At 68.9% G+C, this 55,130-nt stretch carries 51 protein-coding genes and 2 pseudogenes (1 of these 53 running past the window's edge); 26 read left to right on the top strand and 27 right to left on the bottom strand.

The window, feature by feature from the left end:
- Window positions 1-241, bottom strand: partial view of a glutathione S-transferase gene (locus SZ55_RS09425; protein WP_044404662.1) — the 5' end (the start) only. It extends 347 nt beyond the left edge of the window; 241 of the gene's 588 nt are visible here — the first part of the coding sequence; the start codon lies at window positions 239-241; its stop codon lies off the left edge, out of view.
- Between the two features lie 95 nt (window positions 242-336).
- Here SZ55_RS09425 and SZ55_RS09420 point away from each other — a divergent pair, with 95 nt between their 5' ends.
- The 8 genes from SZ55_RS09420 to SZ55_RS09385 all read left to right on the top strand — a co-directional run bounded on the left by SZ55_RS09420 (window position 337) and on the right by SZ55_RS09385 (window position 9,731).
- A complete protein-coding gene (locus tag SZ55_RS09420) occupies window positions 337-1,215 on the top strand; it encodes a LysR substrate-binding domain-containing protein (protein WP_044404660.1) in 879 nt (292 codons plus the stop codon).
- A gap of 80 nt (window positions 1,216-1,295) precedes the next feature.
- Window positions 1,296-1,625, top strand: coding sequence for a hypothetical protein (locus SZ55_RS09415; protein WP_044404657.1), 330 nt, complete (start codon window positions 1,296-1,298; stop codon window positions 1,623-1,625).
- A gap of 260 nt (window positions 1,626-1,885) precedes the next feature.
- Window positions 1,886-2,587: an ABC transporter ATP-binding protein gene (locus SZ55_RS09410; RefSeq protein WP_044404834.1), complete on the top strand. Its 702-nt coding sequence runs from the start codon at window positions 1,886-1,888 to the stop codon at window positions 2,585-2,587.
- Window positions 2,584-3,795 (top strand): ABC transporter permease, encoded by a 1,212-nt coding sequence (locus tag SZ55_RS09405; RefSeq protein WP_044404654.1) that lies wholly within the window; start codon window positions 2,584-2,586, stop codon window positions 3,793-3,795. The genes SZ55_RS09410 and SZ55_RS09405 overlap by 4 nt, the downstream gene beginning before the upstream one ends.
- A complete protein-coding gene (locus tag SZ55_RS09400; RefSeq protein ID WP_044404651.1) occupies window positions 3,788-5,269 on the top strand; it encodes a TolC family protein in 1,482 nt (493 codons plus the stop codon). Before SZ55_RS09405 ends, SZ55_RS09400 begins: the two co-directional genes overlap by 8 nt.
- Complete coding sequence (locus SZ55_RS09395; RefSeq protein ID WP_044404649.1) at window positions 5,259-6,518, top strand: efflux RND transporter periplasmic adaptor subunit; 1,260 nt, start codon at window positions 5,259-5,261, stop codon at window positions 6,516-6,518. The genes SZ55_RS09400 and SZ55_RS09395 overlap by 11 nt, the downstream gene beginning before the upstream one ends.
- A gap of 1,081 nt (window positions 6,519-7,599) precedes the next feature.
- A complete protein-coding gene (gene praB, locus SZ55_RS09390) occupies window positions 7,600-8,079 on the top strand; it encodes an alkane oxidation protein activator PraB (RefSeq protein ID WP_044404645.1) in 480 nt (159 codons plus the stop codon).
- A gap of 191 nt (window positions 8,080-8,270) precedes the next feature.
- Window positions 8,271-9,731, top strand: a complete 1,461-nt coding sequence (locus tag SZ55_RS09385; RefSeq protein WP_044404642.1) for an outer membrane protein transport protein — start codon at window positions 8,271-8,273, stop codon at window positions 9,729-9,731.
- Between the two features lie 185 nt (window positions 9,732-9,916).
- Here SZ55_RS09385 and SZ55_RS09380 read toward each other — a convergent pair whose 3' ends face one another.
- The gene (locus tag SZ55_RS09380) at window positions 9,917-10,219 is read right to left on the bottom strand and encodes a hypothetical protein (RefSeq protein WP_044404639.1); all 303 of its coding nucleotides are present in this window, start codon (window positions 10,217-10,219) and stop codon (window positions 9,917-9,919) included.
- Between the two features lie 167 nt (window positions 10,220-10,386).
- Between SZ55_RS09380 and SZ55_RS09375 the strand changes: the two genes are divergently transcribed.
- Genes SZ55_RS09375 through SZ55_RS09365 form a run of 3 tightly spaced genes read left to right on the top strand, consistent with a single transcriptional unit; the run spans window position 10,387 to window position 12,599 of the window.
- Window positions 10,387-11,064: a TonB-dependent outer membrane receptor gene (locus SZ55_RS09375; protein WP_236692402.1), complete on the top strand. Its 678-nt coding sequence runs from the start codon at window positions 10,387-10,389 to the stop codon at window positions 11,062-11,064.
- A complete protein-coding gene (locus SZ55_RS09370; protein ID WP_044404636.1) occupies window positions 11,061-11,606 on the top strand; it encodes an RNA polymerase sigma factor in 546 nt (181 codons plus the stop codon). Before SZ55_RS09375 ends, SZ55_RS09370 begins: the two co-directional genes overlap by 4 nt.
- 45 nt (window positions 11,607-11,651) lie before the next feature.
- Complete coding sequence (locus SZ55_RS09365; protein WP_236692401.1) at window positions 11,652-12,599, top strand: FecR family protein; 948 nt, start codon at window positions 11,652-11,654, stop codon at window positions 12,597-12,599.
- Between the two features lie 4 nt (window positions 12,600-12,603).
- Here the strand turns inward: SZ55_RS09365 and SZ55_RS28285 are convergent, their stop codons facing one another.
- The 19 genes and pseudogenes from SZ55_RS28285 to SZ55_RS09285 form a co-directional block, all read right to left on the bottom strand.
- On the bottom strand, window positions 12,604-12,744 hold the full coding sequence (locus SZ55_RS28285) for a hypothetical protein (RefSeq protein WP_160158561.1): 141 nt from the start codon (window positions 12,742-12,744) through the stop codon (window positions 12,604-12,606).
- Window positions 12,735-13,031: a PAS domain-containing protein gene (locus SZ55_RS27970; protein ID WP_074971794.1), complete on the bottom strand. Its 297-nt coding sequence runs from the start codon at window positions 13,029-13,031 to the stop codon at window positions 12,735-12,737. The genes SZ55_RS28285 and SZ55_RS27970 overlap by 10 nt, the downstream gene beginning before the upstream one ends.
- A 39-nt stretch (window positions 13,032-13,070) precedes the next feature.
- Window positions 13,071-13,514, bottom strand: a pseudogene (locus SZ55_RS29045) (methyl-accepting chemotaxis protein); the annotation flags it as partial.
- Window positions 13,515-13,616: 102 nt separating this feature from the next.
- Window positions 13,617-14,396, bottom strand: a pseudogene (locus SZ55_RS29040) (PAS domain-containing protein); the annotation flags it as partial.
- A 124-nt stretch (window positions 14,397-14,520) separates the two neighbouring features.
- Window positions 14,521-15,600 carry a protein-glutamate methylesterase/protein-glutamine glutaminase gene (locus SZ55_RS09355; protein ID WP_044404632.1) on the bottom strand — a complete coding sequence of 360 codons (1,080 nt, stop codon included), beginning with the start codon at window positions 15,598-15,600 and terminating at the stop codon, window positions 14,521-14,523.
- On the bottom strand, window positions 15,597-16,106 hold the full coding sequence (locus tag SZ55_RS09350; RefSeq protein ID WP_044404629.1) for a chemotaxis protein CheD: 510 nt from the start codon (window positions 16,104-16,106) through the stop codon (window positions 15,597-15,599). Before SZ55_RS09350 ends, SZ55_RS09355 begins: the two co-directional genes overlap by 4 nt.
- Window positions 16,099-16,908 (bottom strand): CheR family methyltransferase, encoded by an 810-nt coding sequence (locus tag SZ55_RS09345; protein WP_044404627.1) that lies wholly within the window; start codon window positions 16,906-16,908, stop codon window positions 16,099-16,101. The genes SZ55_RS09350 and SZ55_RS09345 overlap by 8 nt, the downstream gene beginning before the upstream one ends.
- A 13-nt stretch (window positions 16,909-16,921) precedes the next feature.
- Complete coding sequence (locus tag SZ55_RS09340; protein ID WP_044404624.1) at window positions 16,922-17,455, bottom strand: chemotaxis protein CheW; 534 nt, start codon at window positions 17,453-17,455, stop codon at window positions 16,922-16,924.
- A 55-nt stretch (window positions 17,456-17,510) separates the two neighbouring features.
- Window positions 17,511-19,145 (bottom strand): methyl-accepting chemotaxis protein, encoded by a 1,635-nt coding sequence (locus SZ55_RS09335; RefSeq protein WP_044404621.1) that lies wholly within the window; start codon window positions 19,143-19,145, stop codon window positions 17,511-17,513.
- Between the two features lie 29 nt (window positions 19,146-19,174).
- Window positions 19,175-19,702 (bottom strand): chemotaxis protein CheW, encoded by a 528-nt coding sequence (locus tag SZ55_RS09330; RefSeq protein ID WP_044404618.1) that lies wholly within the window; start codon window positions 19,700-19,702, stop codon window positions 19,175-19,177.
- Entirely contained in the window at window positions 19,699-21,864 is a 2,166-nt protein-coding gene (locus tag SZ55_RS09325) for a chemotaxis protein CheA (RefSeq protein WP_044404615.1), read from the bottom strand. The genes SZ55_RS09330 and SZ55_RS09325 overlap by 4 nt, the downstream gene beginning before the upstream one ends.
- Window positions 21,864-22,169, bottom strand: coding sequence for an STAS domain-containing protein (locus SZ55_RS09320; protein ID WP_044404612.1), 306 nt, complete (start codon window positions 22,167-22,169; stop codon window positions 21,864-21,866). Before SZ55_RS09320 ends, SZ55_RS09325 begins: the two co-directional genes overlap by 1 nt.
- Before the next feature lie 13 nt (window positions 22,170-22,182).
- Window positions 22,183-22,551 (bottom strand): response regulator, encoded by a 369-nt coding sequence (locus tag SZ55_RS09315; RefSeq protein ID WP_044404608.1) that lies wholly within the window; start codon window positions 22,549-22,551, stop codon window positions 22,183-22,185.
- Between the two features lie 9 nt (window positions 22,552-22,560).
- Window positions 22,561-23,337 carry a methyl-accepting chemotaxis protein gene (locus SZ55_RS09310; protein WP_442963696.1) on the bottom strand — a complete coding sequence of 259 codons (777 nt, stop codon included), beginning with the start codon at window positions 23,335-23,337 and terminating at the stop codon, window positions 22,561-22,563.
- 592 nt (window positions 23,338-23,929) lie between these two features.
- Window positions 23,930-24,559: a response regulator gene (locus SZ55_RS09305; protein WP_044404601.1), complete on the bottom strand. Its 630-nt coding sequence runs from the start codon at window positions 24,557-24,559 to the stop codon at window positions 23,930-23,932.
- A complete protein-coding gene (locus SZ55_RS09300; RefSeq protein WP_044404598.1) occupies window positions 24,556-26,379 on the bottom strand; it encodes a PAS domain-containing protein in 1,824 nt (607 codons plus the stop codon). Before SZ55_RS09300 ends, SZ55_RS09305 begins: the two co-directional genes overlap by 4 nt.
- Window positions 26,380-26,449: 70 nt before the next feature.
- Complete coding sequence (locus SZ55_RS09295; protein ID WP_044404596.1) at window positions 26,450-27,148, bottom strand: alpha/beta fold hydrolase; 699 nt, start codon at window positions 27,146-27,148, stop codon at window positions 26,450-26,452.
- A gap of 45 nt (window positions 27,149-27,193) precedes the next feature.
- Complete coding sequence (locus SZ55_RS09290; RefSeq protein WP_044404593.1) at window positions 27,194-27,946, bottom strand: substrate-binding periplasmic protein; 753 nt, start codon at window positions 27,944-27,946, stop codon at window positions 27,194-27,196.
- Between the two features lie 122 nt (window positions 27,947-28,068).
- Window positions 28,069-28,956 carry a LysR family transcriptional regulator gene (locus tag SZ55_RS09285; RefSeq protein WP_044404590.1) on the bottom strand — a complete coding sequence of 296 codons (888 nt, stop codon included), beginning with the start codon at window positions 28,954-28,956 and terminating at the stop codon, window positions 28,069-28,071.
- A 90-nt stretch (window positions 28,957-29,046) separates the two neighbouring features.
- Between SZ55_RS09285 and SZ55_RS09280 the strand changes: the two genes are divergently transcribed.
- Both SZ55_RS09280 and SZ55_RS09275 read left to right on the top strand, forming a co-directional pair.
- Window positions 29,047-29,826: an SDR family NAD(P)-dependent oxidoreductase gene (locus SZ55_RS09280; protein WP_044404588.1), complete on the top strand. Its 780-nt coding sequence runs from the start codon at window positions 29,047-29,049 to the stop codon at window positions 29,824-29,826.
- A gap of 10 nt (window positions 29,827-29,836) precedes the next feature.
- Entirely contained in the window at window positions 29,837-30,589 is a 753-nt protein-coding gene (locus SZ55_RS09275) for an SDR family NAD(P)-dependent oxidoreductase (protein WP_044404586.1), read from the top strand.
- A gap of 33 nt (window positions 30,590-30,622) precedes the next feature.
- Here SZ55_RS09275 and SZ55_RS09270 read toward each other — a convergent pair whose 3' ends face one another.
- Window positions 30,623-31,567 (bottom strand): PDR/VanB family oxidoreductase, encoded by a 945-nt coding sequence (locus tag SZ55_RS09270; protein ID WP_044404584.1) that lies wholly within the window; start codon window positions 31,565-31,567, stop codon window positions 30,623-30,625.
- The gene (locus SZ55_RS09265; RefSeq protein ID WP_044404818.1) at window positions 31,567-32,625 is read right to left on the bottom strand and encodes an aromatic ring-hydroxylating dioxygenase subunit alpha; all 1,059 of its coding nucleotides are present in this window, start codon (window positions 32,623-32,625) and stop codon (window positions 31,567-31,569) included. Before SZ55_RS09265 ends, SZ55_RS09270 begins: the two co-directional genes overlap by 1 nt.
- A 202-nt stretch (window positions 32,626-32,827) precedes the next feature.
- On the opposite strand from SZ55_RS09265, the gene SZ55_RS09260 reads away from it, so the two are divergent.
- Complete coding sequence (locus SZ55_RS09260; RefSeq protein ID WP_044404583.1) at window positions 32,828-33,535, top strand: GntR family transcriptional regulator; 708 nt, start codon at window positions 32,828-32,830, stop codon at window positions 33,533-33,535.
- Window positions 33,536-33,541: 6 nt separating this feature from the next.
- Here the strand turns inward: SZ55_RS09260 and SZ55_RS09255 are convergent, their stop codons facing one another.
- Complete coding sequence (locus tag SZ55_RS09255; protein ID WP_044404581.1) at window positions 33,542-34,165, bottom strand: TetR/AcrR family transcriptional regulator; 624 nt, start codon at window positions 34,163-34,165, stop codon at window positions 33,542-33,544.
- A 236-nt stretch (window positions 34,166-34,401) separates the two neighbouring features.
- Here SZ55_RS09255 and SZ55_RS09250 point away from each other — a divergent pair, with 236 nt between their 5' ends.
- The 5 genes from SZ55_RS09250 to SZ55_RS09230 all read left to right on the top strand — a co-directional run bounded on the left by SZ55_RS09250 (window position 34,402) and on the right by SZ55_RS09230 (window position 39,875).
- Window positions 34,402-35,577 (top strand): serine hydrolase domain-containing protein, encoded by a 1,176-nt coding sequence (locus SZ55_RS09250; RefSeq protein ID WP_236692403.1) that lies wholly within the window; start codon window positions 34,402-34,404, stop codon window positions 35,575-35,577.
- Window positions 35,578-35,693: 116 nt separating this feature from the next.
- Window positions 35,694-37,028: an alginate export family protein gene (locus SZ55_RS09245; RefSeq protein ID WP_044404578.1), complete on the top strand. Its 1,335-nt coding sequence runs from the start codon at window positions 35,694-35,696 to the stop codon at window positions 37,026-37,028.
- Window positions 37,029-37,048: 20 nt separating this feature from the next.
- Complete coding sequence (locus SZ55_RS09240; protein WP_044404575.1) at window positions 37,049-38,146, top strand: polyamine ABC transporter substrate-binding protein; 1,098 nt, start codon at window positions 37,049-37,051, stop codon at window positions 38,144-38,146.
- A 45-nt stretch (window positions 38,147-38,191) separates the two neighbouring features.
- Window positions 38,192-38,674 (top strand): DUF3237 domain-containing protein, encoded by a 483-nt coding sequence (locus tag SZ55_RS09235; RefSeq protein WP_044404573.1) that lies wholly within the window; start codon window positions 38,192-38,194, stop codon window positions 38,672-38,674.
- 40 nt (window positions 38,675-38,714) lie between these two features.
- Window positions 38,715-39,875 carry an MFS transporter gene (locus SZ55_RS09230; protein WP_044404570.1) on the top strand — a complete coding sequence of 387 codons (1,161 nt, stop codon included), beginning with the start codon at window positions 38,715-38,717 and terminating at the stop codon, window positions 39,873-39,875.
- 122 nt (window positions 39,876-39,997) lie between these two features.
- Here the strand turns inward: SZ55_RS09230 and SZ55_RS09225 are convergent, their stop codons facing one another.
- Complete coding sequence (locus tag SZ55_RS09225) at window positions 39,998-41,293, bottom strand: OprD family porin (RefSeq protein ID WP_044404567.1); 1,296 nt, start codon at window positions 41,291-41,293, stop codon at window positions 39,998-40,000.
- Window positions 41,294-41,592: 299 nt separating this feature from the next.
- Between SZ55_RS09225 and mhpT the strand changes: the two genes are divergently transcribed.
- From mhpT to SZ55_RS09190, 7 genes are all read left to right on the top strand, one after another.
- Window positions 41,593-42,795, top strand: a complete 1,203-nt coding sequence (gene mhpT / locus SZ55_RS09220; protein WP_044404564.1) for a 3-(3-hydroxy-phenyl)propionate transporter MhpT — start codon at window positions 41,593-41,595, stop codon at window positions 42,793-42,795.
- A gap of 161 nt (window positions 42,796-42,956) precedes the next feature.
- The gene (locus tag SZ55_RS09215; protein ID WP_044404561.1) at window positions 42,957-43,787 is read left to right on the top strand and encodes a p-hydroxycinnamoyl CoA hydratase/lyase; all 831 of its coding nucleotides are present in this window, start codon (window positions 42,957-42,959) and stop codon (window positions 43,785-43,787) included.
- A gap of 75 nt (window positions 43,788-43,862) precedes the next feature.
- On the top strand, window positions 43,863-45,305 hold the full coding sequence (locus SZ55_RS09210; RefSeq protein ID WP_044404558.1) for an aldehyde dehydrogenase: 1,443 nt from the start codon (window positions 43,863-43,865) through the stop codon (window positions 45,303-45,305).
- 136 nt (window positions 45,306-45,441) lie between these two features.
- A complete protein-coding gene (locus SZ55_RS09205) occupies window positions 45,442-47,253 on the top strand; it encodes a feruloyl-CoA synthase (RefSeq protein ID WP_177329726.1) in 1,812 nt (603 codons plus the stop codon).
- Window positions 47,250-48,482, top strand: coding sequence for a thiolase family protein (locus SZ55_RS09200; RefSeq protein WP_044404552.1), 1,233 nt, complete (start codon window positions 47,250-47,252; stop codon window positions 48,480-48,482). Before SZ55_RS09205 ends, SZ55_RS09200 begins: the two co-directional genes overlap by 4 nt.
- An 11-nt stretch (window positions 48,483-48,493) precedes the next feature.
- On the top strand, window positions 48,494-50,203 hold the full coding sequence (locus SZ55_RS09195) for an acyl-CoA dehydrogenase (protein WP_044404549.1): 1,710 nt from the start codon (window positions 48,494-48,496) through the stop codon (window positions 50,201-50,203).
- A 257-nt stretch (window positions 50,204-50,460) separates the two neighbouring features.
- A complete protein-coding gene (locus SZ55_RS09190; protein WP_044404546.1) occupies window positions 50,461-51,141 on the top strand; it encodes a DUF3313 domain-containing protein in 681 nt (226 codons plus the stop codon).
- A gap of 256 nt (window positions 51,142-51,397) precedes the next feature.
- Here the strand turns inward: SZ55_RS09190 and SZ55_RS09185 are convergent, their stop codons facing one another.
- Window positions 51,398-52,858: a PepSY-associated TM helix domain-containing protein gene (locus tag SZ55_RS09185; RefSeq protein ID WP_044404543.1), complete on the bottom strand. Its 1,461-nt coding sequence runs from the start codon at window positions 52,856-52,858 to the stop codon at window positions 51,398-51,400.
- Between the two features lie 10 nt (window positions 52,859-52,868).
- Window positions 52,869-55,040 carry a TonB-dependent receptor gene (locus tag SZ55_RS09180; protein ID WP_044404540.1) on the bottom strand — a complete coding sequence of 724 codons (2,172 nt, stop codon included), beginning with the start codon at window positions 55,038-55,040 and terminating at the stop codon, window positions 52,869-52,871.
- Window positions 55,041-55,130: the final 90 nt, after the last annotated feature.

Raw genomic sequence — 55,130 nt, 5'->3', positions numbered from 1 at the left:
GCGGAAGCAGCGGGCGCGACGCCTGTGCCTCGAAGTGATCGAGGATCAGGTTCGAGTCCATCAGCACCGTGCCATCGTCCAGCACCAGGGTCGGTGCCTTCACCACCGGATTGATCCGGGCGAAGGCCTCGAAGTCGCTGAATACCGACAGCGGATGGTGATCGAAGGGGACGCCGTAGCAATCGAGGCTGATGGCGACGCGGCGTACATAGGGCGAGTCGAGCATGCCGTAGAGCTTCATGGGGGATCTCCTGTTGCGTAGTGCTGCTTACGCTAAAGCGTGAAAGGTACGAATAAAATCGCTATTTTCTCGGCTTTTCCGTTAGGTGCGCTTACATGTCCGACCTTCCACCCTTGCCGGCGCTGCGCAGCTTCGAAGCCGTGGCCCGGCTCGGCAGCGTGACCCGCGCAGCCCGCGAACTGCACGTCACCCACTCGGCCGTCAGCCAGCAATTGCGCCAATTGGAGGATGCCCTCGGCGTCGCACTGCTGGTGCGCGAAGGGCGGGGCCTCCGGGTCAGCGAGGCCGGGCGCCTGTATGCCTTGCAGATCCGCCGCACCCTGGTGGAGATGGCCGAGGCGACCCGCCGCGTGAAGGCGCCGCCCCAGGCCGGGACCGTCACGGTCGCCGTGCTGCCGTCGTTCGGCCGGGCCTGGCTGGTGCCGCGCCTGCCGGACTTCCAGCGGCGTCACCCCGGCATCCACCTGCGCTTGCTGGCATCCCTGGAGGTGGTCCACCTCGGCGACAGCGCGGCGGACCTGGGCATCCGCATGGGCGATGGCCAGTGGGACGGCGTGGAGGCGCGCCTGCTGCTGCACGACGAGTGGGTGCCGGTGGCCGCGCCCTTCTTCAATGGCGGGCTATTGCCCCAGGAGCCCGACGCGATCGTCGCGGGCGCCTCGCTGTTCTGCAGCGAATCCTGGCAGGCCTGGTGCCAGCAGGCCGGGGTGGCACCGCCCGCCCGCAGCGGCCTGGAGTGCAACGACTCCAACCTGGTGCTGGAGGCGGCGCGGCTGGGGCAGGGCGTTGCGCTCGAACGACGCAGCCTGGTGCAGGACGCCATCGTCCGGGGCGAACTGGTCCAGCTCGGCAGCGTAACGGCGCCTTATCCCTTCCCCTACTGGCTGGTGTGGCCCCGGCAACGCCCCTTGTCGGCGCTGGCGCAGGCCTTCGTCACCTGGCTGCAGGCGCAGGCGGTCGACGGGGCGGCTTGACGCCTGCCGTTGGTCCATCCGGCTGGAAATGGCCCTGCGATGCGGGAATAATGCCGCCCCCTTTTTATTAGGAGAATCAAATGGTTATCCATTTCCTGAGCGGAGAGGGCCAGGGTGCCTGCGGCCGCAGCGATGCCAACCTGAACGCCTCCAACCAGCCGGCCGAGGTCACCTGCAAGACCTGTCGCCGGACCAACGCCTTCACCCAGGCTGAACAGGGCGCCGCGCCCCAGGCCACAGCCGCCCAGGCGCGTGTCACGCCGCCGCGCAGCGAGCCTGTTGCCCGCAAGAGCCCCCAGCAGGCCGCCACCCAGGGCAGCGCCTGGCAGAGCTGGCAGGCCCGCCTGAGCCAGACCCCCGGCAAGCAGCGCCTGCCGCGCTCCCGCCACCGCGCCCAGGCATTCGTCTAGCATGTTCACCCGTCCCAGCCTCATTCGTGTTGAGGGTGGGGACACCGGTGACTCTGCGATGAAAAGGAGCGCTCCACCCGTCGCAGCCCAGGCAGCGACGGGGTCCCCAAACTAAAGATTGGCTTTACCTGAGAGGGATTTTTGCTCTTACTGAGCGCTGCGCCGGGCACTGCCTGGGCCGGCGCGGATGCCGGTTTTAGAGCGGTTTCGCCCACGTCCTGCGGGCGCGGCGCACAGTACGGAACGGCGGAAACATGGACATGTTGCACAACAATAACGAGCGGCTCATCCGCCTGCGGGACATCGACAAGCGTTACCACCACGCCGGCCAGGAGCTGAGCATCCTGCGCGGTGTCTCCCTTGAGGTGGCGCGTGGCGAGAGCTGCGCCATCCTCGGCAGCTCCGGGTCGGGCAAGAGCACCCTGCTCAACGTCCTCGGCCTGCTCGACCGGCCCAGCGCCGGCGACTACCACCTGGCCGGGCAGGACGTGCTGCGGGCCACGCCGGATCAGCTGGCGGCCCTGCGCAATCGCCTGATCGGCTTCGTCTTCCAGAGTTTCAACCTGCTGCCGCGCCTGAGCGCGCTGGACAACGTGGCGCTGCCCCTGGGCTACCGAGGCGTGCCCCTGGGCGAGTCCCGCGAGCGGGCGCGGGCGGTGCTGGAGCAGGTCGGCCTGGCGCAGCGCTCGGCCCATCGCCCGGCCGACCTGTCCGGCGGCCAGCGGCAGCGGGTGGCCATCGCCCGGGCGCTGGTGGGCGAGCCCTCGCTGATCCTGGCCGACGAGCCCACCGGCAACCTGGATACGGCCACCGCCGAGGACATCATGGCGCTGTTGCTCGCGCTCAACCGCGACCAGGGCGTGACCCTGGTGATCGTCACCCACGACCCCGGCATCGCCGAGCGCCTGGACCGCCAGGTGCGGGTGGTGCAGGGCCGCGTCAGCGAGGCGTTGCCGGCATGAGCGCCCACACCGGGTTCGCCTCGCCCTCCCTGGGCCAGTTGCTGCACGAGGCCATCGGCAGCCTGCGCAACCTGGGGCGGCGTTCCCTGCTGGCGCTGCTGGGCATCGTCATGGGCAGTTGCTCGGTGATCGCGCTGCTCAACATCGGCAGCAACGCGGCCGACCAGGCCATGAGCGTGTTCAAGGAGATGGGCACCGAGACGGTGGTGGTGCAACTGCCCTCCGGTGCGAGGGGGCAGGACGGACTGCCGCTGCGCCTCGACGTGGAGGCCTTGCGCCAAGCCGTGCCCGAGGTCGCCACCGCCAGCCCGGTGGTGCTCTACAGCGCGCCGGTGGTGTTCCACGGGCGCAGCACCAACCTCGCGCTGGTGGGGGCCGGCGATGCGCTGGCGGATACCGCCGGGCTGCGCCTGGCGGAAGGGCGCACTCTGTCCGCCTTCGACCGGCGCGAAGCCTTCGTGGTGGTCGGCAGTCGCGCCGCCCAGGTGCTGGGGGAGCCGGATGACCCGCTGCGGGTCGGCGACTGGCTGCGCATCGGCCACTACCAGTTCCAGGTGATCGGCCGGCTGCGGGCCCAGGGGGAGGGCGGGATCATCCCCTTCACAAGCAACGATTCGCTGTTCCTCACCGAAAGCGGGATGGCCCGGGTGAATGCCGACCCGCGCCTCGGTGCACTGCTGGCCCGGGTGGCGCCCGGCCAGGCCGTTGCGCCAGTGGGCGAGCGGGTAGCGGCCTGGGTCAACGACCGCATCGCCGGGGAGGAGAAAGGCGCCCTGCAGGTGGCCGAGCAGATGATCGAGGCCATGCAGCAACAGACCCGTACCTTTACCTACCTGCTGGGCGGGCTGGGGGCGATCTCCCTGGCTGGCGGCGGGGTGGGGGTCATGAATGTGATGCTGATGAACGTCAGCGAGCGCCGCCGGGAGATCGGGGTACGCGTGGCCCTGGGGGCGCGGCAGCGGGWCATCCGCAACCTGTTCCTGTTGGAAGCGGTGACGCTGACCGCTGCCGGTGCGCTGTCCGGTGCACTGCTGGGCATCGCCGCCGCCTGGGGTTACGCCTGGCTATCCGGCTGGGCCTTCAGCCTGGCGGCCTCGGCGCTGCCGCTGGGGATGGGCAGCACGCTGCTGGTGGGGCTGTTCTTCGGCCTCTATCCGGCGGTGTCCGCTTCGCGCCTGCAGCCGGTCGAGGCCCTGCGCGATGCGTAAGGCCCTGCTGGCGTCGCTCCTGGCCATGGCGTTGCCTGCCTTGGGAGCGCCATGGAGCGAGCGGCTCTCGCCCTCCGCACCGAGCATGGCGGGGGAGAGCCGCAGCGTACTGCTGAGCGAGCAGGAGGCCGACCTCAGCCTGCTGGATGCCGTGGCCCTGGGCCTGCGCAACAACCGCAGCATCCAGAGCAGCTACCTGCGGCGCATCGCGCAGAAGTTCGACCTGCGGGTGGCGGAGGATGCCTTCTCGCCCAAGCTCTACATCAGTGGCACCTACCGGGCCAACCGCAACCACCAGGACCGCTACCGCGACGGGCGCATCGGGCCCACCGCCGTGGTGCTCGGCGAGTACGGTACCCAGGTCGCCCTGAGCTGGAGCCATGGCTACAACGAGGCCGACGTGGCCGGTCGGCGGCGCAACGATGGCGTCGACCTGACGCTTATCCAGCCGCTGCTGCGCAACGCCGGGCGCGAGGTGAACCGGGCGCCGGTGCGCATCGCCCAGCTCGCCGAGCAGGCCAATCGACTGGCGCTGAAGTCCAGCGTCTCGCAGACCATCACCGCCATCATCAGCGCCTACCGCAACCTGCTGCGGGCCCAGGAGCAGCTGCGTATCGCCCGTGCCGCGCTGGAGCGCACCCGCGAGCTGGTCAAGGTCAACCGTTCGATGATCGAGGCCGGGCGCATGGCCGAATTCGAGATCGTGCAGACCGAAGCCGACCTGGCCACCCAGGAGCTGGGCGTGGAGGAGGCCGCCAACCAGGTGGACACCTCGCGCCTGGAGCTGTTGCGCCTGCTGGCCCTGGACCTGTCCTCGCGTGTCCGCGCCAGCGACGAGCTGGGGGCCGAGCCGATGGAGGTGAACCGCGAACAGGCCTTGCGCCTGGCCGAGCAGCAGCAGCCGGATTACCTGCGCCAGCTGATCGCCCAGGAGCAGGCCGACCTCAACCTGGTGATCGCCGAGAACCAACGCTTGTGGGATGTGTCACTGGAGGTGGGGGGCAGCCAGCGCCAGGATCGCTACAGCTACCCCACCGCCAGCGGCTCCGACCGCTCCTGGGACAGCTACGCCGGCATCCGTGTGGACATCCCCATCGGCGACCTGTCGCGGCGCCAGGCGGAGGTGCAGGCGCGGGTCAACGTCGAGGACCAGGCCCTGCAGGTGGCCGATGCGCGGCAACTGCTGGAGCGCAACGTCACCGACGTGGTGCGCGACGTGGGCACCCGCTGGCGCCAGCTGGAGATCGCCAACCGCGCCCTGGCCCTGTCCCAGCGCAAACTGGAGATCGAGCGGGAGAAGCTGGCCGCCGGGCGATCCAGCAACTTCCAGGTGCTCAGTTTCGAGAATGACCTGCGCAATGCGGAAAATGCCCGCCTCAGCGCGATGCTGGCCTACCTGGAGGCGCAGACGCGCCTGGACCTGACCCTGGGCCTCACACTCGACCGATGGGACATTTCGCTCAATGACTACTGACCGTCGCGCCCTCATCCGCCGTGGGCTGTTCCTGATCCTGCCGCTGCTGCTGGTGGCCGGCCTGGCCTGGGGCCTGCGTGACGCCCCGGCGCGGGAGCCGGCAGGGCGCCAATGGGTAACGGTGCAGCCCGAGCCGCTGGAGCAGAGCGTGGGCCTGGTGGGGCGCATCGAGGCCGAGCGTACCTGGGTGCTGACTGCGCCCTTCGCCGGGCGGGTGGCCGAGCTGCCCGTGGCGCTCGGACAGCGGGTGAAGAGCGGCCAGTTGCTGCTGCGCATGGACACCGGCGAGACCGAGGTGCAGCAGCGTGAAGCCCTGGCCAGCCTGCTGCGTGCCCGGCGCACCCTGCAGGAGCTGGAGGACTGGGACAGCGGCGAGGAGATGACCCGCGCCCGGCGCACCCTGCGCAGTGCCGAACTGGCCCTGGCCAGCAGCGAGAAGAAGCTGGCCCAGACCCGCGCCTTGTATGAGCGCGGCATCATCCCGCGCAACGAGCTGGAAGACCTGGAACAGCAGGCCCGCCTCCAGCGCCTCGACCGTGAGGCCGCCGAGCGCGACCTGGCCCGCTCGCGCAACCGGGGCAGCGGTGAGTACCTGCAGATCGCCCGGATGGAGCTGACCAACGCCGAAGCGCGCCACAGGGCCCAGCAGGCCTTGCTGGAAGCCCGGGAAGTACGCGCACCCTTCGCCGGCATCCTGGTCGCGCCGCCGGGCAGCGGCACCCCCGAGGACGCCACCCGAGGTCCGGTCCAAGCCGGTGCCACGGTGACCCAGGGAGCGCCGTTGTTCGGCGTGGCCGGTATCGAGCGGCTGCGCATCGTCGCGCGGGTCTCGGAGCTGGACGTGAACCAGTTGCGGGAAGGCTTGCCGGTGCGGGTGGAGGGCGACGGCTTCGAGGGCGAGGCGCTGCAGGGCACGGTCAGCGTGGTCGGTGGGCAGGCCCTGGCGGGAAACGGGCAGGGCGGGGCCCAGTTCGAGGTGGTGGTGGCCGTCGCCGATCTCGACGAGGATCAACTGGCACGCGTGCGCCTGGGTATGAGTGCGCGCTTGTCGATCCAGGTCTACAGCAACCCGTCGGCCCTGGTGCTACCGCCCCGTGCCCTGCGCAACGAGGACGGGCGCTGGTGGGTGGACTACCGCGCCACCCCCGAGGCCGCCGTGCATCGCCTGCAGGTGCGCCCTGGGCGGGCCACCCGCGGCGGCATCGAAGTCTTCGACCTGCAACCCGGCCAGGTGGCGCTGGACGGCTGAGCCACAGCTGTCCGTAGCTGCCCGTAGCTGCCCGTAGCTGCCCGTAGCCCGGGCTTCAGCCCGGGACAGAGCGCCGCCCCTCCAACGTTCGGCTCGAACCGCAGCCTGTATCGCACCCCCTGCAGCTCGGCAGACGAGAAAGATCGCCCAATAAAGGCGGCATAAGCCCACTTTTACCTTCCTGTTCCCGCCCGTCTCGCTGCCAATCCCCTCTCGACGCATTGCCAATCCGCCGTCGGTGTCCATCTTCCAACCACCCGTTCGTGCGCCATTCTGGTGCGGTGTCCCCAATGGAAACACGCCCCCAGCCCAGACCTGACGGGGCGGTCAGCGCGTGCTCGGGAGAAAGTGTGTAGGAAGTTCCCGTCCGCACCGCTTCGCTGGGGCGCTCTAGGTCGAGGGGGACCCATCTTTTGCTAGGTATGAATCGCAGTTCACCAACCTAATCTCAGTTCTGGCGCAACGACCTGGCAATGCCCCACACGAGTTGGGGTGTAACGCCTACGGAAAGACGCCAACAGCAACGAACCCTGGCGAATCGGTAACCACGATCGCTACGCATTGGAACGCAGCAGGGAGGTGGCAACGGATGCTCCACGTCTTCGCCCACTTGGGCCACGCACCTATCACCCGCCGGGAATCTGCCGCCCGGCTCTTTCGCGACGAAGCTTGGCCAACTGCCGGCTTCGTCGTGCTCGCACCGCCTGCGAGGCGGTATCGGCAGCACCCTGTCCAGGGCCTCGGGGCCCGGATCAATCGACAGCAGTGAACGATGGCCGCCCGACTCCGGGCGGCACGGTCAGCGCCTCGCCGGGGCGTGTGAAGGACGACAAGCGCAGCCAGGGATCGCTGCATTCTCGAGAGCCGACCTTTGCATTCACCGACGGGCCTGTGGAGCCTGGAGCGGGCAGTGTGCCGCCGTGATGGACCCGAATACCCAGCCAGCAGCTGCGGGTCGACCACGGAAGGGTTCGCACCAGGTTTGAAAAGCGGTCATGGGATCAACAGGAAGGTCTGAGTGGTTCATTCCCAGGTGACCAAAACAACCATGCTTTGCTTATCAACCAAGGAACGAAAAACAATGAAAATGTCCAAAATCTCCGTTGCTACCGCTGCCCTGGCCCTCTGCATGGGCGCTTCCTCTGCCATGGCAGTGACCATCACCCCGACCAACACGCCGTTCTCCGCCAAGGGCATTTCGGTGGTGAAACCGAAGTTTCTTAACCCGGTCACCTGCAACGTGGAATTCATCGGCACCACCAACAACAACAACACCGCCACCATCACCGCGGTGAACATCACTGGAGGTGGTGCCTGCGCTGTGGCTGGTACTTCCGGGCTGCCCTGGACCCTGACCGCCACCAGCACCACCACCGGCACCGTCAGCGGCGTCAAGTTCACTGTGGCTGGCGTGAATTGCAGTTCCTCGCCGGTGACCGTGAGCGGTGCCTGGAGCAACGCCACCAACACCCTGACCCTGACTCCGAACCAGCAGGTCGGTAACTGCACCATCCAGAGCCTGTCGGTAAGCCCGAACCCGGCCTTCACCGTCCTGCCCTGATGGCACCGGCCCTTCCCCAGGTGGGAAGGGCCGTTTCCAGCGATCCAACCCCCATAACAATTGCGCGTACCCCGTACGCCCCGAGGCGATGCCCCGAACGAACGCCGGCCGGTGAGCGGTTGTACGTCGAGTGACTCGGAAGTCCGCCATCGGATGCACCAGCGCACAACAATAAGAACCAAGGAGTTGTCATGAAGCCGTTTATCCCGTCATCCCAACGTAACGTCCCCGTCCTACGTCGCTCGCTGCTCAGCCTCGCCGTGGTCGGCGCCCTGCTCGGCGTCCAGCAGGCCGAGGCCGGTGCCTTCGCCGTGCCCACCTACGGCACCCCCGGTTGGGGCCGTGCCTTTGCCGGTGGTTCCCTGTGGCACAACGACCCGGCAGCCGCTTACAACAACCCTGCTGCGATGGCTTTTATTGAGCGGCCGGTTGGGCAGATTTCGGCGATCTACGCCGACATCGATTTGAAATTCAAGGGGGAAGCCTACGATTACAAGGGTCGCCCTCGTAATGAAGTCGTCGACGCTAATACCGGCGAGACCCGCGAGCTAGGGGATGGCGGTAATGGTGGCTTCAGCAAGTGGCTGCCCACCCAGTTCCTGGTGATTCCTCTTGGGGACCGCTTTGCATTTGGCTTGTCCCAGGTTGCGCCCATGGGGATGCGCAGCACGTGGGACAACACCTTCAAAGGCAAGGACTTTGCCCTCGATACCAAGATCGAGACTGCCGCGCTGGCTGGCTCGTTGTCTTTCAAGATCGATGATCAGTGGGCAGTAGGTGGTGGTGTGGTAATCCAGCGCACCCAGGGCTTTGTCAGCCAGAACGTCGACCTGTTGGCTGCGGCGTCAGCCGCACCGGGATCCATTTTCGAACCCTTGGATCTTCCTGTCGGTATGACACGGGCCAAGATGCGGGTGAAAGTGGACAACGTATCGCCGGGCTGGTTTGCCAGCGTTGCTTGGAAACCGACCGCTCAGGACACCTTGGGTCTGGCGTATCACGCACGTATCAAGAATGAGCTGGAAGGGGACTATAACTGGCATTTTTCCGATGCTGACGGTTTGAGCTTCCTGACATCCAAAGACTTGATGAATCCGACCGCTTTGGGAGCGGTTTATCCCGGGCTGGTGCTTAACCCCGATGGCGCCAAGGCCAAGTCCCGCATGGACATCCCGGCCATGGCGGTCCTTGACTGGGTCCACGACTTTAACGACAGCTTCAGCCTGGGTGCCAGCGTCACCTGGACCGAGTGGTCTTCCTTCAAGTCCCTCAAGCTCACTTCCAACGGCAACCTGATCGTCGACATTCCCTACAACTACAAGGACACCTGGATGTACTCGCTGGGCGGTGACTACCGCTTCAACGACCAGTTGACCCTGCGGGCGGGCGTGGCGCTGGACCAGACGCCGACCCGCAACTCCACCCGCGATGCGCGCATCCCGGATGGCGACCGGACCTTCGTGTCCCTCGGCGGCAGCTACCGCTTCGGCTTCGACCCGAACCTCAGCGTGGACATGGCGTACTCCCGCCAGTTCGTCGACGAGGGCCGCCTGCGCACCGTCAACCAGCCGCGCCTCGGAGGCGGCAGCATCGACGGCAAGGTCGACGCCAAGGGCCAGGTCTTCAGCGTTTCGGCCACCTACCTGTTCTAAGTCGCGGTCCCCCCGCGTCATACCCCTCACGGCCCGGTTCCCGGGGCATCGGGCCGATCCGGAACAGTAAGTGGACGTTTGGGCAGGCCGATCACCCGTGTCCTCACCACGGGTGGGCCTGCCTTTTTTTACGTTCCGGGCTTCCCATGCTGCAGCCGAAACCCGGCGGGGACGGATCCTCGCCTTCAGGGACGCTGCGGGTGCACCGACTGGCCGAACTGATTGCCCATGCGCACCGACGTCGCCGCTGGCGTGGCCAGGCCCATCTGGCCGGGCGCGCTGCGCTCCAGGGGTGAGCGCTGCATCGCGGCATTACGCCGGGCGGCCTCTTCGCCTTCGGGGTTGGCCAACCTTTCGGTCAGGCATTCGTAGGACAGCGCCTTGTAGCCATTGACTTCCACCTCCACGCAGCCGCCGTTGCGCGGGGCGTCGTCGGCCAGGGCCGGGACGGCGACCAGCAGGGCCAGGGTGCAGAACAGGGTACGCATGTGAACCTCCGGGAAAGGGGTATGGCAGCGACTCTACGCAAATCCCCGGGCTGTGCCAGCGATGGTTTTCTTGCAGGTTCCATCACACAAATGACATGAACGGCCGTCAGCATGACCCGCTAATCGGGACGACAGTGCCCGGACGTTCAGCGTGGGTCGTTCACCCTATGTCTAACCGGGTCATGGCCGGGTTTTGCCTGCTGGCGGCGTGCTGGATGCTGGTGGCCAGCACCCTGTGCCGGGCCGAGGCGCCGGAGCGCCAGGTGGACTTCGACATCCCGGCCCAGCCGTTGGCGGCGGCGCTGGATCGCTATGGCACCGCCACCGGCCTGGCCGTGCTGGTCGACCGGGAGCTGACACGGGGGCGTCGTTCGGCGCCGCTGAGGGGCCGCTATGGCCTTCGCCAGGGATTGGAGCGGCTGCTGGCCGGCACCGGGCTGATGGCACTGCACGCCGGGAACGAGGGGTTCACCCTGGCGCCGGCCCGCCTGGCGTCGACGGCTGCGTCACGCACGGCCCAGGCCCCGCGCGGCGTGGGCAGCTTCGCCCGGGTGCTGCAGACGGCCCTGGGCCGGGCACTGTGCACCGAGCCGCTGACCCGGCCCGGCCACTACCGCGCTGCGCTGCAGCTGTGGATCGGCCGGGGCGGGCGGGTCGAGCACAGCCGCCTGCTGGCCAGCACGGGTGACCTGATGCGAGATGCGGCGCTGGTGGAGCGCCTGAGGGACATGAGGACAGACAGGGCGCCGCCCTCGTCGCTGCCGCAGCCGATCACGGTGCTGGTGGTGCCGGAGTCGGCCGCCGGCATGGAGTGCGATACGTGGATGAACGCGGCGGGAACATGAACGACAAGACCCCCGGCCGGCTGCTGCGGGTCTTCCTGGCCTCGTACGAGCAGTTCCGGGTGCGCCTGCGTCGCCGCCTGGGGTCCGACGACCTGGCTGGCGACGTGCTCCACGAGACCTACCTGCGGGTCGGGCGCATGGACGAGCCCGAGGACCTGCAGCGGCCCGACGCCTACCTCTACCGCATGGCGCTCAACGTGGCGGCCGACCGCCGCGCCCAGGACGCGCGACTGCTGACCGGCGCCGAGGTGCAAGTGCTGCTGGAAAGCGTCGAAGAGCCCCGCGACCCGGCAGCGATCGTCGGCGGCCAGGTGGAAATCCTCGCCCTGGTCGAGGCGCTGGCCGAACTCAGCCCGCGCCGCCGGCAGATCCTGGTGGCCTCGCGCATGGAGGAGGTCCCGCACCAGGAGCTGGCCCGGCGCTTCAACATCTCCACCCGCACGGTGGAGAAGGAACTGAAGGCCGCCCTGGCGCATTGCGCCGGCCGGCTGGAAAGAAAAGTGGTGCAGCGGTTCGGTCCCGGCGCCGGAAAACAGTCCTAGGAACAGGCACACGCCGAATCGATCCCCCAACCCGAGTCCCCGCGCTTGAACGACGACCTCCAGCCCCTGACCGACCCCGACGGCCGCCACCCCCTGCGGGACGAAGCCCATGCCTGGTTGCTGCGCCTCACCTCGGGCGAAGCCACCGGTCGGGATGCCGAGGCCTTTCGCCAGTGGTGCGCGCGCAGCACCGCTCATGCAGCTGCGTTCCGCCAGGTCCATGGCCTGTGGCAGGCCCTGGGGCCGGCGGCCGAGCGCCTGGCCTCGCCAGCCGCGCCGGTGATTCCGCTGCCACCCCGCCGCATTGGTCGACGCGCTTTCCTCGGGGGCGCCATCGCGGCCTCGGTGGCGCTGGTCATGCTGCGGCCTGCCTTGCACGACCGGGGTGACTACAGCACCGCCGTGGGTGAGCAGCGCCGCATCGAAGCGGGCGAGGGGCTGGTGCTGGAACTGAACACCGACACCCGCATCAAGCGGCAGGCGACGGGTGCCGGCCGGGTGAACCTGGAAGTGCTCGAAGGCGAAGTGGACGTACTGGCCCGCGTGCCGGTGCGGATCCTCGCTGCCGGCGGCACGGTGGACGCCCAGGGCGCGCGCTTCAACCTGCGCGCGCGGGAAGGGCAGGTGTGCGTCACCTGCCTGGCAGGCAACCTCTCACTGGTGCTGCAGGGCCATGCCCTGGTGCTCCCGGCGGGGCGCCAGCTGCGTTATGACCCGCAGCAGCGGGGCGAGCCGCAGCCCTTCGACGCGGAGCAGGTCACCGCCTGGCGACGGCAGATGCTGGTGTTCGACGACACCCCGCTGGCCGAGGTGATCGACGAGATCAACCGCTACCGCCCCGGGATGATCCTGCTGCTCAATGCCCAGCTCGGCCAGCGCCGGGTGCAGGCCCGCTTCCGCCTCGATCAGTTGGTCCAGGTGGCGGGGTTGATCCGCGATGCCTACGGCGCCCGGGTGGCCGAGCTGCCGGGTGGGGTGTTGCTGGTCGGCTAGCGCTTCAGCGTGGCGTGAGCAGTGCCTTGATGTGCCCGTCCAGTTGCTTCTGCTGGCTGATCCGCTGGTCGGCCTCACGAAGGATGGCGACGGCAGCGGCTGTGGCCTCCGGGTGGTGGCGCAGCGACAGGCAGGTCACGTCCATCCAGATGCAGTCGCCATCGGCCTTGCGCACCTGGACGTAGCCGACTTTTTTCGTGCGAGGTCTCCCAGCAGGCATGCACTGCCGGCCATCTCCTCGGGTGAGGCCAGCAGCAGGCTGCAGTGGCGACCGAGCACCTCGTCCGGCCCATAGCCCAGCAACTCCAGCAGGGGTGGGTTGGCAGAAGCGATCAGACCGTTGGCCTGGGTGTAGAGCAACGGCAGTTGCAGGCGCAGGGCGTCTGCCAACTGGGTGTCCGGTGGGGTGGCTGGTTTGTTCGGGTCGTCCACGTCGTTCTCCCCTCGGGTTGCAGGGCACCTGGGCCCGGTTCAACGGGCCTGCAGGGTGCTGGTGAAGCGCTGGATGGTGTCGACCACCCGCTGGGCGCCGTCCTGGATGCTCTGGATGGCTCGGCCTGCTTCGTGGGCCAGCTGCACGCCCTGGTCCACCTTGTCGCAGCTCTCGCGCATGCTGCTGACGGCCTCCTGGGCCAGCTCATGGTTGCGCTTGACCACTTCGACGATCTCCTCGGTGGCCCGTGCGGTGCGGGCCGCGAGATTGCGCACCTCGTCGGCCACCACCGCGAAGCCCCGGCCTTGTTCGCCGGCGCGCGCTGCTTCGATGGCCGCGTTGAGGGCCAGCAGGTTGGTCTGGTCGGCAATGCCACGGATGGACTGCACGATGCTGTTGATCACGTCCGACTGCTGGCTCACCGCGCCGATGCGTTCGGCGGCATGGTTCAGCTCGCCGGCGATGCCCTGGACCAGCGCCACGGTACGGTTCACCACCTCCGCACCGCCCTGGGCCTCGGCATCGGTCTGTCGCGCGGTGTCGTACGCCACATGGGCAGCTTCTGATTCGGCTTGCTGCTCCAGCACCTCGGCGGTGATGTCGGAGGCGAACTTGACGATCTTGTACAGCTTGCCCCGGGTGTCGAAGACCGGGTTGTAGCTGGCCTCCAGCCAGATGACTCCACCGTGGCGATTGCGCCGCTCGAAGCGACCGCTGACGTACTCCCCCCGGTTCAACCGCTGCCAGAACTGCTGGTAGGCCGGACTGCCGGACTCTTCATGGGAGCAGAAAATCCGATGGTGCTGGCCGACCACCTCCTGTTTGCGGTAGCCGGTAACGGCGAGGAAGTTTTCGTTGGCGGCGACCACCTCGCCAGCCGGGTTGAACTCGATGACCGCCATGGAGCGGTTGATGGCGTTGATGATCGCGTCCTCCTCGTGTTCATGCAGGAGGTTGGCGCTGATGTCGGTGGCCAGCTTGATCACCTTGGTGACCCGCCCTGTGGCGTCGCGCACCGGGTTGTAGGTGGCCTCCAGCCACACATCGCGCCCTTGCTTGTCCAGCCGCAGGAAGCGTTCGCGGATGAACTCGCCCTGGGCCAACCGTTCCCAGAAGCGCCGGTATTCGACGCTGTTAGCCAGTTCCGGCTCGCAGAACATGCGGTGGTGCCGGCCGACGATCTCGTCCAGGCGGTAGCCCATGGTGCGCAGGAAGTTGTCGTTGGCCTTGACGATGGTGCCGTCGGGCAGGAACTCGATGATGGCCTGGGAGCGGTCCAGCGCCTCGCGCAGGGCGGTGGCTTCAGCCAGGTCATCCTGGCACTGGGCAAGTTCGTTCTTGATGGCTGCACTGAACAGGATCATCTCGCTTCGCTCCAAGGTGGCGTCGGGTGTGCGGGTTCTAAACGCACGCCCGGATTCAAAAGGGCCCACCGGCACCGGCGACGGAGTGGGGAAGTCGCCGACGACGTGTCGATGGGCCGCGAACTCAGGGGCGGTCGCCCCTCAGGATGTAGGCCGGGATCTGCTCCAGGGGGATTTCCCGGTGCACCGCGTCCAGCTTGCGGGCTTCCTTGGGCATGCCGTAGACCACGCAGGTGGCTTCGTCCTGCCCGAGGGTGTAGGCCCCGGCCTCGTACATCTCCCGCAGCCCGCGGGCACCGTCGTCGCCCATGCCGGTCATGATGATGCCGGTGGCGTTGGCCCCCGCCGCGCGGGCGGCAGAGCGGAACAGCACGTCCACCGAAGGCTTGTGCCGGGACACCGGCGGGCCGTCGACGATGTCCACCACGTATTGCGCACCGTTGCGCTTGAGCAGCATGTGGCGGCCACCGGGGGCGATCAGCGCACGGCCCGGAATCACCCGGTCGCCGTGGCGCGCCTCGCGCACCTCGATCTGGCACAGGGCGTCCAGTCTCGCGGCGAAGGCCGCGGTGAACTTCTCCGGCATGTGCTGGACGATGACGATGCCCGGGCAGACCCGGGGCAGGGCGGTGAGCACCTGCTCCAGGGCCTGGGTGCCGCCGGTGGAGGTGCCCAGGGCGACGATGCGTTCGGTGGTGCGGGTCATGGCGGCTGGCCCGCCAGACGGCAGGATGGCGTCGGCGGTGAGCTTGGGCGCCAGGGCGGGTGCAGGGGCCGATGCGCTGCCGGGCATGCGCTTGAGGCGGGCCTGCGATGCAGCCTTGATGGCGCTCACCAGCTCTTCGGTGGCCTCGACGAGGAACTGGCGCAGGTTGCCCTGGGGCTTTGTGACGATGGCCACGGCACCGGCGGCCAGGGCCTCCATGGTGGTGGCCGCGCCTTTCTCGGTCAGGGTCGAGCAGATCACCACCGGTGTGGGGTGCTCGGCCATCAGCTTTTTCAGGAAGGAGATGCCGTCCATGCGCGGCATCTCCACGTCCAGCACGATCACGTCCGGCCAGTTGCGGTTCATCCGCTCCAGGGCGAACAGCGGGTCAGCGGCTGCGCCGATCACCTCGATGCCACTGTGGCCGGACAGGCTGCCGGTCAGTACCTGTCTCACGACTGCGGAGTCGTCGACGATCATCACCTTGATCTTGTTCATGGCGAGCAGGCCTCGTAGCGCCGACTGGCAAGTTGTTGCGGGTTGGGGTGGCGGAGCGCGATGTTGCCGCTCCACACGTCGAAGATCAGGTTGCGGTAGCCCTCGCCGCCCACATGGCGGGCGTGGCAGGTGAGGCCATGGGCGGCCAGCAGGGCCAGGCCGGCCTCGATGTTCTGCTGGCCGATGTGCCGGCGCTCGCGGGCGCCGAGCATGTTGCCGCCGCCGAACAGGCTGATGCGGTAGTCCGTGGCGCGGGTGCCGCTGTTGCGGATCTCCTGCAGCAGCTGGTGCAGGGCGGCATCGGCGTAGCGCCCGTCCGGTTCCACCCCGGGGTGGCGGCAGGCCGGCAGCATGTAGTGGCACATGCCCCCCAGGAGCGCCTCGCGGTGCCAGAGCACGATGGAGACGCAGGAGCCCAGCAGCGTGCGCAGGCGGGTGTAGCGGTCGCCGAAGTACAACTCGCCCGGTTGCAGGAACACCTCGATGACGCCCTTGGGCTTACGCATGGGGCCTCCGGTAGATCGAAGGGCGTACGGATTGCAGCTCTTCGCTGATGCCGTTGAGGCTTTCCGAATGGCTGACCAGGAAGTACCCCCCCGGGCGCAGGCGTGCGCACAGCCGTTGCACCACCTGGCGCTTGGTGTCGGCGTCGAAGTAGATCATCACGTTGCGCAGGAAGATCACGTCGAACACGCCCACGTCCGGCAGCGTGTTGTTGAGGTTGATCTGGCGGAACTGCACACGGCGCTTGAGGGCCGGGTCCAGGGTGAACAGCCCCTCGTTGCTGCCGGTGCCCCGCAGGCAGAAGCGCTGGCGCAGGTTGCCGGGGATGCCTTCGGCGTCCTCCAGCGGGTAGAGGCCGGCCCGGGCCTTGTCGAGGATGCGCGTGCTGATGTCCGAGGCGAGGATCTCCCAGGGGCGGCTTGCAACGGCATCGGCCAGCAGCAGGGCCAGGGTGTAGGGCTCCTCGCCGCTGGAGCAGGCAGCGCTCCAGATGCGCAGCGGGCCGCTGCCGCTGCGCAGCTCGGTGCCCAGCTTCTCGCGCAGGAACTCGAAGTGCTTGGGCTCGCGGAAGAAGTAGGTCTCGTTGGTGGTGAGCAGGTCGACGGCAATCTGCAGCTCGCCCCTGTCCTTCATCAGCAACTGGTAGTAGTCGCCGTAGCTGCCCAGGCCGAAATGGCGCAGGCGCTTGTTCAGCCGGCCGGCGATGAGCTGGCGCTTGGCCTCCGACATGGCGATGCCGGCGATCTCGTGGATCATTCCGCGGAACTGCTGGAACTCGCGGTTGGAGAGGCTGAGATCGGTCATGGCGGGCTCCTGTTCAGGCCGACTGTTGCAGGTCACTGGCGTTGCCGACGTCGGCCAGGCGTTGCAGATCATCCAGGGACAGCGCCTGGCCGATGTTCAACAGCACCACCAGGTGGCCGTCGAGCTTGGCCATGCCGTGGATGAAGTCGGTACGGATGCGGGCACCGAAGCGGGGGGCCGGCTCAATGTCCTGGGCGGCGATCTCGATCACGGCGTTAACCGCTTCGACGACGATGCCCATCACCTGGCGCAGCTCATCACGCTCCACTTCCAGGATGACGATGCAGCTGCGGCGGCCGATGACGGTCTGACCGGCGCCGAAGCGCTGGCGCAGGTCCATGATCGGGACGACCCCACCGCGTAGGTTGATCACTCCCAGCACGCAGGACGGCATCATCGGCACCGGGGTCAGGTGGCCGTACTCGATGATCTCGCGGACGCTGCGGGTGCCGACGGCGAACACTTCGTCGGCCAGGGTGAAGGTCAGGTACTGCTGGGGCGTATCCGGCTGGGTAGCGTCGCCGGGGCGGCTGAAGAAGCTGGACATGCTTCGCTCCTGGGGGCACCGGTGGGTGCCCCGGTCACGGTATCGAGAGGTCGGTTCAGTGCTGGAAGCGGACGAATCCAGCCGGTACCGCGTCGTCGAAGTCACTGTCGCTTTCGTCAACGACCGGGCGGGAGACCTTGCGCGCCGCACTCGCCTTGCCCTTGGCGCCGACATCACGGCCGCCCTTGCCACCGTTGTTGACCTTGAAGAAGTCCATCAGCTGTTGCAGCTGCTCGGCCTGGCCGCTCATTTCCTCGGCGGTGGCGGCCAGCTCCTCGGCGGAGGAGGCGGACTGCTGGGTGATCTCGCTGAGCTGGCTCATTGCGGTGTTGATCTGGCTGACGCCGGTGGTCTGCTCTTCCGAGGCGGCGGCGATCTCCTGCACCAGGTCGGAGGTCTTGGCGATGGAGGGCACCATCTGGTCCAGCAGGGTGCCGGCGCGTTCGGCCAGGGAGACGCTGCTCTTGGCCACTTCGCTGATCTCCTGGGCGGCCACCTGGCTGCGTTCGGCCAGCTTGCGCACCTCGGCGGCCACCACCGCGAAGCCCTTGCCGTGTTCACCGGCCCGTGCGGCCTCGATGGCGGCGTTGAGGGCCAGCAGGTTGGTCTGGTAGGCGATGTCGTCGACGATGCTGATCTTCTCGGCGATGGTCTTCATGGCCGACACGGTATCGCGCACGGCCTGGCCACCTTCGTTGGCCTCGCGGGCGGCCTTGCCGGCCATGCCGTCGGTGACCTTGGCGTTCTCGGTGTTCTGCGCGATGGAGGCGGACATCTGCTCCATCGAGGCACTGGTTTCTTCCACCGAAGCCGCTTGTTCCGAGGCGCCCTGGCTCATGCTCTGGGCGGTGGCGGAGATTTCCTCCGAGGCGCTGCTCAGGGAGTCGGCGTTGCTGCGTACCTCACCGATGATCTGGCCAAGCTTCTCCACCATGGTCTTGATTGCGGCGAGCATGCTGCTGGTATCGCCAGGCTTGGTGTCCACGGTGGTGGTCAGGTCGCCGGCGGCGATGCGGCTGACCACATCGGCGGCGTAGGCCGGTTCACCACCCAGTTGGCGCAGCAGGTTGCGGGTGATCAGGCCGCCTATCAGCCCGATCACGATCAGGGTGATGACGGACACGGTGATGGAGATCAGCGTGGCCTGCTGGCGAGTGGCCTCGGCGCTGAGACCCGCGTCATTGGCCATCTTCACGTTGTAGTCACGGTGCTTGTTCAGTGTGTCTCGCAGCGGATTGATGACGTTCAGGGTGAGGTGGATCATCCCGTCACGGGCTTGCTCGTTCTGGTTGGTACGCGACAGCACCAGGACCGCCTCGGCGCCTTGCAGGAACTCGCTGATGCCCTTGCGATCAGCGTCCAGCAGTTGCCGGTCCTCATCATCGGCGAGCAACTTGGCGTAGTCGTCGATGGCGACCTGGATGTCATCGCGGTTGGTTTTGATGGTGGCGTCGATCTCCGCCATGGTCTTGTCGTCAGTGGTGAGGATGTGGGTGTAGACCAGTTGGACCTGGGTGTTGACCGCATTACGCAGCTTGTTCAAGGCCACGATGCTCGGGACCGAGTTGACGTTGGCGAAGTTGGCTGCGGTGTAGACCTGGTTCATCTGCTGGTAGGCGATCCCGGAGAGCAGGATGATGCCGAGCAGGGCGGACATCACCAGGAGGATCATTTTTTTGCTGATGGTCATTTTCAGGACTCCTGTGCGCGTCTGCGCAATCAGACGAGGGACAGTCGGGGGGTGTTGCGCTGGCCGGCCAGGGCGGCGATCTGGTCGACGTTCAGCACCTGCTCCATGCGCAGCAGGGTGAGAAAGCGTTCGTCCACACGGGCGAGGTCTTCGATGTATTCCGGGGGTACGCGGCTGCCGAAGGCCGGGGCCTGGCGCAGGGCGGGCGGCTCGATCTCGGCGACGGCGGTGACGGCATCCACCAGGGCGCCCATCAACTGGGCCTCCTCGCCGTCCTGCAGCTCGATGATGACGATGCAGGTGCGCGGGCCCAGTTCGGTGCTGCCGAGGCCGAAGCGCTCGGCGAGGTCGATGATCGGCACCACGGCGCCGCGCAGGTTGATCACTCCGCGCACCAGCGGCGGCATCATCGGCACCTGGGTGATGGCGTGGAATTCGAGGATCTCCCGCACGTAGCGGGTGGCGACACCGAACAGGTCACGGCCGACCCGGAAGGTCAGGTACTGGCGTTGCTCGTCGTCGACGAACTCCGGCAGGGGCAGGCTGGCGGTACTCATTGCAGGCTACTCCGTTGGCTGAGGGCGGCGCCGCTGGCGCCGGGGCGGCCAGGCTGTGCGAACTGGGCGAGCAGGCCGGGGATGTCGAGGATCAGCGCCACCGCGCCGCTGCCGAGGATGGTGAAGCCGGAGAGCGACGGGACCTGGCCGAACACCTTGCCGAGGGGCTTGATGACGGTCTGGAACTCGCCGTGGAGCTGGTCCACCACCAGGCCGGCGCGGACCCCGGCGTAGCTGACCACCACCACGTTCTCCCGGCGGGGCCGCAGGCTGGCTTCCTCGAACAGGTTGCGCAGGCGGATGAAGGGCAGCACGTCGCCGCGCAGGTCCAGTTGGTCGAGGTCGTCCAGCTCGCTGCTGGGCAGCTCGATGCATTCCTCCACCATGTCCAGGGGCACCACGTAGCTGGAGCTGCCGACGCCGATGAGGAAGCCGTCGATGATGGCCAGGGTCAGCGGCAGGCGGATGCGTACGCAGGTGCCGGCGCCCAGTTGGCTGTCCAGCTCCACCGTGCCGCGCAGGGCGGTGATGTTGCGCTTGACCACGTCCATGCCGACGCCGCGGCCGGAGAGGTTGCTGATCTGGTCGGCGGTGGAGAAGCCGGGCTCGAAGATCAGGTTGAAGGTGTCCTTGTCCGAGAGCTGCTGGCCTTCGGTGATCAGGCCGCGCTGCACGGCCTTGGCGAGGATCTTCTGCGGGTTGAGGCCGCCGCCGTCGTCGCTCACTTCGATGACGATGCCGCCGGCTTCGTGGTAGGCGTTCAGGCGCACCACGCCCTGCAGGGGCTTGCCGCTGGCGCGACGCTGCTCGGCCGGCTCGATGCCGTGGTCCATGGCGTTGCGCACCAGGTGGGTGAGGGGATCGCCGATCTTCTCCACCACCGTCTTGTCCAGCTCGGTGTCGCCACCGCTGATGTGCAGGACGATGTCCTTGCCCAGCTCCTTGGAGACGTCGCGCACCACCCGCTGGAAGCGGTTGAAGGTGGCGCCGATCTGCACCATGCGCAGGGTCAGGGCGGAGTCGCGGACTTCCTCCACCAGGCGCGAGAGGGTCTCGGCGGACTCGCTCATGTTCACCAGGCCGCAGCCCTGGGCGAGCATGCGGGTGTTGGCGCCGGCGATGATCAGCTCGCCCACCAGGTTGATCAGCTGGTCCAGCTTGCCGGCGTCGACGCGGATCAGGTTGGCCTCGCCGCTGGCGCGGGCGGTTTCCTTGAGGGCCTTGCCGACTGCGGCGGTCTCGCCCGGCTCGGCGGCGGCGGCCGGTGCCTCGGGGCTGGAAGCGGCCTGGGCGTCGTTGGCCTGCGGGGCATCGAGGCTGGCCAGTTCGGCTTCGCTGAGGGTGCCGCAACGCAGCAGGCGCTGGCGTTGGGCCTCGCCTTCATCGGTCTGCTCGGCCAGCAGTTCGGCGTAGCGGGCAAGGGGCGCGCCGGGCGGCAGGATGCGGATGCGGCCCTCTGCGCGGACGAAGTCGAAGGCGCCTTCGATCACCGCCTGGTCGGCCTCGGTTGTGAAGGCCACTTCCAGGCCCAGGTAGCAGGCTTCGGGATCGAGGGCCTCGAAGCTGGGCAGGTGGTCGAGCACCGGTTCGATGTGCAGCAGGTCGCCGAAGGTGACGAGGTAGCGCAGGAAGGACACCGGGTCCATGCCATCGCGCAGGCTGTCGGCACCGAAGCGCAGGGACAGGTGCCAGTGCTGGCTGGCGACGCCATCGCGGGGGGCGGCTGCACATTCGGAAGGCGTTTCGGCGGTGGCGGCCGGGGTGCTGTTCAGGTACTGGCTGAGGCGTTGCACCAATTCGGCTTCGTGGATGCCCATCACCTCCGGCAGCTCGGCCAGGTCGCGGCCCTCGGCGAGGTGGTTGACCAGGCCGGCCAGGTGGTCGCCCACCAGCAGCATCAGGGCGCTGAGGTCGGCGCTGAACGGCAGTTCACCGGCGCGGACGCGGTCCAGCACGCTCTCGGCCACGTGGGTGAAGGCGACGATGGAGTCGAAGCCGAACAGCCCGGATGAGCCCTTGATGGTGTGGGCGGCGCGGAAGATGGCGTTGATCAGTTCGGGGTCTTCCGGGGATTGCTCGATCTGCAGCAGGGCATCTTCCATCTGCTGCAGCAGTTCCCGGCTTTCGGCGATGAAGGTGCCGATCACGCTGTCGAGGTTCATCAGTGCAGCCCTCCGATGGGGAGCAGGTCACGCAGGCCGCTCAGTTGCAGGATCTCGGTCATGGCCGGGCTGGCCCCTTCGAGGCTGAGGTTGACGTGTTGGCGCCGAGCCTCCTGGCAGGCCGCCAGCAGCAGCTGCAGGCCGGCGCAATCCACTTCCTCGATGGCGCTGAGGTCCAGGTGCAGGGCCACGGCGCCTTGCAGGGCGTTGGCCAGCAGCAGCTTGGTGTCGGCGGCGGTGTAGATGGTCAGCGCGCTGTCCAGGGCCAGGCGGCGGCTGCCATCGGGGGATTCCAGGGTGCTCATGGCAGTCTCCCGATCACGGCAGGATCAGCTTGGAAACGGCCGTCAGCATCTGGGCCGGCTGGAAGGGCTTGACCACCCAGGCCTTGGCCCCGGCGGCCTGGCCCTCGGCTTTCTTGGCGTCGCCGGCCTCGGTGGTGAGCATGATCACGGGGGTGAACTTGTAGGCCGCCAACTGCTTGACGTTCTTCAGGAAGGTGATGCCGTCCATGTTCGGCATGTTCACGTCGCTGATGATCAGGTGGACCTTGCGGCCGTCCAGCTTGGTCAGCGCGTCCTTGCCGTCGACGCCTTCGAGCACGTCGTAGCCGGCGTTTTTCAAGGTCATGCCCACCACCTGGCGGATGGAGGCGGAGTCGTCGACGATGAGAATGGTCTTGGCCATGATCGGTCCTCAGAAGAAGGTGATGTCGGAAGCGGATTCGCTGGCGCCACTGGTGGTGCTCTGGCTGCTCTTGCGGCCTTGGTGGATGGCGTGCTGTTCGGGGGTGGTGTAGGTGCGGGAGAGCTCGTCGAGCCAGGAGCGGGCGTCCACGTGGCGGGCGTCGTCCTCCTCCAGGTGCTGGGCCAGGCGGCTGATGTCGTCACGCATGTGGCCGAGCATCTGGCTGACCCGGTCCTGGAACTGCAGGGCCACCAGCACCTCGGAGATTTCCTCGCCGACCACGGCGTTGTCGTTGCGCAGGGCGTTGCCCTGTTCCACCAGGCGGGTGGCGCCGGAGCGGAACTGGGCGATCACCTGGCGGATCACCTGGCTGGCGTTCTCCAGGGTCCCGGCGTCGCGGGTGGCGTGTTCGTTGGAGACCTGCAGGGTGCGCTCGATGGCGCCGCTGACGGTCTCGATGGTGTCGCCGATGCGCTTGCCGGTTTCCTCGGAGAGGGTGGAGAGCTTGCGCACCTCGTCGGCGACCACGGCGAAGCCGCGACCGGCTTCACCGGCGCGGGCGGCTTCGATGGCGGCGTTGAGGGCCAGCAGGTTGGTCTGCTTGGCCACGTCGCCCACTTCCTTGGCCATGGTGCGCAGCTGGGCGGTGTAGCTGTTCAGTCGCTCCACCTCCTGCAGCAGGCTCTCCTTGCTGGAGAGCGCCAGGCGCAGCTGGCTGACGATGTCTTCGAGCTCCACTTCGCTCTGGGCCAGCAGGGTGACCAGGGCATCGCTGTCGGCCTGCATGCCGCTGGAGACTGCGTCGCTGATGCGGCCGGCGAGGCGGGCGAAGCGCTCGGCGAGGGCTTCGATGGCGGTCTGGGTCTGGTGGCGGGCGGATTCGATCTGGGCCGACCAGATGGGGGCGATGCGGGTGCACAGCTCCGGCAGCCCCTGTACATGGCGCTCGGCCTCCTGGCGGGCACCTTCGGCCAGGGCCTCGTCATGGGTGCGGTGCAGGGCCTGCTGGTGGGCGCCGTCGCGCTGGGCGATGACGACCCACAGCAGCAGCGTGGGCGCCACGGCCGCCAGGGCCCAGGCCGGGGAGGGGAACTGGCTGGCCGTCCAGAACAGCACCGCGCAACCGGCACCGCAGAGGGCGATGGGCAGCCAGGGGACGCTGGAAGTGGGGTTCGGGCTCGTCACGGTCGCGCTCCTTGAGGACACGGGGCCCGCAGCGGCGATGCGTTGCGGGGTTGTGTCCAGCATGGGCGCGGGGCGTGATCGGCCCTATCGTCCTATCCCGGTGATGGCCTCGGGACATCCTGCTTTTTTGTAGGGATTTCCCGAGGGGCCGCGTGATGGCGGGCCCTCGGATGCGGCGGGGCAGACGGCCCGATCAGGCCGTCAGGCCGTGGGTCATGGCGTACTTGATGATGTCGGCGTTGCAGGTGAAGCCCATCTTCTCCATCAGCCGGGTCTTGTGGGTGCTGACGGTCTTGTTGCTGATCACCAGCTGGTCGGCGATCTGGTTGACGCTGAGGCCCTGGGCCAGCAGGCGGAGGATCTGGAACTCGCGGTCGGAAAGCTGGGCGGCCGCGTCGTCCGTGGGGCTGCTGCTGGCGAAGGCGAGCTGCTCGGCGATGCGCGGGTCCAGGTAGCGGCCGCCACCGGCCACCCGGTGGATGGCAGCCAGCAGGGTTTCCGGGTTGTGGTCCTTGGTCAGGTAGCCGCTGGCCCCGGCACGCAGGGCGCGTTGGGCGATCTGCGCCTCGTTGTGCATGCTCAGCACCAGGATCGGCAGGCGCGGGTAGCGGCCGTGCACGCGGCTGATCAGGTCCTCGCCGCTGAGCCCGGGCATGCTCATGTCCAGCAGCAGCAGGTCGAATTCGCCCGTCCGCAGCTGCTCCAGCACCTGGGCACCGTTCTCCGCTTCAGCTGCCACCTGCAGGCGGGCGTCGAACTCGATCAACTGCTTGAGGCCGCCGCGCATGATGGCGTGGTCGTCGGCAATGAGGATGCGGGTCATGGGGACTCCGTAGGCTCGTTGACGGGGAAGGTGGCCTGCACCGTGGTGCCCTGGCCCGGGTGGCTGAAGATCACCACCTCGCCGCCCAGGCTGGTGCCGCGCTCGCGCATGCCGGCCAGGCCCAGGGAGCGTTTGCCGACCTTGGTCGGGTCGAAGCCGTGGCCGTTGTCGGTGATGTCCAGCACGTAGCGGTCGTCGAGCCGCTCCAGGCTGATCACCGCGCGGCTGGCGCCGGAATGGCGGGCGATGTTGGTCAGCGCCTCCTGGACGATGCGGAAGGCGGTGGTGGCCTGGCTGTCGTCCAGCGCCGGCGCGCCGCTGTGGGCCACCAGCTCGCAGGCGATCTGCGTGTGGTGGCTGCGGAACTCGTCGATCAGCCATTCCAGTGCGGGGTACAGGCCCATGTTGAGGGCGGCGGGACGCAGGCTGGTGGCGATGGAGCGGACCACGCCGATGGTGCGGTCGCACAGGGCCATGAGCCGCTCCACGCCCTCGCCGAGCCCCGGTGCCTGCTCGCCGTGCCGCAGGCGCAGCAGGGAGATGCCCATGCGCAGGGCGGTGAGGTGCTGGCCGAGTTCGTCGTGGATTTCCCGGGCGATCAGCTTGCGCTCCTCCTCGCGGGCGCTTTCCCGGCGGCTGGACAGCTCGCGCAGCTGGCGGTTGCTGGCCGCCAGGCGCCGTTCGGCCTTGCGGATGCCGCTGATGTCGCGGGCCACGGAGATGACGCTGGTCACCTCGCCCTCGGCATTGCGCTCCGGCACCAGTTGCATGAGGTAGTGGATCTGCTGGTCGCTCGGGCCGTCGATGCCGTGGATCAGTTCCTCCTCCATGGACTCGCCGGTGGCGGCCACCTCGCGCACCAGGTCGGCCATGATGTCGACCTGCGAGTTGTCGCCGAAGACTTCCCGAGCCGGGCGGCCGCGGGCCTCCACCAGGGGCAGGCGGCACAGCGCCTCCAGGGCCGGGTTGGCGTAGAGCAGGCGGAAGTCAGGGGTCAGCCGGCCGATGGCGTCGGGGGTGTTCTCGATCAGCGCGCGGAACTGCCGCTCGTTGCGCAGCAGGGCGTCGGCGATGCGCCGCTGCTCGGTGAAGTCGTGGATCAGCGCCAGGCTGTAGGGGCGCTGGTTGTAGTGGAAGTGGCTGAACTGGAGGGTGACGTAGCGCGGCGAGTCCTCGTCGGGCACCTGCAGTTCGCAGCTGAGGATGCGCTGGCTCTCCACTGCCTCCTGCAGGCTCTCGTCGTCGGCCAGCAGGTCCGCCAGCTTGCCGGCCAGCGGCGCGAGGACCTGGGACAGGGACTGGCCGAGCAAGCGGTGGCGTGGCTGCCCGGTGAGGCGGCAGGCCGCCTCGTTGAGGTAGCGGATGTGCCGCTCGCCATCCAGCAGCAGCACCCCGTCGGCGGTGTAGTCCAGGGCGTAGCTCAGCAGGTACATCTGTTCGGCACGCTGGCGATGCCCCAGGGGCAGTTGCAGGCGCACCAGGTAATGGGTGGGCTGGCCATGGTCGTCCTCGACCATGCGCAGGCCCAGGTGCAGCCATTGGGGTGTGGCTGCCGAGGTGGCCAAGCGTACCTCGCCGCACTCCAGGTCCTCATGCTGGCGCTGCGCCCGGTCGAAGGCGCGGAGGACCGCATGGCGGTCGCGCGGGTGCAGCAGGGCGTCCAGTGAGGTGCCGAGCAGGTCGGCTGCGGGTTGCCCGAGCATCTCCACCAGGGCCCGGTTGATGTGCTGGATGCGGCCGTCAAGCCCCAGCAGGGCCAAGCCTACCGAGGACGACTCGAATGCACGGCGATAGATGCTTTCGTCTGCATGGTTGCCCATGAATCCCCCGATCACGTGCGATGCGACCGAAGGAGTATGGATCAGTGGCGAAGTACTGGCAGGTTTTTGCTCAGGCCAGCCATTCCCGCAGCAACGACAGCGTCTGCTCCGGCGCCTCCAGGGGCGGCAGATGGCCGCACTCGGGGATGACCTCGAGGCGCGAGCCGGGAATGGCGGCGTGCATCCGGCGCGCTTCGGCGGGCGGGGTGATCAGGTCGTCGGCGCCCACCAGGATCAGCGTGGGGAGCGTCAGCTGTGGCAGCAGGTCGAGGGCGTCCTGGCGGCGGATGATCGCCTGTTGCTGGCGGATGAAGCCTTCCCGCCCTACATCACGGGCCATGGCGCGCACGGTGTCGGCCACTGGGGTGCCCAGGTGGCGGGGGTGGATCAGCCGGCGCAGCAACTGCGGGCTGACACCGACGAAGCGGCCGTGGCGCGCCAGCTCCAGCAGGCCCTTGCGGTTGGCCGCACGCTCGGGGCTGTCCGGGCTGGCCATGGTGTCCACCAGGGCCAGGCGGGTGACCCGCTCCGGCGCCTGGCGGAGGATCTCGAAGGCCACGTAGCCGCCCATGGAGAGGGCGCCCAGGGCGAAGCGCGGCGGGGCCTCGGCCAGTACCCGGCGAGCCATGGCGGGAATGCTGTCGTCACGGGTCAGGTCGGCGACGTGCACCGGCCGCTCCGCGCGCAGGGCGTCGGCCTGGTGGGCCCACAGGCGCGAGTCGTTGAGCAGGCCCGGCAGCAGGAGCAGGGCATCGGGTGAAGGGGGCATGCGGTACTCGATACGGCGGCCCGGCGGGGCCGGGCATCGATGGGTTCAGGGGGTGGGCGGTTCGACGCCTTGTTCGCGGTAGATGGACACCACGTCGCCGTTGCGGCGCATGGCGTCCAGCTCGCGGCCGAGGCGATCGTAGAGCGCTGCGCGGCCGCTGTCATAAAGCTTCTGCGAGGCGGCGAAGCGGTTTTCGATGCGGATCGGCTCGCGCAACCCGGCGTAGGCGTAGTCGCGGAAGCGGATGTTCTCGAAGGCGGTGTCGATGGCGGCCTTGTCCAACACGGCGATGGCGTCGATACGGCCGGCGCGGAACATTCGCACCAGGATGTCGTCGTCCACCGCCGGCTGCTTGTGCAGTGCGGTGTCGGCGTCGAAGCGCGGGAAGTACAGGCTGCTGCGCTTGACGCCGATGCGCAGGGGCGCCAGGTCTTCGTAGCGTTCCACCTGCCGGGTGGGGCGGATGGCGAAGAGGATGTCCTTGTCCTGGGTGCCGATGCTCGGCAGGTAGTGCAGGTAGCGGTCGCGCTCGGGATCGGGCAGCACCCGGGGCACCAGGTCGATGCGGCCTTCGCGCAGGTCCGCCAGGCTGCGGGCGAAGGGAGCATAGCGCCACTCCAGGTGCAGGCCGGCGCGCTCGGCGGCCACTTCCAGCACCTTGACCAGGGGGCCGGTGGGGCGCCCGTCGATGCTCCACATCTCGGGCGGGCGGTCGCGCAGGTCCACGCGCAGGGTGTCGGCCCCGGCCAGCGCAAACGCCGGGAACAGCAGGATCAGAAAGGCAGAAAGGAATCGCATGGGAGGTTCTTCTGTTATGGCCCGCGTCCGTCGAGGGGCGTGGATGCCGGAACTGTGGAGCCGAAACCGCAGGGGTGCAACCCGACTCCCGTAGGGGGGAGACCGCCCTCGGCGGCCCGGGGTCACACCGGGGTGCTGCCGGCCAGTTGTTCGCGCATCAGCGCCAGGTAGCGTCGGGCGCCGAGGCCGGTCGGGTTCGCCTTCAGCCAGACGATGTCCACGCCGATGCGCAGGTGGCTGCTCATGTTGTCGAAGCGCAGCGTTTCCAGCGATCCACCGGCTACCAGCGGCGCCACCAGGGGTTCGGGCAGGTAGGCCCAGCCGACGCCGGCCTGCACCAGCTCCAGCGCCGCCAGGTGGCTGTCGCAGAGCCAGACGCGGTGGGCCAGGACGATCTGCGGGTCCGAGGCCGTGGGCGCGCCGCTGGCGACGATGATCTGCCGCCGCGTGGCCATCTCCCGCTCGTCCAGGGGGCCGGGGGCGAAGTCCGGGGCCGCCACGGCCACCAGCACCTGGCTGCCGGCTTCCTGGAAGGCCTCGCGCTCGTCGATGCCCGGCCGTTCGAACACCAGCGCCAGTTGCACTTCGCCGGCATGCAACAGGCGGATGGCTTCGGCCTGGGGCGCCGAGCGGACTTCCACCTCCAGGGCCGGGAACTCCCGCGCCAGGCTGGCCAGCGGGCGGCTCCAGGTGCCGCTCTGCAGCTCCGGCGCCATGGCCAGGCTGAGCCGCCGCTCCAGCCCCTGGTGCAGTTGCAGGGCATGGGCGTCCAGCAGGTTGAGCTGGCTGGCGGCCTGGCGGGCCTGGGGCTCCAGGGCCAGTGCCGCCGGGGTGGGCAGGGCCTTGCGGGTGGAACGGTCGAACAGCACCAGGTCCAGCTCCGCCTCCAGCTGCGAGACGGCCATGCTCACCGCCGAGGGCACGCGCCCGAGCTGGCGCGCGGCGGCGGAGAAGGAGCCGTGGTCGAGCACGGCGAGGAAGGTGCGCAGGGTGTCGCGGCTGAAGGCCATGGTTGTCAGCTCGGTTGATGACGGTCGTCTTTTTCTATCAGTGAAAGGGCCCTAATTTCCAGCGCCATCACAACCAGCAGGAGCAGGACCATGACAACCACAGGGTGGCAGGGGCAGGTGGCGCTGATCAGCGGCGCCGGAAGCGAGGCGGGCATCGGCATGGCCATCGCCCGGCGGCTGGGCCAGGCGGGCGCACGCCTGGKGATCACCGCCAGCAGCGAGCGCATCGCCCAGCGGGTGGCCGAGCTGCGCGCCGAGGGGTTCGAGGCGGAAGGCCGCCCGGCGGACCTCACCGACGAGGCCCAGGTGGCGGAACTGGCGAGCTGGGCCGAAGCCCGCTGGGGCCGCATCGACGTCCTCGTCAACAACGCCGGCATGGCCATGCAGGGCAGCCCGGAGCCCTTCGCCGAAGTCGCGGAGATGGACCTGGCGACCTGGAACCTGTCCCTGGCGCGCAACCTCACCACCGCCTTCCTGCTCACCCGTGCCGTGCTGCCGGGCATGCAGGCACGGGGCTACGGGCGCATCGTGCAGATCAGCTCCACCACCGGTACCCGTGGCAGCAACCCTGGCGAGGCGGCCTACAGCGCCGCCAAGGCCGCCATGGTGGGAATGAACATGGGGCTGGCACTGGAAGTGGCGCGCCACGGCATCACCGTCAACAGCGTGGCCCCGGGCTGGATCGCCACCGCCTCCAGCACCGACGAGGAGCGCCATGCCGCCGGCTACGTGCCGGTAGGGCGCGCTGGCCGGCCGGAGGAGGTGGCGGCGGCGGTGGCCTTCCTGGCTTCCCCCGAAGCCAGCTACATCACCGGCGAACTGCTGGTGGTGGATGGCGGCAACTGCCTGATCGAAAACAAGGCCCCCTGAGGAGCACCGCATGAACAGCATCATCATCACCGGCGCCGCCGGAGGCCTGGGCCGCAGCCTGGTGAAGCGCTTCCACCAGGCCGGCTGGAACGTACTGGCCACCGACGTGGACGCCGCCGGCCTGGAGCAGGTGCGCGAGGCGTTCCCCGGGTGCGCCATCGCCGCCGCCGACATCCGTCGCCCGGACAACTGCGAGGCGGTGGTCGCGGCCGCGGTCAGCGCCTTTGGCCGGCTCGATGCGCTGGTCAACGCCGCCGGCATCTGGCGCGAAGGCCCGGTGGAGCACTTCAGCGAGGAGGACTTCGACCTGGTGCTGGGGGTGAACCTCAAGGCCGTGTTCTTCATGTGCAAGGCGGCCATCCCGCACCTGCGCGCCACCCAGGGCAGCATCGTCAACATCTCCAGCGATGCGGGGCGCCAGGGCAACCGTAACGCCGCCGCCTACTGCGCCAGCAAGGGTGGGGTGGCGCTGCTGACCAAGACCCTGGCCCTGGACCTGGCGCCGGACGGCGTGCGCTGCAACGCGGTGTCCCCGGGGGACATCGTCACCCCGATGCTGAGCTTCCAGGCCGAGCGCTACGGCAACGGCGACCCCGACGGCTACTACCGCGAGCTGCTGGCCAAGTACCCCCAGGGCGAACAGGCGCGCTTCATCCAGCCGGAGGAAGTGGCCGAGCTGTGCTACTTCCTCTGCCAGCCCCTGGCGCGCTCCATCACCGGGGCGGACCTGGCCATCGACTGCGGGCTGTCGGCCGGCAACTGACCCGGGCACCGCCAAGCCGCCCGGGTCGTCCTGCTAGAGGTCCAGCACCAGGCAGGCGCTGCGGGCCCGCGAACAGCAGGGGGTGAACTGGTCGTTGCGGGCCCGCTCCGCGTCGGTGAGGAAGCTGTCGCGGTGCTCGGGTTCGCCGTCCAGCACCCGGGTCAGGCAGGTGCCGCAGATGCCCTGCTCGCAGGCCAGCGGGATGCACACCCCGGCGTCGTCCAGCACCTGGGCGACGCTGCGTTCGGCCGGCACCTGCAAGGTCAGGCCGCTGCGCGCCAGGCGCACCTCGAAGACGCGCGCGTCCCCTGCAGGCTGCACGGGGGCAGCGAAGTACTCGCGGTGCAGGCGCGTTTCGTCCCAGCCGGCGCTGCGGGCACAGCCCAGCACGTGCTCCATGAAGCCGCCCGGCCCGCACACGTAGAGGTGGGCGTCGCCGGCGTCCCGCAGCAGCGCGGGGGCGTCGAAGGGCGTGGGGCCGTCGTCGGCGTGCAGGTGGACGTGCGCGGCGAAGGGGCTGGCCTCCAGCCAGTCGATGAAGGCCGCGAGCCTGCGCGAGCGCACGCAGTAATGCAGCTCGAATGCATCGCCCCGGGCCGCCAGCGCCTGGGCCATGGCGAGGATCGGGGTGATGCCGATGCCGCCGGCGAACAGCAGGCTGCGGCTGCTTTCGGCCACCAGGGGGAAGAGGTTGCGCGGTGCGCTGGTGGTCAGCCGCTGGCCGACCCGCAGCTGTTCGTGCACGGCGCGGGAGCCACCCCGGGACGCCGGGTCCAGCAGCACGGCGAGGCAGTAGCGGTGCGTCTCGCCGGGGGCGTTGCACAGGCTGTAGGGGCGCACCAGGCCGCCGGGCAGGTGCAGGTCCAGGTGCGCGCCGGCCTCGAAGGCGGGCAGGGGCGAACCGTCGGCGGCCACCAGTTCCAGCCCGAGGATGCCCGGCGCCTCCAGGCGCAGGCCGCGGATCATCAGGTCGAGCATCAGGCTTGCCTCCCGATGAGCCGGGCCTCGGCGGCGCGTTCGGCGTTGACCAGGCGCTCGATGATGCGCCGGGACTGCACGCCGCCGGCGTCGATATTGAGCTTGAGCAGGGGCCGCTCGGGCCAGGCCAGCAGGTTGCGCTGCTGCTGTTCGAGCATCTCCAGGTCCTCGGCGAAGATCGTGCCCTGGCCCTCGCGGATGCGTGCGGTCAGTTCGGCGTCCTCGGGGCGGAAGCTGCGCGCCATGCCCCAGAAGTACCAGATGGAGGTGTCCGTCTCGGGGGTGATGAAGTCCACCACGATGCTGCTCACCTTGCAGTCGGCCGGGGCGTCGTAGCCCCCTCGGCCGGCGTGGGCCACGCCGACTTCGATGAGCACATGGCTGGGCGGGGTGAAGCGGCAGATCTGCCAGCGGTCCACCGGCACGTCGTCGGCCAGGCCATTCCCGCGCAGGGCGGCGCGCCAGAAGGGCGGAGCCATGATGCCTTCCATGAAGCGGCTGGTGATGACGCTGTCGCCTTCCACGCGGGTGGACACGGGGGTCTCGTCGATTTCCTTCTGGCCGATGCTGGAGGCGTGGACGTAGGTCTCGTGGGTCAGGTCCATGAGGTTGTCGATCATCAGCCGGTAGTCGCAGGCGATGTGGTAGAGCCCGCCACCGTAGGCCCAGGCCGGGTTCTCGGCCCACTCCAGGTGGGGGATCAGGGCCGGGTCGGCGAGGGCGGCGTCACCGGGCCAGACCCAGATGAAGCCGTGGCGCTCCCGGACCGGGAACGCGCGGATGCAGGGAAACGCCTGCACCCGCTGGGCCGGCATGGAGGCGGTACGGCCGTCGCAGTCCATCACCAGGCCGTGGTAGCCACACACCAGCTTGCCGTCCTGAATGGATCCAAGGGACAGCGGCGCACCGCGATGGGGGCAGAAGTCCTCCAGGGCCGCGACACGTTGGCCGGCGCCCCGGTAGATCACCATCCGTTCGTTGCAGATCATGCGGCCCAAGGGCTTGCCGTCGATTTCATCCGGGGTGCAGGCGACGTACCAGGCATCCTTCGGGAACATGGAGCGGTCCTCGTTGTTGTTGTATTGGATCCAATGCTGGCGCTTCGGGCGGGTGGAATCCATGATTTACGCCTGGTTGGATCCAATAACCGTGCGATCAGCGAACGCTGAGACAAGGAACGCCTGCGTCGGGGCCCTGGCAGGGGGCTGGGCGGCTGGCTAGAGTACGGGCCTTCGTGAAATTGGATCCCAAGGGGCGCGCATGAGTGGAGCAGGGCAACGGGTGCTGAACCGCCTGCGGCAGATGATCGTGGACGGCGAGATACCCGCCGGTGAGCGCATCGCCGAGATCCCCACGGCCGAACGCCTGGGGGTCTCGCGCATGCCGGTGCGCATGGCCTTCCGCGCCCTGGAGCAGGAGGGGTTGCTGATTCGCCAGGGCGCACGCGGCTTCGCCGTGCGCCAGGTGACCTTCGACGACCTGGCCGGTGCCGTGGAAGTGCGCGGTGTGCTGGAAGGGCTGGCGGCGCGCCAGGCGGCCGAGCGGGGTGTGTCGGAGGCGGCACGGGCCGTGTTGCTGGCATGCCTGGCCGATGGCGACCGGCTGTTCGAGAAGGGCCATGTCAGCGAAGACGACCTGGCCGATTACCACGACATCAACAAGCGCTTCCACCAGGTGATCATCGAGGCCAGCGGCAACCCGGCCATCGCCGATGCCCTGGCGCGCAACGAGCACCTGCCGTTCGCCTCGGTCAGCTCCCTGGCGGTGGACCGCAACGACCTCGCCCGTGAGTTCCGCCGCTTCAACTTCGCCCACCTGCAGCACCACACGGTGGTGGACGCGCTGCTGGCCGGGCAGGGCGCCCGGGCCGAGGCGATCATGCGTGAACACGCCAACGCGACGCTGCGCTATGCCCGCCTGTTCGGTGGCCAGGACGGCCCGGTGGAGGGCCTGAAGATCCTCTCCTGAGGTGACTCAGTCGCGCGGCGGCAGGGCGCGCATGCCGTCGAAGATCAGCTTGGTGGTGCGGCGGACCTGCTCGCGGTGGGCGGCCAGGTCCGGTTCGTCGGTGCTGGTCAGGCGCAGCAACTGCAGGTGGGAGTAGTCGTTGAGCAGGAAGGCGGCCAGCTCCACGTCCAGGTCGGCGCGCAGCCTGCCGCGTTGCTGCAGGGCGCGCAGCACCCCGGCGATTTCCCGTTGCAGGTTGCTGTTCAACTGGCGGTAGGCCTCCGGCAGGCCGTCGCTGCCGCCGATGAGCACCAGCGGCAGCAACTCGCGCCACAGCGCCGCCGGCAGCATGGTCAGGGCATAGCCGACGATGCGCTGCTCCAGCTGGCAGAGCACGTCCACCGGCTCGCCGTCCAGCGGCAGTTCGTGGCTGTCGAGGATGGCGCGGCGGTCGGCCTCCTTGAGCATCTCCAGGATGATTTCCTGCTTGCTGCCGAAGTACTTGAACACCGTGGGCACCGAAACGCCGGCCTGGCGCGCGATCTGCTCGACGGTGGTGTTGCCGTACCCCTGGCTCTTGAACAGGGCGACGGCGCTCTCGGCGATGGCCTGGCGGCGCAGTTCCTTCTGACGTTCTCGTAGTCCGCTCACTGAATTCCTCGGCTCGGGTGCATGTGGCGGCGATGATAGACGGAGTGCGTTGATCGGCACAAAAACTTTATTGACTTAAATAAATAATCGGATTAATCATTTCTGGGCATCTGCTCCACACGCAGAGTCACCTGTCCAGGAATGCCGAGATGAGTCACCCCAACGCCCACCCCCTTGTCCCGCTGTATGAGCACGCCCGTCGCCTTGTCCAGGCCGGAGAGCCCGAAACGCCGCTGATGCAGGGCTTCCCCGCCGCACCCGAACAGCGGGTGACCTGGGGCAACTGGATGAGCCCGCCCTACAACCGCTGGGGCTTCCGCTCCCTGGCGCGGCTGCGCCCGAGCATCGACGTGGAGGCGGGCCCCGGCCCAGCCAGCGTGTTCCCGGCGGCCTCGCGCAGCCTGGAAGGCCTGCACTTCGACAGCGTCAGCGGCGCATCGGTATCGGTGCAGGAGCACCTGCTGGCCAGCCACACCGACGCCTTCCTGGTGCTCAAGGCCGGTGAAGTGGTGTGCGAGCGCTATTTCGGCGGCCAGCGTCCGCAGGACCGCCACATCATGTTCTCGGTCACCAAGTCGCTGATCGGCACGCTCGGCGAGCAACTGGTCAGCGATGGCGTGCTGGACCCGGCCTTGCCGGCCGCCCACTACGTGCCGGAACTCGCCGGCAGTGCCTTCGGCGATGCCAGCGTGCGCCAGCTGTTCGACATGGCCGTGGGCATCGACTACAGCGAGGTCTACGACGACCCCGACTCGGAGAGCTCCCAGTACGGCTACGCCTGTGGCTTCCAGCCGGCGCCCGCGGCCTACGCGCGCTACGCCTCGCTCTACGAGTACCTGCCGTCGCTGCAGAAGAAGGGCGAGCACGGCGACTTCTTCCACTACGTCACCGCCACCACCGAGGCCCTCGCCTGGGTGATGGAGCGCGCCAGCGGCGAGAGTTGCCCGGCGATGCTGCAACGGGTCTGGCAGGAGCTGGGCTGCGAGCGTGACGGCTACTTCATGGCCGACCCCTGGGGGCGGGGCGTGGCCGGTGCCGGCTTCAGCGCCACCCTGCGTGACATGGGGCGCTTCGGCCTGCTGCTGGCCAACGGTGGACGTCACCAGGGCCGCCAGCTGCTGGGCGCGGACACCATCGAGCGCATCGCCGCCGGCGCCGATCCGGCGATCTACGCGGCCAACGCCGACTTCTCCGAGTGGACCCCCGGCGCCTCGTACCGCAGCCAGTGGTACGTGTTCAACGACCACAGCCTGGCGCTCATGGCCGGCGGCATCCATGGCCAGTACCTGTTCATCGACTGGCCGTCGCGGGTGGTGATCGTCAAGCAGTCTTCGCTGCCCGAGGCCGTCACCGACCTCGACGCCGACAGCGTCCGCATGCTGAGGGCCATCGCCGCACACCTGAAGGCCTGACCTGATTCCAACACGGAACACCGATTCCGGATTCGCCCGCCCCGGCGGGCGTTCGGCGGCCCAGCCGCCCACTTCCACTGCCCTGTAACACAAGAACAAATGCACAGGAGCTCACCATGTACCGCACCCTGCGTTTCCAGCGGGCGCTGACCGCGCTCGCCCTCCCGCTGGCCAGCCAGGCCGCACTGGCCGGCTACACCTTCGAAGAGGGTGACCTCTCCGGCGAGGCGACCCTCACGGCAGGCGCCTCCACCGTCATGACCCGCAACGTCAACTTCGGCGCCGGCCGTGTCGACCAGCGCAACGGCCGCAACGGTGGCACCCGCGTCGACTGGCAGGAGATGTACCTGAAGCCGGGCGTGACCCTGAAGTACGGGGTGACGCCGGACTTCGACCTGATCGCCGGTGGCTCGGTGGTCGCCTCCAAGACCCTGGGCGACGGCGATGCCGGCGGCTTCACCCGCAGCTCCGACGGCCAGGTCTCCACCGAGGAGCTGTACGCAGGGTTCCGTGCCGGCGAGTGGACCTTCACCGCCGGCCGGCAGAACTACAAGGTGGGCACCGGCTTCATCGTCATGGACGGCAACCTCGACGCCCTGGATGACGGCGCCTACTGGCTCGGCCCGCGCACCGCCTTCCGTGACTCCGGGCTCCTCGCGTGGGACCACGGCGCCCTGAAGGTCCAGGCCTTCAGCCTGCGCACCGACACCCAACTGGGCGACTACCGCCTCAACGGCGCCAACCTCGACTACGACCTCGACGGCCGCGTCACCCTAGGCGCCATGGCGATGAACGTGGATTCGCTGACCCGCCACTACAGCACGCCGATCCGCCGCGACGGCATGCACGTCTACAACCTGCGTGCACTGAACGGCAAGCTGCCAGGCCTGGATGCGCTGACCCTGAACGGTGAATATGCCGTGCAGCGCGGCAGCGGCGACGGTGTCGACTACGACGCCAAGGCCTGGTACGCCCAGGCCGACTACGCCTTCGAGACGCTGCCGCTGACCCCGGTGCTGGGCTATCGCTACGCGGTGTTCTCCGGCGATGACGACGTCACCGACACCACCCAGAAATCCTGGGACCCGCTGGCCAAGGGCTTCGTCGACTGGAGCACCTGGCTGGTGGGCGACGTGATGGGTAACTACGTGCTCTTCAACAGCAACGAGCGGGTGCAGCAGTTCTCGGTGAAGACCCGGCTGAGCCAGACCCTGGCCCTGGGGGCCATCCACTATCAGTTCTGGCTGGACGAGAAGAACTACCAGGGCGTGGCCGTCGATGATCGCCGCTTTGCCGACGAGAGCGTGGTGTACCTCGACTGGACACCCACCGAGCGGCTGTACACCTCGCTGTCGTACAACTGGGTGGACCCGAAGGCGGCCGCCAGGCAGGTGTTCGGCAACGACGACCGCTTCAGCGCCCTCGAACTCTATTTCACCTACCGTTACTGATCGCGCCAGGAGACCTCGCCATGAAACCCTTCCGCATCGCGGCCGCCCTGGCCCTGGCGCTTGCCACCCTGGCCGGCGCCCACGCCGACGAGCGCACCGTGCGCATCTACAACTGGATCGAGTACCTGCCGCCCGACGTGCTCAAGGACTTCCAGAAGGAGACCGGCATCCGCCCGGTGTACGACGTGTTCGACAGCGTCGAGACCTTGGAGTCCAAGCTGCTCACCGGCAACTCCGGCTATGACGTGGTGTTCCCCAGCAGCGCCAACATCGGCAAGCTCATCACTGCCGGCGCCTTCGAACCGCTGGACCGCGCCAAGCTGCCCAACTGGCAGCACCTGGACCCCACCTTCATGACCAGCCTCGAAGCGGTGGGCGATGCCGGCAACCGCTTCACCGTGCCCTACCTCTGGGGCACCACCCTGATCGGCTACAACGTCGACAAGGTGCAGGCGGCCCTGGGGCCGAACGTGGCGATGAACACCTGGGACATCATCTTCAAGCCCGAGAACCTCTCGAAGCTCGCCAGCTGCGGAGTCGGCTTCCTCGATGCCGGCAACGAAATCCTGCCCATCGCCTTGCACTACCAAGGGCTGCCGCCCAACAGCGAGGACCGCGGCGACTACAAGAAGGCCGCCGAGGCGCTGCAGGCGATCCGCCCCTACGTCACCTACTTCAACTCCTCGCGCTACGGCATGGACCTGGCCAACGACGAGATCTGCGTCGCCGTCGGCTGGTCCGGTGGGGTGGCGCTGGCGCGCAAGCTGGCCAACGCCGCCGGCAAGGGCGTGAAGGTGACCATGGCGATGCCGAAGGAGGGCGCGCCGATGTGGTCCGACGTGATGGCCGTGGCGGCCAAGGCCCCGCATCCTGACGAGGCCCACGCCTTCATCAATTACATCCTGCGGCCCGAGGTGATCGCCCGCATCAGCGATGCCATCGGCTACCCCAACCCCAACAAGGACGCCACCGCCCTGGTGTCGCCGGAGATCCGCAACGACCCGAACATGTACGTCTCCGATGAGGTGCGCCGGACGCTGTTCCCGCTGGAGCCGGTGTCCTCCGCCACCGAGCGGGTGCGTACCCGCACCTGGACGACCGTGAAGACCTCCCACTGACCCCGCCGGCCCGGGGCGACCCGGGCCCCTTGCGAGGAGCGACCCATGCAAGACGACATGAGCGTGCCGGCACCAGCGCTGGAGTGGGTGATGACCCTGGACGTGGCCATCGGCGAGCCCCAGACCCTGGGGGAGGCCATCGACGGGCGTCGTGCCAACTACCCGATCCTCGGTGGACATTTCGTCGGCCCGGGCCTGCAGGGCGACGTGCTGCCCGGTGGCGCCGACTTCTACTGCCTGCGTCCGGATGGGGTCGGCGACCTGGACGCCACCTACAGCCTGCGTACCGACCGGGGCGAGCTGATCAACGTGCACAACCGGGGCTTCCTGGTGCTCAGCGAGGAGGGCCGCCGCCGTGAAGACGAGGGCACCTGGCCGTTGCCGGAACACCTCTATCGCTGCACCTGCAGCCCGCGCTTCCAGGTGGCACGGGGCGCGCTCGGCTGGCTCACCGAGGCCGCCTTCATCGGGCGGGTGACCTACCCCGGCGAGGACCGGGTCGTCATCCGCATCTACCGGCTGGACTGACCCGCCCGGGCCTCGCGCCCGTCTTTCAGGATTCGACACCATGATCACGCATCACTCGCGAGCCGCCCGCGCGGCCTGCATCTTCGTGGCCGCCATCGCCATCCTGGTGGTGGGCATCCAGCCGGTCTTCATCGGCCTGATGGCCGAACGCCTCGGCCTCTCGCTGCCCCAGCAGGGCACCCTGATCGCCGTGGAAATGTGCGGCTCGGTGATCGGCACGCTGCTGGTTCCGCTGTTCGCCGCGCGCCTGGGCAATCGCCTGGCTTGCCAGTCCATGGCGGCCGCCCTGGTGCTGTTCAACGCCGCTGCCTGCCTGGCCGACGCCCTGGTGCCGCTGCTGGCGCTGCGGTTGCTGGCCGGAATGGCTTCCGGTGCGCTCTATGCCCAGGCGGTGTTCGCCCTGGGGCGGATGCCGGGGCCGGACCGCTCCTTCGGCCTGCTGCTGTTGACGCAGACCCTGGTCTTCGCGCTGATGGCGGCCGTCGTTCCGCAGCTGGCCGAGCGCCTCGGAGGCGGGGTTGCCCTGGGGGTGATCACCGGCTGGTTCGCGCTGGCGTGGTGGGCGTGTGGCGTGCTGCCGCGCCAGCTGGAGGTTGGCGAGGCGGTGCTGAGCGGCCCTGCTGCCTGCGGCTCGGCAGCCGTCGGCATCGCCGCGCTGCTGGGCATGCTCTGCCTGCAGTTTTCCATCTACGCGGTGTGGGGCTTCGTCGACGGGCTGGCCGGTGAACAAGGGCTGGATGCCGCCCAGGTGGGCTGGGCCGTCAGCCTCGGGCTGCTGGGCGGGCTGCCCGGTGCCGGCCTGCCGAGCCTGCTCGGACGGCGGGTCGGGCGCTTGCCGATGATCCTCGTCGGCAGCCTCTGCGTCGCGCTGTCCGTGGTGCTGCTGGCCCGTGGCGTCGCACACGCCGCCGGGCTGGCGGGCGTGGTGTTCCTGATGAACTTCGGCTGGGTCCTGGCGCTGACCTACTACATGGCCGCCGTGGTCACCCATGACCCGGACGGGCGCCTGGCGCGCCTGATCAGCGTGGTGCAGGTGAGTTCGGCTGCCAGCGCACCCACCTTGCTGAGCCTGGCGATGGGCAGCGACGGCCAGGGGCTGATCTTCACCTTCTCCCTGGTGGCGGTGCTGTTCGGCGGAGTGCTGCAACTGCTCGCACGCATGGCCCAGCGCCGACCCGCCGGGCGCTTTCTTGCAGATTGAACGGCATGTCGTGCGCCTTGCTGCCAATGCCGCGCCTGGCCGACAGAGGTGCGGCCGCGCCAAGGGCGCGGCAGGGCGCAGGACCGTCGCGGACCGTTGCCGCGACGGTCGGTTGCCGGCGGCTACCAGATCGGCAAGGTGTAGGTCACCAGGAAGCGGGTCTGGTTCTCGTCGCGGAAGGCGGCACCGGTGGGGAAGTCGTTGCGGTAGAAGGACTGCCGCACACGGAAGCCGACGTTGCGCAGCGGCCCTTCCTGGATCACGTAGCTGGCCTCCCACTGCAGCTCGCGCTCCTTGCGGTCATCGGCGCGCAGGGCCGCCAGCTCGATGTGGTCCCCGCGCACGTAGCGCAACCGCGCGGTCAGGCCCGGCACGCCGGACGCCGCGAAGTCGTAGTCCCAGATCGCCTGCCACATGCGCTCCCGGGCGTTGAGGTAGTCCGAGCTCATGGTCATCTCGCTGATGCCCATCAGCTCGGTGCCGGAGAGGTAGGGCGTGGCGGTGTCACCGGACTGGTGCGCATAGCCCAGGGTCCAGCGGTGCCCGCCCAGGCCGTAGGCGAACTGCAGGGAGAGGTGGCGGTTGTCCACCTTGCCGGCTTCGGCGCGGCCGTTGTCGTCGCTGAAGAAGGCGCGCACGTCGGTACTCAGGTTGCCGGGGCCCACGGGAAGCTTGTGCAGCAGGCCAAGGTAGGCCTGGTCGTAGAGGTCGGGGGCTTCCAAGTAATGAGCCTTGAGCGTGAGCGCCGGGCTGACGGCGTAGTCGGCCCCCAGCAGGTTGACGTGGGACGTGGTGGCGCGCCCGTTGAAGCGCCCGTTGGGCGAGGCGATGGACATGGCCTCGTAGTCGGTGGAGTTGCGCTTGGCGATGCGGTCCAGGTAGCCGGCATGCAGGGTCAGGCCCTCCACCTGGCCGGAGGTCAGGTACGCCCCGCGAAAGGTCTGCGGCAGCAGGCGCGAGGGGCTGGAGAGCGCCGAGGGCAGGGCCAGGTTGAGGTCACCGGCCTGCAGCAGGCTCTTGTCGACCTTCACCTTGCCGGTCAGCCCCAGGCGTGCGTACTCGTCGGCGGCGCGGCCGCTGCTGGGGGACACCGGCAGCAGCTCGGTGCCGCTGCGCGAGGGCGAGGAGTCGAGCTTGACCCCCAGCAGCCCGGTGGCATCCAGGCCGAAGCCCACGGGGCCGGGGGTGAAGCCGGACTGGAACTTGAGGATGAAGCCCTGGGCCCACTCGCGGGCTTCGGACTTGGCGCCATCGTCCTGGTAGTCACGGTCCAGGTAGTAGTTGCGCAGGGTCAGGCTGGCGTGGCTGTCGTCGACGAAGCCGTCCGCCAGGGCGGTTCCGGCGGCCAGGCTGAGCAGCAACGGCGAAAGGTGGCAAAGCGGGTGCGGGCGCTGGGCGCGACCAGGGCGTGCAGGCATGTGCGGAGTCCTTTTGTTGTTCTTGTGGGCATGCGACGGCGCAGGGCCGATCGCGACCGCAGGATGGAAGTGCCGATCCGGCTTATCAATTGGGAGTAGCCGTTAATCGAACATTAAAAACATTAACGTGTTTGCCTGATTCGTGGTGGCAGGACGCCAAGTCCTTGTCACAAAAGGAAGATCCGTTGCCAGTGGCAGGCGGAGGCTGGGGGCTGTTTTTTTAGTTTTGTTTGTTAATCTTCTGAGGCCGGACGACGGCCTGTCGTCCCTTCACAAGAACAATAAAAGCGAGGCCTTCCATGCACGCCACTACCGGCCGCTCGCGGCTGACCATCCTGCTGTGCTTCATCGTCGCCCTGATCGAGGGGCTTGACCTGCAATCCGCCGGCATCGCCGCTGCCGGCATCCGCGCCGCCTTCAACCTGGACCCGAAGATGATGGGCTGGATGTTCAGCGCCAGCATCATCGGCCTGCTGCCCGGGGCCTTCCTCGGCGGCTGCATCGCCGACCGCATCGGCCGCAAGAAGGTGCTGGTGGCGGCGGTGGTGCTGTTCGGCGTCTTCTCCCTGTGGACCGCCTACGCCGGCAGCCTGACCGGGCTCCTGGCGGCGCGCTTCCTGACCGGGCTGGGCCTGGGCGCTGCGCTGCCGAACCTGATCGCGCTGTGCGCCGAAGCCGTGGAGGAGCGCCAGCGCAGCACCGCCATCAGCATCATGTACTGCGGCGTACCCCTGGGCGGGGCGGTTGCGGCCCTGGTGGGCATGCTGGCCGGCGAAGCCTGGCAGTGGGTGTTCATCGTCGGGGGCGTCGCGCCCCTGGTCATCGCCCCGCTGATGCTGCTGATGCTGCCCGAGTCCGCGGCCTTCCATCACCAGCGCGACCAGGGCGGCGCGGTGCGGCCGTCCACCGTCGAGGCGCTCTGCGGCGACGGTCGCACGCGCATCACCCTGTCCCTCTGGGTCAGCTACTTCTTCACCCTCACGGTGATGTACATGCTGCTCAACTGGCTGCCTTCGCTGCTGCTGGAGCTTGGCTTCAGCAAGCCCCAGGCGGGCATGGTGCAGATGGTCTTCAACGTCGGCGGGGCCCTGGGCTCGCTGATGGGCGGCGTGCTGCTGGACCGCTTCCGCCGCACGCCGGTGGTGCTGTCCATCTACACCGGCCTGTTGCTGGCCCTGGCCGGCATCGGCTTCTCCGGCAGCGTCGCGAGCATGGCGGCGGCAGGCTTCGCCGCAGGTGTCTTCGTGATGGCTGCGCAGCTGGTGCTCTACGCCCTGGCGCCGGTCTACTACCCGACCCGGGTCCGGGCCACTGGGGTCGGGGCGGCGGTGGCCGTCGGCCGGCTGGGCTCGGTCAGCGGGCCCCTGGCCGCCGGGCAGATCCTCGCCGCCGGCGCCGGCACGGCCGGCGTACTGATGGCCGCAGCGCCCGGCCTGCTGGTGGCGGCGCTGGTGGTGGTGGCCCTCGGCAGCCGTGCCGGAAGGCCGCTGGCTTCGGCCTGAAGTCGTGTGTTCCGGGCTGGTTTGGTTACGCAGGCTAATCAGTAGCTGGGTGCCGACCCGCTCTGGTTCGCTGATCGCACAGTGCGAATTAATTGTTAATTGACATAACTAAATAGCCGGCATACCTTGAGGCCATTCCAAAACAAGAGCAGGTACGCGACATGAGCAACTACGAGAACCGCTGGCAGACCGTGAAAGTCGACGTGGAGGAGGGCATCGGCTGGGTGACCCTCAACCGCCCCGAGAAGCGCAACGCAATGAGCCCGACGCTGAACCGCGAGATGGTCGACGTGCTCGAAACCCTGGAGCAGGACCCGGACGTGGGCGTGCTGGTGCTGACCGGCGCGGGCGAGTCCTGGACGGCCGGCATGGACCTGAAGGAATACTTCCGCGAAGTGGACGCCGGCCCCGAGATCCTCCAGGAGAAGATCCGCCGCGAAGCCTCGCAATGGCAGTGGAAGCTGCTGCGCATGTACGCCAAGCCCACCATCGCCATGGTCAACGGCTGGTGCTTCGGCGGTGGCTTCAGTCCGCTGGTGGCCTGCGACCTGGCCATCTGCGCCGACGAGGCGACCTTCGGCCTGTCGGAGATCAATTGGGGCATCCCCCCGGGCAACCTGGTGAGCAAGGCCATGGCCGACACCGTGGGTCACCGCCAGTCGCTGTACTACATCATGACCGGCAAGACCTTCGATGGCCGCAAGGCCGCCGAGATGGGCCTGGTGAACGAGAGCGTGCCGCTGGTCCAGCTGCGCGAGACCACCATCGAGCTGGCGCGCAACCTGCTGGACAAGAACCCGGTGGTGATGCGTGCCGCGAAGAATGGCTTCAAGCGTTGCCGCGAGCTGACCTGGGAGCAGAACGAGGACTACCTCTACGCCAAGCTCGACCAGTCCCGCCTGCTGGACAAGGAAGGCGGCCGCGAGCAGGGCATGAAGCAGTTCCTCGACGACAAGAGCATCAAGCCCGGCCTGCAAGCCTACAAGCGCTGACAGCGCGCGCTCCGGGGGCGTTCGCCTGGTTCGCCAGGCACCGTCCCCGCAGAACAATCACAACAGGAGCAGATCATGTTCGACGTGCCTTTGCTGATCGCCGGCCGTACCCGTCCTGCCGCCACCGGCGCGGTGTTCGAGCGCCACAGCCCCTTCACCGGTGAAGTCGTCAGCCGCGTGGCCGCCGCCACCCTGGAAGACGCCGATGCCGCCGTGGCCGCCGCCCAGGCTGCCTTCCCGGCCTGGGCCGCCCTCGGTCCCGCCGAGCGCCGGGCGCGCCTGCTGGAGGCGGCCCGCCTGCTGGAGGCCAACCGCGAGCGCTTCATGGCGATGGCCGTGGAAACCGGCGCCACCGCCGACTGGTACGGCTTCAACGTGAAGCTGGCCGCCAACATGCTGCGCGATGCCGCCGGCATGACCACCCAGATCAAGGGCGAAGTGATCCCTTCCGATGTACCCGGCAGCTTCGCCATGGCCCTGCGCCAGCCCTGCGGCGTGGTGCTGGGCATCGCGCCCTGGAATGCGCCGATCATCCTCGCCACCCGTGCCCTGGCCATGCCCCTGGCATGCGGCAACACCGTGGTGCTCAAGGCCTCGGAGAACAGCCCGGCGGTGCACGCACTGATCGGCGAGGTGCTGCAGCAGGCAGGCCTGGGCGATGGCGTGGTCAACGTCATCAGCAATGCCCCGGCGGACGCTGCCGCCATCGTCGAGCGGCTGGTGGCCAACCCGGCGGTGCGCCGCGTCAATTTCACCGGCTCCACCCATGTCGGCCGCATCATCGGCCAGCTCGCCGCGCGCCACCTGAAACCGGCGGTGCTGGAACTGGGCGGCAAGGCACCGCTGCTGGTGCTGGACGACGCGGACCTGGACCAGGCCGTGGCCGCCTCGGCCTTCGGCGCCTACTTCAACCAGGGGCAGATCTGCATGTCCACCGAGCGGCTGGTGGTGGACGCGCGCATTGCCGACGACTTCGCCGCGCGCCTGGCGAGCAAGGTCGGCACCCTCAAGGCCGGCTTGCCCGGCGAGGCGGTGCTCGGCTCGCTGATCGATGCCCAGGCGGGCGCACGCATCATGGCCCTGGTGCAGGACGCCCTCGACAAGGGTGCGGTCCTGCTGGCCGGCGGCGAATGCAGTGGCAGCGTGATGCAGCCGGTGCTGCTGGACCGGGTCACCCCGGCCATGCGCCTGTACCGCGAGGAATCCTTCGGCCCGGTGGCGGTGATCCTGCGCGGGCAGGGTGACGAGGAGCTGCTGCGCCTGGCCAATGACTCGGAGTTCGGCCTGTCGGCGGCGATCTTCAGCCGCGATGTGTCCCGTGCCCTGGCGCTGGCCCAGCGCGTGGAGTCGGGCATCTGCCACATCAACGGCCCGACCGTGCATGACGAGGCGCCCATGCCCTTCGGTGGGGTGAAGTCCAGCGGCTACGGCAGCTTCGGTTCCAGCGCGAGCATCGAGCAGTTCACCCAGTTGCGCTGGGTGACGGTGCAGAACGGCCCGCGCCACTACCCCATCTGAGCGGCACGAACTGAATACGCCGGGCCCTGCCCGGTATCGCACCGCGCCCGCCGTCCGGGCGCGGTCGGAGGTGATAACAGTGAACAATGAATCCTCCGTCCAGCCCGCCGCCCGCTACCGGCCGGTGTCCCTGGGCATGCCCGACGTGCGCATCGAGGCGCGCGCCGGCAACCTCTACCTCAATCCCCGCGAAGCGCTGCAGCCGCTTCCCGGGCGCCTGCTGGACCGCCTGCTGCACTGGGCCGAAGTGCGCGGCGAGCAGACCTTCGTGGCCCGCCGCGATGCCCAGGGCGCCTGGCAGGCCATCAGCTACCGCGACATGCTCGGGCGCATCCGCCGCATCGCCGCCCACCTGCTGGACTACGGGCTGAGCCCGGCGCGGCCGCTGGTGATCCTCTCCGGCAACGACCTGGAGCACCTGCAGCTGGCCCTGGCGGCCTATTACATCGGCGTGCCGTACTGCCCGGTGTCGCCGGCCTATTCGCTGGTGGCCCGTGATTTCGTCAAGCTGCAGCACATCGTCGACCTGCTGCAGCCCGGCCTGGTGATGGCGGCGGACGGCGACGCCTTCGCCCGCGCCATCGAGGCGGTGGTACCGGCCGAGGTGCCCCTGCTGCTGGTGCAGGGCGACGTGGCGGGGCGCCCGCAGCAGCGCTTCGATGCGTTGCTGGCCCCCCGCGACCCGGCGGCTGCCGACGCCGCCTTCGCCCGCACCGGGCCCGACACCATCGCCAAGTTCCTCTTCACCAGCGGCTCCACCAAGCTGCCCAAGGCCGTGGTCACCACCCAGCGCATGCTCTGCGCCAACCAGCAGATGCTGCTGCAGACCTTCCCGGTGTTCGGCGAGGCACCGCCGGTGCTGGTGGACTGGCTGCCGTGGAACCACACCTTCGGCGGCAGCCACAACGTCGGCATCGTTCTCTACAACGGCGGCAGCCTGTACCTGGACGACGGCCGCCCGACGCCCCAGCTGTTCGGCGAGACCCTGCGCAACCTGCGGGAAATCTCCCCCACCGCCTACCTCACCGTGCCCAAGGGCTGGGAAGAGCTGGTGGAGGCCCTGGAGCGGGACGCCGAGCTGCGCGAGCGCTTCTTCGCCCGCATCACGCTGTTCTTCTTCGCTGGCGCCGGCCTCAGCCAGCCGGTGTGGAACCGCCTGGACCGCATCGCCGAGCAGCACTGCGGCGAGCGCATCCGCATGATGGCCGGCCTGGGCATGACCGAGACCGCGCCGTCCTGCACCTTCACCACCGGGCCGCTGTCCCTGGCCGGCTACGTCGGCCTGCCGGCACCGGGCTGCGAAGTGAAGCTGGCGCCGGTGGACGGCAAGCTGGAGGCACGCTTCCGTGGCCCCCACGTGATGCCCGGCTACTGGCGCCAGGACGAGCTGAACCAAGAGGCTTTCGACGAGGAGGGCTTCTACCGCTCCGGCGATGCCCTGCGCTTCGCCGACGCCGAGCGACCGGAGTGGGGGCTGATGTTCGATGGCCGCATCGCCGAGGACTTCAAGCTCAGCACCGGCGTGTTCGTCAGCGTCGGGCCGCTGCGCACCCGCGTCATCCTCCAGGGCGCGCCCTATGTGCAGGACGTGGTGGTCACCGGGCCGGACCGCCAGCGCATCGGCCTGCTGGTGTTCCCCAACTTGCCGGCCTGCCGCGAACTGGCCGGGCTCGGGCCCGAGGCCAGCGTCGAGGCGGTGCTGGCCGCGCCCGCGCTGAAAGCCTGGCTGGCCGGCTTGCTGGCCGCCCTCAACCGCGAGGCCACCGGCCTGGCGTCGCACATCGCCTGGGCCTGCCCGATGGTGGAGCCGCCGAGCCTGGATGCCGGGGAGATCACCGACAAGGGCTCGCTCAACCAGCGGGCCGTGCTCGGCCGCCGCGCCGAGCTGATCGACCGGCTCTACGACGATCCGGCGCGCCACTGCGTGCTGGCGGAGGCGGGCGCATGAAAGGCCAGTTCGAGCTGTTCCGCGAAGTGGCGCTGCTGGCCGGCGCCCGCACGCCCTGGGTCGACTACTGCGGGCCGCTGGCCCAGGTTTCGCCCATCGACCTCGGCATCCACGTCGCCCGTGCCGTATTGGCGCGGGCCGGCGTGGCGGGCGGGCAGGTGGACAGCGTGCTGGCCGGCAGCATGGCCCAGGCCAGCTTCGACGCCTACATGCTGCCCCGGCACATCGGGCTTTATGCCGGCGTGCCGTTGGAGGTGCCGGCCCTGGCGGTGCAGCGGATCTGCGGGACCGGCCTGGAGCTGCTGCGCCAGGCCGGCAACCAGCTGGAGCGCGACAGCGCACGCCTGGCGCTGTGCGTGGCCACCGAGTCCATGTCGCGCAACCCCATTGCCAGCTACGAGCACCGGGGCGGCTTCCGCCTCGGCGCACCGGTGGGCTTCAGGGATTTCCTCTGGGAAGCGCTGCTGGACCCGGCCATCGGCCAGACCATGATCGACACCGCGCAGAACCTCGCCCAGCGCTACGGCCTGCGCCGCGAAGAGGTGGACGCCTTCGCCCTCGGCAGCTTCCGCAAGGCCCTGGCGGCCCAGGCAAGCGGCTGGTTCGACGCCGAGATCGCTCCCGTCGAGCGTGCCCGTTTCGAGCTGCCGGGCTATCAACCCCGCGCCCTGGACCTGCCGCGCAAGGTCACCCGGCTCAGTCACGACAGCCACCCCCGCGAGACCAGCCTGGACGCCCTCGCGGCCCTCGCGCCGGTCAGCGCCGGATCGGTACAGACCGCCGGCAACAGCTGCGCCCTGGTGGACGGTGCCGCCGCCATGCTGGTGGGCGACGCCCGGGGTGCCAAGGCGCCATTGGCGTTGCTGCGGGCCAGCGCCGTGGTCGGGGTGCCGCCGGAGATCATGGGCATCGGCCCGGCGCCAGCCATCCGCCTGCTGCTGGAGGGGGCCGGCCTGCCGCTGGACGCCATCGACAGCCTGGAGATCAACGAAGCCCAGGGCGCCCAGGTGCTGGCCGTGCAGCGCGAGCTGGAGCTGGACCCGGAGCGCCTCAACCGCCACGGCGGCGCCATTGCCCTGGGGCACCCCCTGGCCGCCACCGGCCTGCGCCTGGCCCACAGCGTCGCCCGCCAACTGGCCGTGCGCGGCACCCGCTACGGCATTGCCGCCGCCTGCATCGGCGGCGGACAGGGCATGGCCCTGCTGCTGGAAAACCCCGCCCCTCGCTGAAGGATTCGCCCATGACGCACTACCGTGCCCCGCTGGATGACATGCAATTCGTCATCGAACACTGGCTGGACGCCGAACAGGACTGGGCACGGCTGCCGGCCTTCGCCGAGCTGGACCATGCCCTGGCCGCCCAGGTGCTGGAGCAGGCCGCGCGCTTCGCCGAGGACCGCCTGGCACCGCTGAACACCCCCGGTGATCGTCAGGGATGCCGGCTGGAGAACGGCCGGGTGCTCACCCCGGACGGCTTCGCCGACGCCTACCGTGCCTTCGTCGAGGGTGGCTGGCCATCGCTCGCCTGCGACCCGGAATGGGGCGGGCAGGGCCTGCCGCAGCTGCTCAACGTCGGCCTGCTGGAGATGCTCTACGCCACCAACCATGCCTGGGCGATGTACCCGGGCATCGCCCACGGCGCCTACGAAGTGCTGCGGCGCTTCGCCAGCGCGGAACTCCAGGCTGCCTGGCTGCCGGCCCTGGTGAGCGGCCGTTGCGTGCCCACCATGTGCCTCACCGAGCCCCAGGCCGGCAGTGACGTGGGACTGCTGCGTTGCCGTGCCGAACCGGCGGAGGCGGGCAGCTACCGCCTGCATGGCAGCAAGCTGTTCATTTCCGGGGGCGATCACGACCTGGGCGACGCCATCCTCCACCTGGTGCTGGCGCGCCTGCCCGATGCGCCCGCCGGCACCCGCGGCATCTCGCTGTTCCTGGTGCCCCGGGAGCTGGACGGGCAGGCCAATGGCGTGTGCTGCGATGGCCTCGAACACAAGCTCGGCATCCGTGGCAGCGCCACCTGCAGCCTGCGTTTCGACGGTGCCCGGGGGTGGTTGCTGGGCGAGCCGAACCAGGGGCTGGCGGCGATGTTCGTGATGATGAATGGCGCGCGGCTGCACGTGGGCTTGCAGGGGCTCGGGCATGCCGAGTTCGCCCGCCAGCAGGCCGGCGCCTATGCCGTCGAGCGCCGACAGATGCGCGCGGTGCCGCGCCCGCCCGGAGCCAGCGGCGAGGCCGATCCCATTGCCGCACACCCGGCCATGCAGCGCACCCTCCGGACCCTGGAGGCGCACAGCCAGGGCATGCGCATGCTGGGCTACTGGGCGGCACACCTGCTGGACATCGCCGAGCAGGCGCCGGAGGCCTCCCGCCGGGCAGAGGCCCACGCCCTGGCATCCCTGCTGACGCCGGTGGTCAAGGCCTGGTTCACCGAGCAGGGCTTCCAGCTCGCCAGCCAGGCGCTGCAAGTGTTCGGCGGCTACGGCTACTGCACCGAATACCCCATCGAGCAGACCCTGCGGGACAGCCGCATCGCGCTGATCTACGAGGGCACCAACGAGATCCAGGCCAACGACCTGCTGCTGCGCAAGCTGCTGCCGGACGATGCGCCAGGCCTGGCCGCGCTGGTGGCCTGCATCCGCGCAGAGTGCCAGCGGGCCGAAGGCACCGCCCTGCACGATGAAGGGATGGCGGTGGCGCAACTGATGGCCGATTGGCAGGCTGCGCTGGCCACATTGCGCGAGGCCCAGGCGAGTGAGCCGCAACGCCCCTACGAGGCCGCCACCGACCTGCTGCAGGTGACCGCCTTGCTGCTGCTGGGCCATGCCTGGCTGCGTGCCGCACGGGTCAGCCGCGAGCGCAACCTCGGGACAGCGCGGGAAGCCACCGCGCGCTTCTTCTTCCGCCGCCTGTTCCCCGAGGCGCAGTACCGGTTGCACCTGGCCCTGGGCTGACCGGGGCTGGCGGTCCGGAGCGCTCATCACCGGTTTTCTACCGGTCGTCGTGATGGCTGCCACCACGGTGCTACCTCCCGGGTGAGCGCTTCCTACACTTTTCCCGCTGAAATGCAGGACTTGCCCAGCGTCTTCCGCACCTCCTGAAAAAGCGTCAGAAAGCCGTGCGGCGCAGCCCTGCAAGCGGGGCTCGATCGATCAGCACGGCAGCCGTGCCACACCCCGAGAGCGACACCTTGCCCCGGAGGAACACCCGCATGAACCCGATCCGCACGCTGCTCCCCGTTGTCCTCGCCGTGGGTGTTGCCCTCGGTGGCTGCACCAGCAAGACCGTGAGCCAGGACCAGTATTCCGGCTTCCTCTCCAGCTACGAAGGCCTTGAGCCGACCCGCTCCGCCTCCGGTGTGCCGGTGATGCGCTGGGTGGACCCCGGCTTCGACCTGTCCCGCTACGACAGCCTGGTGCTGCAACCGCTGGGCTTCTACCCGCAACCCAAGCCCGATGCCCGCATCGACCAGGCCACCCTGGATGCCGTGCTGGCCCGTGCCAACCAGCAGATGGCCGCCGTCCTGGGTCAGCGCCTGCGCCTGGTCCGCCCCGAGCAGGCCGGCCCGCGCACCCTGGTGTTCCGTGGTGCCATTACCGGCGTCGCCGCCGAGAACCAGGGGCTGCGCCCCTACGAGGTGCTGCCGATCGCCCTGGTACTGGGCGGCGCCATGGCCGCTACCGGCGAGCGCGACCAGAACACCGAGCTGTACCTGGAAGGCGAGCTGGTGGAGAACACCACCGGCAAGTCGGTGCTGCGGGTGGTGCGCAAGGGCTTCGGCAAGACCCTGAGCAACGACCGGCAGAAGGTCACCGCCGCCGACCTGGCCCCGGTGGTCGACCAGCTCACCCGCGACGCCCTGCAGTTCCAGACGGCCAAGGCCGCGCCGTAAGCCGTATGCCTGACGATTGGAACCGGAGGCATCCCCTGCGTGACCACAGGTCCGAGGGCAGGTGCAACCCGGCGTGATGGCCGGGTGCTACCCACAGAAACGGTGGATGACTCTGTGGATAAGCGGTTGACCGACGACCTCGGCGCCCGGCAGGCGGGGCCTGTGCCGGGCTGGTGGTTTTCTGAACGGTGGGTGTGCACAAGGTTGCGGGGCGGGGAGCCCGTGCGCGCCGGGTTGCACCGGCGCGCACGGTGTTTCAGCGCCTGCGCCGCCGTGGGCGCAGGCGGCGCCAGCCGATCACCACGCCGCTGAGGCAGATCGCCAGGCCACCGAGGCTGAAGCCGATCACCAGCGCCTCGCGCAGCAGGGGCCGCTCCAGCAGCGGGGGCCAGTCCCAGCTGTGCAGCAGGTTGAACAGCCAGCGGCCGGCCCGGCGGTTGCCGTCCAGCACGTCGAGCACCGCGCCGGTGTGCGGGTCCAGGTGGACCCAGCTGTGGCCGTCGTCCTCGAACCGGAGCCGCAGCATCGGCAGGCGGCGGGGCTGGCCGCCGTACATGCTGGCGTCGCCCCGTGCGTAGTAGTACGCGTCGTAGTGCTGCAGCCATTCGGCGTTGGCCACCGGGATCGGCGCAGCCGCTTCCAGGGTCGCCTGGGGCAGCCGTTCCAGCGCCGGGCCGGTGCCGTCCAGCGGCAGCACGCGGCTGTTGCCCTGGGCATCCAGCGCGCTGAGGTAGGCATGCCCGCCGAGCATCCGCCATTCCAGCTCCACCGGTGCGAGGCCCGATTGCTCCAGGCGCTGCAGGGCGCTCGCCAGGTCGCCTTGCAGTGCCGCCGCGCTGAGCGGGGCGCCCTGGAAGTCTGCCGGCGTCAAGGCCGAACGGCCTTCGGTGAGGTGCCAGGGGCGCATGGACATCAGCCCGCTGAAGATCCACAGCACCAGCAGGGTGCCGAACAGCAGCCCGCTGATGTGGTGCCAGCGGCCGAACCCGGAGGGGTAGGGCGAGCGCGAGCCGCTGCGGTAGGGCTTGGAGAAGCGCCAGCGCAGCAACCCGACCACCATGCCCAGCAGGGCCATCAGCGTGGCGGCGAGGGCGAGGTAGATGACGATGTTCGACCAGGCGCCATCCAGCCATCCACCGCGCAGCGGGTACAACCAGTGCAGCCAGGCCCCGAGCAGGTTCCAGGCGCGCTCGTGGGCGCTGGCGTCGCGCACCACTTCACCGGTGTGCGAAGACAGGTAGAGCTGGGTGCCGGCGGCATCGCGCAGTTGCACGCGGTGCAGGGGCCGGTCCGCGTCGAGGGCGCGGCTGTGGCTCCAGAGGTCTTCCTCGACCAGGCCGAGGTCGTCCGCCTCGGCGCCGCCGAAGTGCCGGGCGATGCCCAGCGCTTCGGCGGAGCCGACCCCGTCCAGCACCTGGCCGCTGCGGGCGTCCACCGCGCGGTTGCCGCTGGCGTAGCCGAGCAGGTAGCGCGGCTGGCCCGCCACCTGGGCCAGGCGCAGGCTGCGCGGCGGCTCGCCGCCGGCCGCCTGCAGGGCCTGGGCCGGCGACACGCAGCCGGTACAGGCCAGCGGCGCCTGGTGCTGCAGGCGCTCGGCCTGGGTCAGCTTGGGGTAGCCGACGTAGAGCATGACGATGCCGGAGACGAACCACAGCGCCATGAACAGGCACAGCGCGATGCCCAGCCAGCGGTGCCAGAGGTAGAGGTGGCGTTTCATCACGGCCGCCTCAGAAACGCAGGTCCAGCGCTACTTCGAGGCTGCGCGGCTCACCCAGATAGTACTGCGCGTTGCTCTGGTGGATGAAGCGCGCGTAGACCTCGTCGGTCAGGTTGCGCAGCCGCGCGCTGACCTTGGTGTTGGCGTCCAGCTGGTGCTCCACGAAGGCGCCGTAGAGGGTGTAGGAGGGCACCCACTGGGTGTTGGCGTTGTTGGCGTACACCGCCGACACGTAGCGCGCGTCCACGCCGGTGCGCCAGCCCTGCACCGGCTCCCAGGTGAGCCAGAGGTTGGCCAGGCGGTCGGGGATGTTCACCGGGGTCTTGCCCTTGCGCGAGACGTTGACGCCGCCGACGGTCTCGTTGAAGTCGTCGAAGCGGGCGTCCACCCAGGCGACGTTGCCTTCCAGGGTCCACTGCGGGGTGAAGCGGTAGGAGGCCGCCAGTTCCACTCCGTCGGAGGTCTGCTGGCCGGCCTGGACGGTGCCGTTGGGGTTGTTGACGTCGCTGATGGGGAAGTCCTTGCGGACGATCCGGTAGGCGGCGACGGTGGCGCTGCCACGGCCTTCGTCGAAGTCCAGCTTGCTGCCCACTTCCAGCTGCTTGCCGGTGCTCAGGTCGTAGTCGCGCACCTGGGTGAAGGAGGCGCCGGTGAGGGTGCCGCCCGGCGGCTCGGCCGAGGTGCTGTATTGCACATAGAGGTTGGCGTCGGAGGTGAACTGCCAGACCAGCCCGGCACGCCCGGTGATGGCGTCCCAGCGGCGCTCGAAGGAGGACGGCGCGTTGGCGCTGACGGCGCCGTGGTTGGTGGCGTCCAGCTCGATGTGGTCGTAGCGCAGGGCGGTGATCAGCGAGAGGCTGTCGGTCAGCTGCTGGCGGTTTTCGGCGAAGCCGGAGGTGGTGCGTACCTCGTTGCTGCGGGCCTTGACCAGCCCGCTGGCCATGCCGGGGATGTCGTCGAAGCTGCCGGGGTCGGGGTTACCCGGGGTGACGATGTCGACGGTGCCGCTGCTGGAGCGCGGGTAGACGCTCTGCTGGTTGACGCTGTAGTCGAGGCCGAAGGCCCAGTCGCTGACGCGGCCGAACAGCTCGCCCTTGTGCAGCAGCTCCAGGCGGTTGCCGTTGAGCTCCTGGTCGTGGCGCTGCAGGTAGGCGCTGCTGCGGGCGATGTTGCCGGCGGCGTTGTACTTGTAGACCTCGAGGTTGCGGTAATCGCGCTGGCCTTCGTAGTGGTAGAAGGTGTTGCGCAGGCTGGTGGCGTCATCCACCTGGTAGTCGGTGATGGAGCGCAGCCAGCGGGTGCGTTGCTCGTAGCGGCCGTCGTCGACGTTGTAGTTGCTGAAGCGGTCGTGGCGGTCGATCTTCAGCTCGCCGGTGCGGTTGGCGTTGAGCGTCGGTGCGCCCCAGTAGGGGCTGTCTTCCTTCTCTTCCAGGTACTCCACGGCCAGGGTGTGGGAGAGGCGGTCGGTGAGGTCGCTGAGCAGGGAGAAGGCGACGTTGCTGGCGCCGCGCTCCTGGCGGTCGATGTAGCCGTTGCTGTCGTTGCGGCTGAAGTCCAGGCGCGCGTAATGACGCGGGCCGGGGCCGTCGTTGAGGGCGCGGTTGATGCCGATGGAGGTTTCCCGGTCATCGAAGCGGGCATAGCGGATGCGCGCTTCGCCGCTGTCCTCGCGGCTGGCAAGGCGGGTGATGTAGTTGAGGCTGCCGCCCACCGAGCCGCTGCCGTGGAGGAAGGAGGAGGGGCCGCCGACCAGCTCGACGCGGTCGTAGATCCAGGCGTCCACCGGGCGGTTGGCGGCGCTGTACTGCAGGCTGATGCCGTTGAACAGCTGGTTGACCTGGGCGCCGTTGAAGCCTCGGTAGGCGACGTAGCCACCCCAGCCGGGCGGGGCGGAGGCGTTGACGCCGGGCAGGGCGTTGGCCACGTCGAGGAAGTTGCGCGCGCCGATGCGGTCGATCTTCTCGCGGTCGGCCACGGCCACCGAGGCGGGGTTCTCCCGCAGGCTCAGGCCCAGGCGCGAGGTGCCGGGGGACTGGCTGTCCAGGTCCAGGCCGGGTTGCTTCTCACGGTCGGCGTTGACGGTGCTGGTGGGCAGTTCGAGGGCGTCGTGCTTGTTTTCAGTGGCGTAGGCGAGGTTGCAGGCGCAGATCGCCAGCGCCAGGCAGGTGTACTTCGGAGTCATGGAGGCTCTTTCCTTGCAAGCGTGCAGCAGCGAGCCGGCGCGTCAGGCGCCGGGGCGGTTCAGGCGGGCAGGAAAAGGGCGGGGGAGGCG

Source organism: Pseudomonas sp. FeS53a (assembly GCF_000931385.1).
GTDB lineage: Bacteria > Pseudomonadota > Gammaproteobacteria > Pseudomonadales > Pseudomonadaceae > Metapseudomonas > Metapseudomonas otitidis.
Note: the sequence above shows the minus strand (reverse complement) of the source record. Positions and strands in the feature narration are given on the sequence as shown.

Bases quoted from the DNA above. Each gene is read 5' to 3' on its own strand.
- SZ55_RS09190 (WP_044404546.1), top strand. From the start codon at position 50,461: ATGAACCCGATCCGCACGCTGCTCCCCGTTGTCCTCGCCGTGGGTGTT.
- SZ55_RS09225 (WP_044404567.1), bottom strand. From the start codon at position 41,293: ATGCCTGCACGCCCTGGTCGCGCCCAGCGCCCGCACCCGCTTTGCCAC.
- SZ55_RS09185 (WP_044404543.1), bottom strand. From the start codon at position 52,858: ATGAAACGCCACCTCTACCTCTGGCACCGCTGGCTGGGCATCGCGCTG.
- SZ55_RS09330 (WP_044404618.1), bottom strand. From the start codon at position 19,702: ATGAGTACCGCCAGCCTGCCCCTGCCGGAGTTCGTCGACGACGAGCAA.
- mhpT (WP_044404564.1), top strand. From the start codon at position 41,593: ATGCACGCCACTACCGGCCGCTCGCGGCTGACCATCCTGCTGTGCTTC.
- SZ55_RS09395 (WP_044404649.1), top strand. From the start codon at position 5,259: ATGACTACTGACCGTCGCGCCCTCATCCGCCGTGGGCTGTTCCTGATC.
- SZ55_RS09310 (WP_442963696.1), bottom strand. From the start codon at position 23,337: ATGCAGGCCGACAGCGATGCCCTGGTCACCCTGCTGGCCCAGAGCGAA.
- SZ55_RS09375 (WP_236692402.1), top strand. From the start codon at position 10,387: ATGTCTAACCGGGTCATGGCCGGGTTTTGCCTGCTGGCGGCGTGCTGG.
- SZ55_RS09270 (WP_044404584.1), bottom strand. From the start codon at position 31,567: ATGCTCGACCTGATGATCCGCGGCCTGCGCCTGGAGGCGCCGGGCATC.
- SZ55_RS09245 (WP_044404578.1), top strand. From the start codon at position 35,694: ATGTACCGCACCCTGCGTTTCCAGCGGGCGCTGACCGCGCTCGCCCTC.
- SZ55_RS09290 (WP_044404593.1), bottom strand. From the start codon at position 27,946: ATGCGATTCCTTTCTGCCTTTCTGATCCTGCTGTTCCCGGCGTTTGCG.
- SZ55_RS09285 (WP_044404590.1), bottom strand. From the start codon at position 28,956: ATGGCCTTCAGCCGCGACACCCTGCGCACCTTCCTCGCCGTGCTCGAC.
- praB (WP_044404645.1), top strand. From the start codon at position 7,600: ATGAAAATGTCCAAAATCTCCGTTGCTACCGCTGCCCTGGCCCTCTGC.
- SZ55_RS09345 (WP_044404627.1), bottom strand. From the start codon at position 16,908: ATGACCGATCTCAGCCTCTCCAACCGCGAGTTCCAGCAGTTCCGCGGA.
- SZ55_RS09415 (WP_044404657.1), top strand. From the start codon at position 1,296: ATGGTTATCCATTTCCTGAGCGGAGAGGGCCAGGGTGCCTGCGGCCGC.
- SZ55_RS09300 (WP_044404598.1), bottom strand. From the start codon at position 26,379: ATGGGCAACCATGCAGACGAAAGCATCTATCGCCGTGCATTCGAGTCG.
- SZ55_RS09355 (WP_044404632.1), bottom strand. From the start codon at position 15,600: ATGAACAAGATCAAGGTGATGATCGTCGACGACTCCGCAGTCGTGAGA.
- SZ55_RS09275 (WP_044404586.1), top strand. From the start codon at position 29,837: ATGAACAGCATCATCATCACCGGCGCCGCCGGAGGCCTGGGCCGCAGC.
- SZ55_RS09410 (WP_044404834.1), top strand. From the start codon at position 1,886: ATGTTGCACAACAATAACGAGCGGCTCATCCGCCTGCGGGACATCGAC.
- SZ55_RS09235 (WP_044404573.1), top strand. From the start codon at position 38,192: ATGCAAGACGACATGAGCGTGCCGGCACCAGCGCTGGAGTGGGTGATG.
- SZ55_RS09200 (WP_044404552.1), top strand. From the start codon at position 47,250: ATGAAAGGCCAGTTCGAGCTGTTCCGCGAAGTGGCGCTGCTGGCCGGC.
- SZ55_RS09250 (WP_236692403.1), top strand. From the start codon at position 34,402: ATGCAGGGCTTCCCCGCCGCACCCGAACAGCGGGTGACCTGGGGCAAC.
- SZ55_RS09400 (WP_044404651.1), top strand. From the start codon at position 3,788: ATGCGTAAGGCCCTGCTGGCGTCGCTCCTGGCCATGGCGTTGCCTGCC.
- SZ55_RS09215 (WP_044404561.1), top strand. From the start codon at position 42,957: ATGAGCAACTACGAGAACCGCTGGCAGACCGTGAAAGTCGACGTGGAG.
- SZ55_RS09325 (WP_044404615.1), bottom strand. From the start codon at position 21,864: ATGAACCTCGACAGCGTGATCGGCACCTTCATCGCCGAAAGCCGGGAA.
- SZ55_RS09230 (WP_044404570.1), top strand. From the start codon at position 38,715: ATGATCACGCATCACTCGCGAGCCGCCCGCGCGGCCTGCATCTTCGTG.
- SZ55_RS09380 (WP_044404639.1), bottom strand. From the start codon at position 10,219: ATGCGTACCCTGTTCTGCACCCTGGCCCTGCTGGTCGCCGTCCCGGCC.
- SZ55_RS09335 (WP_044404621.1), bottom strand. From the start codon at position 19,145: ATGACCATCAGCAAAAAAATGATCCTCCTGGTGATGTCCGCCCTGCTC.
- SZ55_RS09370 (WP_044404636.1), top strand. From the start codon at position 11,061: ATGAACGACAAGACCCCCGGCCGGCTGCTGCGGGTCTTCCTGGCCTCG.
- SZ55_RS09205 (WP_177329726.1), top strand. From the start codon at position 45,442: ATGCCCGACGTGCGCATCGAGGCGCGCGCCGGCAACCTCTACCTCAAT.
- SZ55_RS28285 (WP_160158561.1), bottom strand. From the start codon at position 12,744: ATGGACGTGACCTGCCTGTCGCTGCGCCACCACCCGGAGGCCACAGCC.
- SZ55_RS09210 (WP_044404558.1), top strand. From the start codon at position 43,863: ATGTTCGACGTGCCTTTGCTGATCGCCGGCCGTACCCGTCCTGCCGCC.
- SZ55_RS09420 (WP_044404660.1), top strand. From the start codon at position 337: ATGTCCGACCTTCCACCCTTGCCGGCGCTGCGCAGCTTCGAAGCCGTG.
- SZ55_RS09340 (WP_044404624.1), bottom strand. From the start codon at position 17,455: ATGTCCAGCTTCTTCAGCCGCCCCGGCGACGCTACCCAGCCGGATACG.
- SZ55_RS09240 (WP_044404575.1), top strand. From the start codon at position 37,049: ATGAAACCCTTCCGCATCGCGGCCGCCCTGGCCCTGGCGCTTGCCACC.
- SZ55_RS09195 (WP_044404549.1), top strand. From the start codon at position 48,494: ATGACGCACTACCGTGCCCCGCTGGATGACATGCAATTCGTCATCGAA.
- SZ55_RS09260 (WP_044404583.1), top strand. From the start codon at position 32,828: ATGAGTGGAGCAGGGCAACGGGTGCTGAACCGCCTGCGGCAGATGATC.
- SZ55_RS09180 (WP_044404540.1), bottom strand. From the start codon at position 55,040: ATGACTCCGAAGTACACCTGCCTGGCGCTGGCGATCTGCGCCTGCAAC.
- SZ55_RS09265 (WP_044404818.1), bottom strand. From the start codon at position 32,625: ATGTTCCCGAAGGATGCCTGGTACGTCGCCTGCACCCCGGATGAAATC.
- SZ55_RS09320 (WP_044404612.1), bottom strand. From the start codon at position 22,169: ATGAGCACCCTGGAATCCCCCGATGGCAGCCGCCGCCTGGCCCTGGAC.
- SZ55_RS09305 (WP_044404601.1), bottom strand. From the start codon at position 24,559: ATGACCCGCATCCTCATTGCCGACGACCACGCCATCATGCGCGGCGGC.
- SZ55_RS09350 (WP_044404629.1), bottom strand. From the start codon at position 16,106: ATGCGTAAGCCCAAGGGCGTCATCGAGGTGTTCCTGCAACCGGGCGAG.
- SZ55_RS09295 (WP_044404596.1), bottom strand. From the start codon at position 27,148: ATGCCCCCTTCACCCGATGCCCTGCTCCTGCTGCCGGGCCTGCTCAAC.
- SZ55_RS09385 (WP_044404642.1), top strand. From the start codon at position 8,271: ATGAAGCCGTTTATCCCGTCATCCCAACGTAACGTCCCCGTCCTACGT.
- SZ55_RS09315 (WP_044404608.1), bottom strand. From the start codon at position 22,551: ATGGCCAAGACCATTCTCATCGTCGACGACTCCGCCTCCATCCGCCAG.